Annotated in this window: 60 protein-coding genes (1 of these 60 only partly in view); 27 read left to right on the top strand and 33 right to left on the bottom strand. The window is 46.7% G+C overall.

Annotated features, from left to right (window positions below):
• Nucleotides 1–499: 499 nt before the first annotated feature.
• A complete protein-coding gene (locus ACQ4M5_RS21495) occupies nt 500–1,141 on the bottom strand; it encodes a response regulator (protein WP_430677731.1) in 642 nt (213 codons plus the stop codon).
• 57 nt (nt 1,142–1,198) lie between these two features.
• Nucleotides 1,199–1,924, bottom strand: a complete 726-nt coding sequence (locus tag ACQ4M5_RS21490; RefSeq protein WP_058995347.1) for a hypothetical protein — start codon at nt 1,922–1,924, stop codon at nt 1,199–1,201.
• A gap of 148 nt (nt 1,925–2,072) precedes the next feature.
• Between ACQ4M5_RS21490 and ACQ4M5_RS21485 the strand changes: the two genes are divergently transcribed.
• Nucleotides 2,073–2,609, top strand: coding sequence for a GNAT family N-acetyltransferase (locus ACQ4M5_RS21485; protein WP_430677730.1), 537 nt, complete (start codon nt 2,073–2,075; stop codon nt 2,607–2,609).
• 202 nt (nt 2,610–2,811) lie between these two features.
• Here ACQ4M5_RS21485 and ACQ4M5_RS21480 read toward each other — a convergent pair whose 3' ends face one another.
• Nucleotides 2,812–3,240 carry a DUF4332 domain-containing protein gene (locus tag ACQ4M5_RS21480; protein WP_430677729.1) on the bottom strand — a complete coding sequence of 143 codons (429 nt, stop codon included), beginning with the start codon at nt 3,238–3,240 and terminating at the stop codon, nt 2,812–2,814.
• A 256-nt stretch (nt 3,241–3,496) separates the two neighbouring features.
• On the opposite strand from ACQ4M5_RS21480, the gene ACQ4M5_RS21475 reads away from it, so the two are divergent.
• The 4 genes from ACQ4M5_RS21475 (at nt 3,497) to ACQ4M5_RS21460 (ending at nt 8,986) form a co-directional block, all read left to right on the top strand.
• Nucleotides 3,497–3,937 carry a Fur family transcriptional regulator gene (locus tag ACQ4M5_RS21475; RefSeq protein WP_430677728.1) on the top strand — a complete coding sequence of 147 codons (441 nt, stop codon included), beginning with the start codon at nt 3,497–3,499 and terminating at the stop codon, nt 3,935–3,937.
• A 288-nt stretch (nt 3,938–4,225) separates the two neighbouring features.
• Nucleotides 4,226–6,271 (top strand): hypothetical protein, encoded by a 2,046-nt coding sequence (locus ACQ4M5_RS21470; RefSeq protein WP_430677727.1) that lies wholly within the window; start codon nt 4,226–4,228, stop codon nt 6,269–6,271.
• A gap of 78 nt (nt 6,272–6,349) precedes the next feature.
• The gene (locus ACQ4M5_RS21465) at nt 6,350–8,005 is read left to right on the top strand and encodes a DUF3685 domain-containing protein (protein ID WP_430677726.1); all 1,656 of its coding nucleotides are present in this window, start codon (nt 6,350–6,352) and stop codon (nt 8,003–8,005) included.
• 165 nt (nt 8,006–8,170) lie between these two features.
• The gene (locus tag ACQ4M5_RS21460) at nt 8,171–8,986 is read left to right on the top strand and encodes an SPFH domain-containing protein (RefSeq protein ID WP_430677724.1); all 816 of its coding nucleotides are present in this window, start codon (nt 8,171–8,173) and stop codon (nt 8,984–8,986) included.
• On the opposite strand, the gene folP is transcribed toward ACQ4M5_RS21460, so the two are convergent.
• Together folP and ACQ4M5_RS21450 are read right to left on the bottom strand one after the other, a co-directional pair.
• On the bottom strand, nt 8,983–9,822 hold the full coding sequence (gene folP, locus ACQ4M5_RS21455; RefSeq protein WP_430677723.1) for a dihydropteroate synthase: 840 nt from the start codon (nt 9,820–9,822) through the stop codon (nt 8,983–8,985). The two genes, ACQ4M5_RS21460 and folP, sit on opposite strands and share 4 nt — an antisense overlap.
• 28 nt (nt 9,823–9,850) lie before the next feature.
• Nucleotides 9,851–11,779, bottom strand: a complete 1,929-nt coding sequence (locus ACQ4M5_RS21450) for a tetratricopeptide repeat protein (RefSeq protein WP_430677722.1) — start codon at nt 11,777–11,779, stop codon at nt 9,851–9,853.
• Between the two features lie 130 nt (nt 11,780–11,909).
• Here ACQ4M5_RS21450 and ACQ4M5_RS21445 point away from each other — a divergent pair, with 130 nt between their 5' ends.
• Nucleotides 11,910–12,185: a photosystem I reaction center subunit X gene (locus ACQ4M5_RS21445; protein WP_430677720.1), complete on the top strand. Its 276-nt coding sequence runs from the start codon at nt 11,910–11,912 to the stop codon at nt 12,183–12,185.
• Here the strand turns inward: ACQ4M5_RS21445 and ACQ4M5_RS21440 are convergent.
• Entirely contained in the window at nt 12,174–13,001 is an 828-nt protein-coding gene (locus tag ACQ4M5_RS21440; RefSeq protein WP_430677719.1) for a rhodanese-related sulfurtransferase, read from the bottom strand. The two genes, ACQ4M5_RS21445 and ACQ4M5_RS21440, sit on opposite strands and share 12 nt — an antisense overlap.
• 97 nt (nt 13,002–13,098) lie before the next feature.
• Here ACQ4M5_RS21440 and ACQ4M5_RS21435 point away from each other — a divergent pair, with 97 nt between their 5' ends.
• Complete coding sequence (locus ACQ4M5_RS21435; RefSeq protein WP_430677718.1) at nt 13,099–13,806, top strand: SH3 domain-containing protein; 708 nt, start codon at nt 13,099–13,101, stop codon at nt 13,804–13,806.
• Nucleotides 13,807–14,012: 206 nt separating this feature from the next.
• Here the strand turns inward: ACQ4M5_RS21435 and purB are convergent, their stop codons facing one another.
• Together purB and ACQ4M5_RS21425 are read right to left on the bottom strand one after the other, a co-directional pair.
• Nucleotides 14,013–15,323, bottom strand: coding sequence for an adenylosuccinate lyase (purB, locus tag ACQ4M5_RS21430; protein WP_430677717.1), 1,311 nt, complete (start codon nt 15,321–15,323; stop codon nt 14,013–14,015).
• Nucleotides 15,324–15,467: 144 nt separating this feature from the next.
• Nucleotides 15,468–16,754, bottom strand: a complete 1,287-nt coding sequence (locus ACQ4M5_RS21425) for a TldD/PmbA family protein (RefSeq protein WP_430677716.1) — start codon at nt 16,752–16,754, stop codon at nt 15,468–15,470.
• 471 nt (nt 16,755–17,225) lie between these two features.
• On the opposite strand from ACQ4M5_RS21425, the gene ACQ4M5_RS21420 reads away from it, so the two are divergent.
• Nucleotides 17,226–17,651, top strand: coding sequence for a hypothetical protein (locus tag ACQ4M5_RS21420; protein WP_430677715.1), 426 nt, complete (start codon nt 17,226–17,228; stop codon nt 17,649–17,651).
• Here the strand turns inward: ACQ4M5_RS21420 and ACQ4M5_RS21415 are convergent.
• Nucleotides 17,648–18,709 carry a SpoIID/LytB domain-containing protein gene (locus ACQ4M5_RS21415; protein ID WP_430677714.1) on the bottom strand — a complete coding sequence of 354 codons (1,062 nt, stop codon included), beginning with the start codon at nt 18,707–18,709 and terminating at the stop codon, nt 17,648–17,650. The two genes, ACQ4M5_RS21420 and ACQ4M5_RS21415, sit on opposite strands and share 4 nt — an antisense overlap.
• A gap of 84 nt (nt 18,710–18,793) precedes the next feature.
• Nucleotides 18,794–19,144 (bottom strand): cytochrome c6 PetJ, encoded by a 351-nt coding sequence (gene petJ / locus ACQ4M5_RS21410; protein WP_430677713.1) that lies wholly within the window; start codon nt 19,142–19,144, stop codon nt 18,794–18,796.
• 798 nt (nt 19,145–19,942) lie between these two features.
• Between petJ and ACQ4M5_RS21405 the strand changes: the two genes are divergently transcribed.
• The 4 genes from ACQ4M5_RS21405 to ACQ4M5_RS21390 all read left to right on the top strand — a co-directional run bounded on the left by ACQ4M5_RS21405 (nt 19,943) and on the right by ACQ4M5_RS21390 (nt 25,131).
• The gene (locus ACQ4M5_RS21405; protein ID WP_430677712.1) at nt 19,943–21,301 is read left to right on the top strand and encodes a CmpA/NrtA family ABC transporter substrate-binding protein; all 1,359 of its coding nucleotides are present in this window, start codon (nt 19,943–19,945) and stop codon (nt 21,299–21,301) included.
• A gap of 67 nt (nt 21,302–21,368) precedes the next feature.
• Nucleotides 21,369–22,193, top strand: coding sequence for a nitrate ABC transporter permease (gene ntrB / locus ACQ4M5_RS21400; protein WP_430677711.1), 825 nt, complete (start codon nt 21,369–21,371; stop codon nt 22,191–22,193).
• Between the two features lie 21 nt (nt 22,194–22,214).
• The gene (locus ACQ4M5_RS21395; protein WP_430677710.1) at nt 22,215–24,194 is read left to right on the top strand and encodes a nitrate ABC transporter ATP-binding protein; all 1,980 of its coding nucleotides are present in this window, start codon (nt 22,215–22,217) and stop codon (nt 24,192–24,194) included.
• 79 nt (nt 24,195–24,273) lie between these two features.
• Nucleotides 24,274–25,131 (top strand): nitrate ABC transporter ATP-binding protein, encoded by an 858-nt coding sequence (locus tag ACQ4M5_RS21390; RefSeq protein ID WP_430677709.1) that lies wholly within the window; start codon nt 24,274–24,276, stop codon nt 25,129–25,131.
• A 49-nt stretch (nt 25,132–25,180) separates the two neighbouring features.
• Here ACQ4M5_RS21390 and ACQ4M5_RS21385 read toward each other — a convergent pair whose 3' ends face one another.
• Nucleotides 25,181–26,101, bottom strand: coding sequence for a hypothetical protein (locus tag ACQ4M5_RS21385; RefSeq protein WP_430677708.1), 921 nt, complete (start codon nt 26,099–26,101; stop codon nt 25,181–25,183).
• Between the two features lie 132 nt (nt 26,102–26,233).
• Here ACQ4M5_RS21385 and ACQ4M5_RS21380 point away from each other — a divergent pair, with 132 nt between their 5' ends.
• Entirely contained in the window at nt 26,234–26,494 is a 261-nt protein-coding gene (locus ACQ4M5_RS21380; protein WP_430677707.1) for a C39 family peptidase, read from the top strand.
• Here the strand turns inward: ACQ4M5_RS21380 and ACQ4M5_RS21375 are convergent.
• Together ACQ4M5_RS21375 and ACQ4M5_RS21370 are read right to left on the bottom strand one after the other, a co-directional pair.
• Nucleotides 26,445–27,271, bottom strand: a protein-coding gene (locus ACQ4M5_RS21375) for an IS5 family transposase (protein ID WP_430674732.1) whose coding sequence is annotated in 2 segments (ribosomal slippage) — nt 26,445–26,884 and nt 26,884–27,271 — 828 coding nt in all. Because the reading frame shifts where the segments join, the coding sequence is not laid out codon by codon here. The genes ACQ4M5_RS21380 and ACQ4M5_RS21375 overlap by 50 nt on opposite strands.
• 35 nt (nt 27,272–27,306) lie before the next feature.
• Nucleotides 27,307–27,459 carry a hypothetical protein gene (locus tag ACQ4M5_RS21370; RefSeq protein ID WP_430677706.1) on the bottom strand — a complete coding sequence of 51 codons (153 nt, stop codon included), beginning with the start codon at nt 27,457–27,459 and terminating at the stop codon, nt 27,307–27,309.
• 112 nt (nt 27,460–27,571) lie between these two features.
• Here ACQ4M5_RS21370 and ACQ4M5_RS21365 point away from each other — a divergent pair, with 112 nt between their 5' ends.
• The gene (locus ACQ4M5_RS21365; RefSeq protein WP_430677705.1) at nt 27,572–27,787 is read left to right on the top strand and encodes a hypothetical protein; all 216 of its coding nucleotides are present in this window, start codon (nt 27,572–27,574) and stop codon (nt 27,785–27,787) included.
• Between the two features lie 100 nt (nt 27,788–27,887).
• A complete protein-coding gene (locus tag ACQ4M5_RS21360) occupies nt 27,888–28,463 on the top strand; it encodes an NYN domain-containing protein (RefSeq protein ID WP_430677704.1) in 576 nt (191 codons plus the stop codon).
• On the opposite strand, the gene ACQ4M5_RS21355 is transcribed toward ACQ4M5_RS21360, so the two are convergent.
• On the bottom strand, nt 28,442–30,217 hold the full coding sequence (locus ACQ4M5_RS21355) for an ABC transporter ATP-binding protein (RefSeq protein ID WP_430677703.1): 1,776 nt from the start codon (nt 30,215–30,217) through the stop codon (nt 28,442–28,444). The genes ACQ4M5_RS21360 and ACQ4M5_RS21355 overlap by 22 nt on opposite strands.
• A 155-nt stretch (nt 30,218–30,372) precedes the next feature.
• On the opposite strand from ACQ4M5_RS21355, the gene ACQ4M5_RS21350 reads away from it, so the two are divergent.
• From ACQ4M5_RS21350 to ACQ4M5_RS21340, 3 genes are all read left to right on the top strand, one after another.
• Complete coding sequence (locus ACQ4M5_RS21350) at nt 30,373–30,789, top strand: hypothetical protein (protein ID WP_430677702.1); 417 nt, start codon at nt 30,373–30,375, stop codon at nt 30,787–30,789.
• Nucleotides 30,790–31,149: 360 nt separating this feature from the next.
• Complete coding sequence (locus ACQ4M5_RS21345) at nt 31,150–31,479, top strand: DUF433 domain-containing protein (RefSeq protein WP_430677701.1); 330 nt, start codon at nt 31,150–31,152, stop codon at nt 31,477–31,479.
• An 8-nt stretch (nt 31,480–31,487) separates the two neighbouring features.
• The gene (locus ACQ4M5_RS21340; protein WP_430677700.1) at nt 31,488–31,838 is read left to right on the top strand and encodes a DUF5615 family PIN-like protein; all 351 of its coding nucleotides are present in this window, start codon (nt 31,488–31,490) and stop codon (nt 31,836–31,838) included.
• A 3-nt stretch (nt 31,839–31,841) separates the two neighbouring features.
• Here ACQ4M5_RS21340 and ACQ4M5_RS21335 read toward each other — a convergent pair whose 3' ends face one another.
• The gene (locus ACQ4M5_RS21335) at nt 31,842–32,483 is read right to left on the bottom strand and encodes a cofactor assembly of complex C subunit B (RefSeq protein WP_430677699.1); all 642 of its coding nucleotides are present in this window, start codon (nt 32,481–32,483) and stop codon (nt 31,842–31,844) included.
• Nucleotides 32,484–32,529: 46 nt separating this feature from the next.
• Between ACQ4M5_RS21335 and ACQ4M5_RS21330 the strand changes: the two genes are divergently transcribed.
• The gene (locus ACQ4M5_RS21330; RefSeq protein ID WP_430677698.1) at nt 32,530–33,813 is read left to right on the top strand and encodes a D-alanyl-D-alanine carboxypeptidase; all 1,284 of its coding nucleotides are present in this window, start codon (nt 32,530–32,532) and stop codon (nt 33,811–33,813) included.
• On the opposite strand, the gene ACQ4M5_RS21325 is transcribed toward ACQ4M5_RS21330, so the two are convergent.
• The 7 genes from ACQ4M5_RS21325 to ACQ4M5_RS21295 form a co-directional block, all read right to left on the bottom strand.
• Nucleotides 33,794–34,888, bottom strand: a complete 1,095-nt coding sequence (locus ACQ4M5_RS21325) for a tetratricopeptide repeat protein (RefSeq protein WP_430677696.1) — start codon at nt 34,886–34,888, stop codon at nt 33,794–33,796. The genes ACQ4M5_RS21330 and ACQ4M5_RS21325 overlap by 20 nt on opposite strands.
• A gap of 24 nt (nt 34,889–34,912) precedes the next feature.
• Nucleotides 34,913–35,629 carry a 16S rRNA (uracil(1498)-N(3))-methyltransferase gene (locus ACQ4M5_RS21320; protein WP_430677695.1) on the bottom strand — a complete coding sequence of 239 codons (717 nt, stop codon included), beginning with the start codon at nt 35,627–35,629 and terminating at the stop codon, nt 34,913–34,915.
• Between the two features lie 5 nt (nt 35,630–35,634).
• Nucleotides 35,635–36,120 (bottom strand): DUF3368 domain-containing protein, encoded by a 486-nt coding sequence (locus ACQ4M5_RS21315; protein WP_430677694.1) that lies wholly within the window; start codon nt 36,118–36,120, stop codon nt 35,635–35,637.
• Nucleotides 36,117–36,362: a UPF0175 family protein gene (locus ACQ4M5_RS21310; protein ID WP_430677693.1), complete on the bottom strand. Its 246-nt coding sequence runs from the start codon at nt 36,360–36,362 to the stop codon at nt 36,117–36,119. The genes ACQ4M5_RS21315 and ACQ4M5_RS21310 overlap by 4 nt, the downstream gene beginning before the upstream one ends.
• 12 nt (nt 36,363–36,374) lie before the next feature.
• Nucleotides 36,375–37,007, bottom strand: coding sequence for a Uma2 family endonuclease (locus tag ACQ4M5_RS21305; RefSeq protein ID WP_430677692.1), 633 nt, complete (start codon nt 37,005–37,007; stop codon nt 36,375–36,377).
• A gap of 41 nt (nt 37,008–37,048) precedes the next feature.
• Nucleotides 37,049–38,842, bottom strand: a complete 1,794-nt coding sequence (gene sir / locus ACQ4M5_RS21300) for a sulfite reductase, ferredoxin dependent (RefSeq protein WP_430677691.1) — start codon at nt 38,840–38,842, stop codon at nt 37,049–37,051.
• Nucleotides 38,843–38,912: 70 nt separating this feature from the next.
• A complete protein-coding gene (locus ACQ4M5_RS21295) occupies nt 38,913–39,425 on the bottom strand; it encodes a low molecular weight protein-tyrosine-phosphatase (RefSeq protein WP_430677690.1) in 513 nt (170 codons plus the stop codon).
• Between the two features lie 76 nt (nt 39,426–39,501).
• Here ACQ4M5_RS21295 and ACQ4M5_RS21290 point away from each other — a divergent pair, with 76 nt between their 5' ends.
• Both ACQ4M5_RS21290 and ACQ4M5_RS21285 read left to right on the top strand, forming a co-directional pair.
• Nucleotides 39,502–39,720 carry a DUF433 domain-containing protein gene (locus ACQ4M5_RS21290; RefSeq protein WP_430677689.1) on the top strand — a complete coding sequence of 73 codons (219 nt, stop codon included), beginning with the start codon at nt 39,502–39,504 and terminating at the stop codon, nt 39,718–39,720.
• Nucleotides 39,717–40,040, top strand: a complete 324-nt coding sequence (locus ACQ4M5_RS21285) for a DUF5615 family PIN-like protein (protein ID WP_430677688.1) — start codon at nt 39,717–39,719, stop codon at nt 40,038–40,040. Before ACQ4M5_RS21290 ends, ACQ4M5_RS21285 begins: the two co-directional genes overlap by 4 nt.
• Nucleotides 40,041–40,090: 50 nt before the next feature.
• Here the strand turns inward: ACQ4M5_RS21285 and ACQ4M5_RS21280 are convergent, their stop codons facing one another.
• The 3 genes from ACQ4M5_RS21280 to murC form a co-directional block, all read right to left on the bottom strand.
• Complete coding sequence (locus ACQ4M5_RS21280) at nt 40,091–40,438, bottom strand: YbaB/EbfC family nucleoid-associated protein (RefSeq protein ID WP_058998976.1); 348 nt, start codon at nt 40,436–40,438, stop codon at nt 40,091–40,093.
• 557 nt (nt 40,439–40,995) lie between these two features.
• On the bottom strand, nt 40,996–41,997 hold the full coding sequence (murB, locus tag ACQ4M5_RS21275) for a UDP-N-acetylmuramate dehydrogenase (RefSeq protein WP_430677687.1): 1,002 nt from the start codon (nt 41,995–41,997) through the stop codon (nt 40,996–40,998).
• Between the two features lie 107 nt (nt 41,998–42,104).
• The gene (gene murC, locus ACQ4M5_RS21270; RefSeq protein WP_430677686.1) at nt 42,105–43,580 is read right to left on the bottom strand and encodes a UDP-N-acetylmuramate--L-alanine ligase; all 1,476 of its coding nucleotides are present in this window, start codon (nt 43,578–43,580) and stop codon (nt 42,105–42,107) included.
• Between the two features lie 719 nt (nt 43,581–44,299).
• Between murC and ACQ4M5_RS21265 the strand changes: the two genes are divergently transcribed.
• The 3 genes from ACQ4M5_RS21265 to ACQ4M5_RS21255 all read left to right on the top strand — a co-directional run bounded on the left by ACQ4M5_RS21265 (nt 44,300) and on the right by ACQ4M5_RS21255 (nt 45,834).
• On the top strand, nt 44,300–45,313 hold the full coding sequence (locus ACQ4M5_RS21265) for a type I glyceraldehyde-3-phosphate dehydrogenase (RefSeq protein ID WP_430677685.1): 1,014 nt from the start codon (nt 44,300–44,302) through the stop codon (nt 45,311–45,313).
• 83 nt (nt 45,314–45,396) lie between these two features.
• Entirely contained in the window at nt 45,397–45,546 is a 150-nt protein-coding gene (locus tag ACQ4M5_RS21260; protein WP_430677684.1) for a hypothetical protein, read from the top strand.
• 3 nt (nt 45,547–45,549) lie between these two features.
• Nucleotides 45,550–45,834: a DUF2442 domain-containing protein gene (locus tag ACQ4M5_RS21255; RefSeq protein ID WP_430677683.1), complete on the top strand. Its 285-nt coding sequence runs from the start codon at nt 45,550–45,552 to the stop codon at nt 45,832–45,834.
• On the opposite strand, the gene ACQ4M5_RS21250 is transcribed toward ACQ4M5_RS21255, so the two are convergent.
• On the bottom strand, nt 45,831–46,841 hold the full coding sequence (locus ACQ4M5_RS21250) for a hypothetical protein (RefSeq protein ID WP_430677682.1): 1,011 nt from the start codon (nt 46,839–46,841) through the stop codon (nt 45,831–45,833). The genes ACQ4M5_RS21255 and ACQ4M5_RS21250 overlap by 4 nt on opposite strands.
• 130 nt (nt 46,842–46,971) lie before the next feature.
• Between ACQ4M5_RS21250 and ACQ4M5_RS21245 the strand changes: the two genes are divergently transcribed.
• From ACQ4M5_RS21245 to ACQ4M5_RS21235, 3 genes are all read left to right on the top strand, one after another.
• Complete coding sequence (locus ACQ4M5_RS21245) at nt 46,972–48,219, top strand: hypothetical protein (protein WP_430677681.1); 1,248 nt, start codon at nt 46,972–46,974, stop codon at nt 48,217–48,219.
• Nucleotides 48,220–48,288: 69 nt separating this feature from the next.
• Entirely contained in the window at nt 48,289–48,564 is a 276-nt protein-coding gene (locus ACQ4M5_RS21240) for a hypothetical protein (protein ID WP_430677680.1), read from the top strand.
• A complete protein-coding gene (locus ACQ4M5_RS21235) occupies nt 48,557–48,793 on the top strand; it encodes a DUF2283 domain-containing protein (RefSeq protein ID WP_430677679.1) in 237 nt (78 codons plus the stop codon). Before ACQ4M5_RS21240 ends, ACQ4M5_RS21235 begins: the two co-directional genes overlap by 8 nt.
• A 140-nt stretch (nt 48,794–48,933) precedes the next feature.
• Here the strand turns inward: ACQ4M5_RS21235 and ACQ4M5_RS21230 are convergent, their stop codons facing one another.
• The 7 genes from ACQ4M5_RS21230 to ACQ4M5_RS21200 all read right to left on the bottom strand — a co-directional run.
• Nucleotides 48,934–49,179, bottom strand: a complete 246-nt coding sequence (locus ACQ4M5_RS21230) for a hypothetical protein (RefSeq protein ID WP_430677678.1) — start codon at nt 49,177–49,179, stop codon at nt 48,934–48,936.
• 69 nt (nt 49,180–49,248) lie between these two features.
• Nucleotides 49,249–49,890: a L,D-transpeptidase family protein gene (locus ACQ4M5_RS21225; protein ID WP_430677677.1), complete on the bottom strand. Its 642-nt coding sequence runs from the start codon at nt 49,888–49,890 to the stop codon at nt 49,249–49,251.
• Nucleotides 49,891–49,964: 74 nt separating this feature from the next.
• Nucleotides 49,965–50,177, bottom strand: coding sequence for a hypothetical protein (locus tag ACQ4M5_RS21220; protein ID WP_430677676.1), 213 nt, complete (start codon nt 50,175–50,177; stop codon nt 49,965–49,967).
• Between the two features lie 17 nt (nt 50,178–50,194).
• Nucleotides 50,195–51,925 carry a DUF885 domain-containing protein gene (locus ACQ4M5_RS21215; RefSeq protein WP_430677675.1) on the bottom strand — a complete coding sequence of 577 codons (1,731 nt, stop codon included), beginning with the start codon at nt 51,923–51,925 and terminating at the stop codon, nt 50,195–50,197.
• Between the two features lie 71 nt (nt 51,926–51,996).
• Entirely contained in the window at nt 51,997–52,611 is a 615-nt protein-coding gene (locus ACQ4M5_RS21210; protein WP_430677674.1) for a hypothetical protein, read from the bottom strand.
• Between the two features lie 5 nt (nt 52,612–52,616).
• Nucleotides 52,617–55,031 (bottom strand): HAD-IC family P-type ATPase, encoded by a 2,415-nt coding sequence (locus ACQ4M5_RS21205; protein WP_430677673.1) that lies wholly within the window; start codon nt 55,029–55,031, stop codon nt 52,617–52,619.
• A gap of 166 nt (nt 55,032–55,197) precedes the next feature.
• Nucleotides 55,198–55,587 carry the final stretch of an alkaline phosphatase gene (locus ACQ4M5_RS21200; protein ID WP_430677672.1) on the bottom strand. The gene runs 3,168 nt beyond the window's last position, so 390 of the gene's 3,558 nt are visible here — the last part of the coding sequence; its start codon lies off the right edge, out of view — the gene reads right to left on this strand; its stop codon occupies nt 55,198–55,200.

The following is a 55,587-nucleotide window of genomic DNA, read 5'->3' as shown; positions in this document are numbered from 1 at the left end:
TATCAATGCGCTTCTCTTGCAACAGCAATCTCATTAAGTTGCTTAACTTCCACAAATTGTACCTCTCGATTCTAAACTTGATTTGCTAATTTGTGGGTCGTAAAGTAAATTAGCTTGTCTCAGTTCTAAGAGTTTTCAAGGATTTGCCACTTTTTGAAGAAATATTTCAATCAAATCTGATTGCTGTGAGCAAACTGGGCAATTTGACTGAGTAAATTTGCAGTGTACTTTCCTCGATCGAGCTTCCATCCAATGCTTTCTCCCTCTATCCCAAAAGTGGTTTGGACAAAAAGAGGAAATTTTGGCTTTCTCAAAGCGAAAAATCCTAAATCAGATCAAACGCGGCACTCATCCTCACACAAATCGCGCCAAATCTGACAGATTTCTCATCTAGTTTAGCGTCCGTAGCGATCGCGAAAGATAATTTTTGTTTCACCGTCTGAAATTCGGGTGAGTGGCGAAATCCCGACGACGGTACTTAGGAAAAGTTCCCAATAAATTAAACTAATCCAGATCTGAGCGCCACCACAGCAGCTTGAACGCGATCGTCTACCGCCAGTTTATTCATAATGCCGCGCACGTGTGTTTTCACCGTATTCGGACTGAGGTAGAGTTTCCCAGCAATTTCAGGATTGCTTAAGCCTTCGACCATGAGTTTAAGCACTTCGAGTTCGCGCTGGGAAAGTTGCCCGATCGTACTGTCCGTCATGGGCGGCTTGAGATGTTCGATCACGCGGCGGGCGATTTGTGGATCAAGATAAGTCGCGCCTTCGGAAGCGGCAGCGATCGCGGCAATTAATCGAGTGACATCTGCGCCTTTGATACAATACGCATCCGCTCCACTCGATAGCGCGGCGATGATTTCAGTCTCAGACGTATGAGAAGTCAGCATGACGATTCGCACATTTGGCAGAGCTGCTTTAATCTGTTGAGTCGCAGCAATTCCATCCAAACGGGGCAAACCGATATCCATCACGATGAGGTCTGGACGATGTTTGAGAGCCGCTTCAACGCCTAAATATCCGTCACTGGCTTGATCAACGATCGATAACTCTGGATAGTCTTCTAACGATTGCTCTAACCCCAATTGCATCATGGGGTCATCCTCGACAATCAGCACCCGCAGCGATGGAAGAACCATAAATAGAGCCTGTCAATAACAGCTTTTCCCATGATACCGGGCATCCTCTTACCGCGATTAAAATCGCCGTCCGAGTAATCGCTGTTTCACACCTTCCGCAATCTTCTGACCAAGATATTCAGGAATCAAGCTTTCATTCGGTCCAAGCAGGTAGAGAATCAGTCGCGTTCGTCCCCGCCAGACGAGAAGATTCGCATTCACGACTAGAAGATCCTCTTGCCAAATCGCGTACATGACTTTGTAGAACAGCCCCGGCTGGTTATCCGCTTCGATCAGCAGTGCAGGCAGATGGAAGACTGGATCGACATAGAATTCAGTCTCAACCTGTTCTAAGCCTGCATCCAAGTTGAATTCGACCGCCAGCATTTCCTCGACTTCAAAGCGTCCCGCGAGTGCTTCTCGAATTGCCCGACACACGTTTTCAGAAGTTTTATCGGTCAGAGCTTTTCCACTCCGCGACACGATCAGCTTAATGAACACCAGCATCGGGGGATAAATTTGCCCGTACAAACTAAGGCTGTGAATCGTCAAGCCGTAAGCCGCCAGCACCCCAAAAATATCGCTCAGGAGAAAAGACTGATTTCGATACGCAAAATGCAAGGCGCTTTTCGTCCCCTCGGTCTTAAGCTCGATCACGGCTTGTTTCGACTTATACAACTGATAAGCCAGCCGTAGATTTTGCAGTTGAATTTCGCTGCTAACAAACTGCTCATAAAACTGGGGAAACGCCCGATTGAAGCGCTTTAACAGTTCTAGCGTGGAGGATTTTAGACCCAGAGCCATTGGTGGAGACTGCCCGTAGACGACACACGAAAATTTTTTTGAACGATCGACAAACCGATAAATGCTGACATTTCCCTAAAATCAGCGGAATGCAACCTAAATCCGAGAGATATACTAACTATTACTGCTTCACTGTTATCACCACGGCATGGGTTTTTGGAAAAGCTTATTCAGTAGTACGGATGCCTCGATCGAGAAACCGAGTTCGACGGAGAGCTATGTTATCCCCGGATCAGTGGATGGCTCGACGGCGGGCGATCGCGCCAACTCGCGAATCTATTTCTCGACGGAGCGAGAGATTGACCTTTACGAGTTAGAGGAATTATGCGATGCGGTCGGTTGGTCGCGTCGTCCTCTCAGAAAGGTCAAAAAGGCGATTCAGCATAGTTTTCTTGTGGCAACGATGTGGGAACAGCGGGGAGCGACACGCCGACTCGTCGGATTTGCTCGCGCCACCTCTGACCATGCGTTTAACGCCACGATCTGGGATGTGGTGGTTCATCCAGATTGCCAGGGCAAGGGGCTGGGAAAAGCTCTAATGAAGTTCATGATTAAGAAGCTTCGGAGTGAGGATATCAGTAATATCACTTTGTTCGCTGATCCGCATGTCGTGAATTTCTACCGAAATTTAGGCTTCATGCAGGACCCAGAGGGGATCAAAGGGATGTTTTGGTATCCGGATTAATTTGTATCCGAGATTCCACTTTACAAGAGTTCCCAGACAGCGAAGCAGGGGCACGAATTGTGAAATGAATTTCGCGGTTTAGGAGATTTATCGAAAACAAATTACCCGCTGTCTTCGGCTTCGCTCAGTCAGCTAGAGATCGCGCCCTGAGCGAAGCCGAAGGGCAGTCTTTCAAGCGGTAAGCTCTTTCGTAGAAATCTCCTTATCGCAGGAGTCGGGCTTGTTGAATCCAAAGCCCGATGTGGTCTGTCGTGGGACAGAGATCGCGGCGTTGCATGGTGGAAACGTAGAGTCGGAGTAATTGACGGTGAAGTTGTCCGATCGAACTTTGCGCCAGTTGAGACGGGGAAGCAATCCCGGCATGAAGTAATAAGCCTGCGTATTCGCATCCGACACTTGGAATTCGAGCCAGATCCGCAAGCGCGACCCATTTGTTTAATTGACGAATCGGCACTTGAAGTTCAGTTGCCAAGCTATTTCGTTTATCTTGCGTATTTCCCAATTTAAGAAGATCTAAAGTAGTGCGAATTTCGCGATCGCTTAACCGTGCCGCATCATCGTCGGCTAGACCGGGGAGTTGATCGATCGCCCAACTTGCAGGAGCAATTTTTGACGGCACAGATTGAGCCACGGTGTCCTCGAAACAGAGTTGAAACAATTTAGTTTAACGAACTTGATTCAAAAGTAGGGCTTTCTAAAACAAAGTTGTAGCGAGTTTGCTTTAGCTTGTGATAGAAATAGATCAGATGAGCTAACCTCTATCAATTGTTAGGAAGTTAGAGCATTCTGATAACGAATAAAGCTTTCTATTAAAGTTGTATTTTCTAACAGGTTCCGCGATCGAAATGGTTCGTTAACAACAATTTTCATAGCAATTGCCCAATACGATGAACACCGAAACCACGTCAGACCTCAAACCGATTCGTTGCCTTGATGACGCGATCGCACGCTGCCAAAACCTTGGAATGCGTCTGAGCCGCCAACGTCGATTCATTTTGGAATTACTTTGGCAAGACCAAGAACATTTGTCAGCGCGGGAAATTTACGATCGATTAAATCGCCAAGGAAAAGACATCGGACATACTTCGGTGTATCAGAATTTGGAAGCGCTTTCTGAACAAGGAATTATTGAGTGCATTGAGCGCTCAGATGGGCGACTGTATGGGAATATCAGTGATGCTCACAGCCATGTGAATTGTCTTGATACAGAGCAAATTTTGGACATTCATATTGAGCTTCCAGAAGAAATCATTCGACAGGTAGAAGCGCAAACGGGCGTAAGAATCACAGAATATCACATCGATTTCTACGGCTATAAAGCGAAATAGTAATCATCGATGCAGAGAAATCTTTTATACGCGATCGCTAATCTTTTCGGAGTTCAGATCGAGAAATTCGTGGTTGAATAAACGCAACCCGATCTTTTACAGTCTCGACTTCATGACATCGCTTACAGTTCCTTGGATTTGTGGGCGAAGTTTTGTAATGGCTCCCGGAAATGACGAATCCTTGAGCGGAACTTATAAAAGCATTCTGTGTCGAGGGTTCCATCGGCAAAATCGCCTGTAAAATAGCCGAGACTCTGACCCGCCGCCTGATTCACGGTTCGCAGCGAAATGGCTAGAAAACTTACCCCCCAATGGCTTCAAGGACTGTCCTCATTCCAGAAGCCCAAATCTCAAGACGAGCATCCGCCCAAAACGATCGAGAATCCTTCCGATCATTCCACTGTTTTATTAGAAGATGAGCCGACGATCCCAGAGTCGATCGACGAACCGAGTGATCCCGCTCCTAATCCAACCAAGCAAACGGCTGCCAAGCTCGGAAAACGAGTGACGAAAACTGCTTCGTCTGCGACCCGTGCAACTGCCCGACGCATGGGATCGGTGGCGCAGGCTTGGAAATGGCAACTGATCTGGTTAGGTATTCTGGGTATTTTCGGCGGAACCGGAGCGATCGCCTTTTTGTGGCTATCGAAAGTTCCCCCAGCGGTTGATTGTCAGCAAGTCACGGCTCAATCGATCGAGTCCGAACAGCTTTTCTGTGCCCAACAAGCCGCGCAATCTGGAAATGCGAACCAGATTATTTCATCGATTAATTTAGTAAAAGATTGGACAACGGAGCACCCGCTGTATGGACAATCACGATCGCTGCTGCAAGATTGGTCGAATGCGTTGTTAATTCTGGCGCGGGATCGCGTGACTCAGAGAGATATCAAAGGTGCAGTGTCACTGGCGAATCAGATTCCCAAGTCGAGTCCGGTTTATAAAGATGCTCAAGCTGCGGTCGATCGATGGCAGGCTGAATACCGCCGTGGAGAAGCGATTTACGTCAAAATTATTGATGCGCTTAAGAAACAACAATGGGATCGAGCTTCCGAGCAAATGGCGCAACTGGCACTGATTGAAGATCCCGGTTGGCAGTCTCGGTTAGGCGAAGTTCGAGAACAATCGAACAATGAGCGCAAAGCTTGGAAATTGCTGACGGATGCGCGGAATTTTGCTAGAGCGAATCCACCGACTCGATTAGGAGAAGCGATCGCGATTACTGATCCGGTCGATCGTAAAACTTTTGTCTGGACACTACAGGCAAATCAGGAAGTTACGAAATGGCGGAACACGATTTTTCAGTTAGCAATCGCACAATTTGATCAGCAAAATATTACCGCTGCGGGTAGTCTGCTCGATTCGCTTCCAGCCAGTGTCCAATTAACAAGCGCGAACCAAGACTTGATTCGATTAGTCAGAGCACGAGAAATCGAGACCGCGAACGAATACAATTCACCTGGATTAGAGCGCATTGCGCCACTGATGATGGCGACTCATTTGGTGAAGCAGATTGATCCCCAAAGTCCGTTTGCGTCTCGTGCGAAAACTCTGATCCCAAGGTTAGAGCAGAAGACACAAGACTTGATGCAATTGAATATGGCAAGCACGATCGCGAATTTGCAACAGATTCCAATGTTGGAAATGGCGATCGCTCAGGCGGCATCGATTACACCAAAACGACCGGGACGGCTTCATGCTCAGACGCTTCTGGCTCAGTGGCGCAAAGAATTACAGTCGATGCAAGATCGTCCGCTGTTGGCACGTGCTCAACAAGTCGCGAAATCAGGCAAGATTGGCAATTTACGATCGGCAGTGGCGATGGCAACTTTAGTCAAACCTCGTCGATCGCTGAGAATCGAAGCTCAGACGAATATTGCCGATTGGACGAATCAGATCGAGATTATTGAAGATCGTCCGATTATCAATAATGCGAGAGCGATCGCGTCTTCGGGACAACTCGGACGTGCGATCGATGTGGCGAGTACGATTCGACCCGGACGCGCTCTGTACAACGAGGCACAAGGCTTGATCGGGGAATGGGTCTATCAGATTCAGCTTGCGGAAGATCGATCAATTCTAAATCAGGCTGCGAGTTTGGCAAGTCAGGGCTATCTGAGTCGAGCGATCGATGTCGCTTCGGGTATTGCTCCAGGACGACCGCTGTATGGCGAAGCGAGAGGCTCGATCGCACAATGGGCAGCAGAACGCGCCGAGATTTGGCGACAGCGCGATCAAGCTCCGCAATCTGCACCGAGTTATGAGAGCGAATCTTCACCGCAGCCGAGTCCATCTGATCCTACACCGTCTGCTTCACCCGAACCGACTCCACCGTAGTTAAGACATCAATCTCTGAGCTTCGGTTGTGCTACTGGTTGCTAAGTTGTTTAATCAAGTGAGTGCGCTGGCGATCGAATGGATAGTTTGGCTGAAGTTCGGAGATTGATGATTGTGGAGCGAGATCCGGTGTTTCGATCGGGTTTGCTGGGTTGTGTGAGTCGATTTCCGGAGTTTCGGATTGTGGCGGAAGCGGAATCGATTCCAGTCGCTTGGCGAAATTTAGCGGAACAGTCTCGCGATCGCATTGATGCAATTTTGATCGGAGTTGGGGTGGAATTTGCTCGACAAGTAAAAGCTCAGTATCCAACGATTCCGATTCTTTTGATTGAACCGTTAACCGATTTGGAATTAAGGGCGGCATTCGAGGCGGGAATCGAAGGATATTGTCCGAAAGGAAGTTCGATCGCGGAATTTGTCAGCGCAATTCGACAGATTACAGCAGCAGAAACTTATTGGCGACCAGATGTATTGCAGCAGTTGACCGTTTCGGGAACGCGATCGCAATCGATTAGTGTCGCGAAAGTGATTCGGCAGAATTGGCGATTATCGGGATTGTCTCAGATTGAAGCAGCATTGGATGAGATTGAAGCACAACTGCGATCGAGCAATCTTTCCGCTTTGGATCGACTCTTTTTGACTGGGCGAAAACGGGAACTGAAAGCGGCTCGATGGCTGGTTCAGAAAGCGTTACCGTCCGAGGAAATTCGACCGAATCCACAAGCGATCGTACCTGTTGAATCGGCGATAACGGTTCCCGAACCTTCAGAAATTGTTCCAGAAGCGCCGCAACCAAAAGCATGGCAAGGGGAAATTCTCGATCGTATCGCTGAAAAGCTGCAATCGAATTTGGACAATCTGACAAATATTCCGCTAGAAATTGACATTCTAAAAATCGAAAAGAAACGCGAATTATTTTTTACGATTCTGCGACAGTTAGAAGAATTGCTGGACGAATTGAGATTTTCACGGATTCAACCGGATCAATTTGCGGTAAAACAATCGGATGTTTTACGGGATTTGTGGCAAGCGATCGTCATGCAATTTTTCGGACGATATTCGATGGTGCGGGTAAAGAGACAAGACATTGAAATCGTCGCTTCGTTACTGAATCAATCTGATGCGGTTCAAACTCAAATTCTCGATCAAATTCCGCTGACTCAGGCAATTTTTGAGCATTTACTGTTTGAAACGCCGCTGATTGTTGATCAAACTTTGTACGAAGTTGGAACGATCGAGGCTCGCGATCGCGCAATCGATTTGCTCGAAAATCTAATGATTCAAATAGCAAACGCTGTGATTCAACCGCTTTTGAATCGATTTGCTAATCTAGAAGCGATCAAACAAGGATTCTACGATCGACGTTTATTATCCACTCGTGAAATTGAACGATTTCGGAATGACTTATCTTGGCGATTCAGAACTGAGCGATATTTTACTGATCCAAAATTGGTGTTTGAAAGTCGATATCGATTACTTGTTTTGACACAATATGGCATCGATCGAATCGTCGTTTACTCACCCAGAACCGAAGAACTCGAATCGCTTTCTGGAGTGCAATTAGCTGTAACTCTGGCGTTAGAAACTCGTGATGCGATTTCACCAAGGTTGAGAGGCACGATCGCGTTTTTCGGCAGTGGAATTGTCTACATTTTGACCGAAGTAATCGGGCGCGGAATCGGACTGATCGGGCGCGGAATTCTCAAAGGAATTGGAAAATCTGTTCGGGGATAACCCAAAATCGCATCTAAACGGCACAATAATATCAGTAAAAACGCACTGAGATCTTGAATTTCAGGCGCAAATCTGCAACATTTTCAAGTAGAGCGATTAGACTAAACCTGCAACCTCTATTTTGAATTCCACATTAATACCCTGGTTCCGACGGGAGCACAATCTATGCTTGAGATTACTGGTGCATTATTTCTGATTGTTTTAGGTTACATCATTGGATCTGTCCGCATTGTCGAGCAAGGCGATCAAGCGATCGTTCAGCGACTCGGACAATACAAACGCATCCTTAATCCAGGGCTAAATTTCGTCATCCCGCTGCTGGATACGGTACTGATCGAAACGATTCGGGAACAGCTTTTAGATATCGAACCGCAACGAGCATTCACGAAAGATAACGTGCCGATCGAAGTCGATGCGGTCGTTTCTTGGCAAATTCTCGATCTGAGAAAGGCTTATTATGCGGTCGAAGATCTCGAAGAATCATTGAAACAGATCGTGATTTCAACGATGCGAAACGAGATCGGACAACTGACTTTAGAGGAAACATTCTCGTCTGCCAGCGCGATTAACCAGGCATTGCTGCGTCAGTTGGACAAATCGACTGCGAACTGGGGCGTGAAAGTCATTCGCGTTGAAGTGCAAGAGTTCCAAATTTCTCCAGCATTGCGCGAATCGTTAGAGAAAGAACGTGCTGCCCGAAGCGAAAAACAAGCGGAACTGACTCGAACTCAAGGAACCGTTCAGTCGATTCAAGAGTTAGCACAAGCGCTTCGAGGACAAATGAATGCGGATGATGTCTTGCGCTATCTAGTAGCAAAAGATTACGTCACGGCAAGTATGGAATTAGGCAAGAGCGATAATTCCAAGATTGTGTTTATGGACCCACGCGCCTTGAATGAAGCAGTCACCGATTTAATGGGTCATACAGGTGTGATCGAACCCCGCGATCGTGGAAATATCGACGGCGATATGGATAATTAGAGCGAACCTCGCCAAATTGCATCCGCCACTCGACAAGCATCGCGCATTTCTGCAACATCGTGAACGCGAACCACATCGGCTCCGTTCGCGATCGCGCTCACACAAGCGGCAGATGTTCCCCAGACTCGCTTTTTCGGGTCAGGCTGATCGAGAATATGCCCGATAAAGCTTTTTCGGGAAGCTCCAACGAGAATCGGACAATTCAAAGATTGAAAAGATTCTAATCGTCTGAGAATTTCTAAATTTTGAGCGTACTTCTTCGCGAATCCGATTCCTGGATCAATCATGATTTGAGAAATTCCATGTGCGATCGCGCTTTCAATTCGTTCTCGCAAAAATTCGCTAATTTCTTGAATCAGATCGTCATACTCGGTTAACGATTGCATTGTTTTCGGTGTTCCTCTCATGTGCATTAAAATGATTGGAACGCCTAATTTACCAACTGTTAAAAGCATTTCTGAATCGAAAATAGCTCCAGAAATGTCATTGATCATATCGGCTCCAACAGAGATCGCTTCTTTAGCAACCTGCGACCGGGTTGTATCTACCGAAATCGGAATCTGAAACTTCTGCCGAATCGCTTCGATCACTGGAACGACGCGATCAAGTTCTTCCTGCAATGAAACCTCGTCCGCATTCGGGCGCGTGGATTGTCCCCCGATGTCGAGAATATCCGCCCCGTCTTCGATCATTTGGGCAGATTGAGCGATCGCATTTTCCAACGTGTTGAACTGTCCACCGTCGCTAAAACTATCGGGTGTGACGTTTAGAACGCCCATGATGTAGGTTTTTTGACCCCAGTGAAATGTCGATCGTGGTAGTTCCCAAGCTTGCATAGCATCATTGTTAATCATCAGAATTCGATCATCGCATTAATGCTCGTGCGCGTTGAAGATTATCTTTCGCGATCGCGAACTCCGTATCAATTTGGAGTGCTTTTTCGTATTCTGCAATCGCTTCCCGAAGTTTCCCCTGACGCTGAAAAACTTCTCCGATAGCATTGTGAACGATCGCTTTAATGTCGATCGCTTGAGAAGCATTGCTAAAGTAAACGGCTTGATTGTTGCGAAGTGCAGCAATTTTGGCATCAAATTGATCCGGTTGCAGCAAGACTACACCCATGATGGTACAAAGCGGACTTCGCACGACTTCTTCGTTCGGTTCGATTAGAAGCTTGCGATAAGTTGAGATCGCTTGTTCTGGTTGATTCTGAAGTGCTAACAAACCACCGAGTAAACAGTTGGCTTCAGGAGAGCGATCGTTCAATGAAACTGCTTGCTGAATCGATTGAGTGGCTTGTGCGAATTGCTTTTCTTGCACTTGAATCCAACCACGAGCACTGTAGCTAAAAAACAATGCAGCACGATCCTTTCGGCTCAGTTGGATCGCTTGATTCGTGATGGCGATCGCTTCTGTTCCTTTGCCTTGTTGACTCAAAATTGCTGCAAGACGGAGATAATCTTGAATCTCTGCGAACCGAGCGACTTTTGGATGCAGTTGAATGATTCGACGATAGATTGGTTCAGCTTCTTTCGCTCTAGATTGAAAAACAAGGAAATCGCCTACTTGTTGAAGCAAGTCCCTGTCTTCTGGCTTGCCCTGCATCGCGTCTTGATAGATAGCGATCATACGATCGACTTGCTTTTGACGAACTAACAAATCAGCTAAGTCCGCGAGTTGCAGCTTGTAATCTAGACCTTCTTGCTTAAACGACTGTTGATACAAAGCGACTGCTTCATCGATTCGCTGATTGTCTTCTAGAAGTCTCGCCAGCGAAGAGTAGAAAACAGGAACGCCTGGATTGCGTCGAATTCCTTGGCGGTAGATGGCAATCGCTTGCTCAGTTCTGCCACGACGAGCCAGCAAATTTCCCCAAGCTGAGTATAAGCTCTCTGAATTTTCTGACTTACGAATGCCCGCTTGATACAGTGCGATCGCTTTGTCATCTTGATTTTGCTGTTCGTATAGCGCTCCAAGCTGCGTATAGAGCGAACTTTCTTTCGGATTGCGCTGAATTGCTTCTTGATAAAGTGCGATCGCTTCATTCGTGCGATCGTTTGTTGTGAGAAAATACGCAAGTCCAAAGTAGGACGCTAGCTCATTCGGGCGGCGACGAATTCCTTCCTGGTAAAGTCTAATCGCTTCGGATAAACGGTTCTGACGACTGAGCAAATTTGCAAGACTCGGCATCAAGCTATGAAAGGCGACATCTTCTGGTTTGCGTTTGAGTCCTTCTTGAAGAAGCGCGATCGCACCGTTCGGATCGTCTTCACCTAGCCACTCTCCTAAGCTCTGATAGAAAAAAATCGCGTCTTGATCATCGTACTTTAGAGCTTGCCGAAAAAGCGCGATCGCTTCATCAGTACGATTTTCATCTCTCAGGCGCATTCCTAAAAGCCTGTACAGCGTTAAATTATCAGGATTGTTCTGAATGCCCTGTTTTAGAAGCTCGATCGCTTTTGCTGTATCCCCATTTCTGACGAGGATAGAGGTCAGCATCTCATAGAGAAAAGCATTGTCAGAGATGCGTTTGATTCCGGTTTGATAAAGTGCGATCGCTTCCTTGAATCGTCCTTGTCGTTCGAGCAAAACGCCGAGCAGTCGATAACCATCTACATTCTTCGGATCTTGTTTGAGAAGCTGATTGAGTAGTGTTTCCTGAGCTTCTTCATCCCCTGCATTTTGCGCTTCAATGAGTTGATCTGTTAATCGATCGACAATCGGATTCGTAGCGAAAACAGGCAACGCTGTCAGACCCAATAGTAAGGCGACACTGAACAAGGACTTGAGCATGAGATTTCCGGGGAGGACTACTCCATATCATTCCCTACCTTTGGATAGAGTTCGATTCCGGTACTGAGACAGACGAAAAGAAAGGCTCGATCGTCGAATGATAGTCCCAGTACGTTATGGAGAACTTCCTATGCTGAATCTACTTGCTGCTGCATTTCAACAAGCTCCTTCTGGCAATCTATGGAACTGGCAAGGAACACCGTTTATTGTCGGTGCTTGCTTGTTGGTGTTGTTGATTGGATCGCGCACAATCAAGTATCCGCAAACAGGCGCAAGAATGCCCTTACCCTTCTCAAAATCGCTGTTTAACAACATCAGCGTGGGTGCATTTCTAGCTTGTATGAGCTTTGGTCACATTCTCGGCTTCTTGCTCACACTTGGATTTGCAAACACCTCACTCCGATAGTTGATCAAAACAGTAGGGACACGATTCGCCAGGGTGATACTGCGATGATGCTTGATCAGCTTGAGAAAGAGGATGTCCACAGGCTTGACACATTTCATAAGACCCATCATTCAAGCCATGCGTGACTGCTACTCGCTGATCGAATACAAAGCATTCACCCTGCCACAAGCTTTCATTAGAAGGGACTTCTTCTAAGTATTTGAGAATGCCGCCTTCGAGGTGATACACCTCTTCAAATCCTTGAGCCAGCAGATACGAGGAAGCTTTCTCGCAGCGAATTCCACCTGTGCAGAACATTGCAACTTTTTTGTGCTGAGTTGGATCAAGCTCAGAGTGTACATAGTCTGGGAACTGTCGAAATGAAGCTGTTTTTGGATCGATCGCGCCTTTGAAACTCCCGATCGACACTTCAAACTGATTCCGCACATCGATCACGGTGACTTCTGGATCAGAAATCAACTCATTCCACTCTTGCGGTTTCACATAAGTTCCGACTTGCTGAGTCGGATTAACTTCTGGACATCCGAGCGTGACGATTTCTTTTTTCAGCTTGACCTTCATGCGATCGAACATTTGCGATTCCGTTTCCGCTTCTTTAACGGTCAGATCTGCAAATCGCGAATCTTGCTGTAGATAATTTAGAAGCGTGTCGATCGCGTCTTTCGCTCCTGCCAAAGTTCCGTTTATTCCTTCTTGTGCCAGTAGAATCGTACCGCAAAGATTCTGCGCCTGACAGAGTTCGAGAATCGGCGATCGCAGTTCTGCAAAATCGGGCAGTGAAACAAATTTGTAAAACGTCGCAACTAACATACACATTGAGCAATTCTGAATATTTAGTGTAGCGTCTAGAGATTTCCGTGATTCGATCGACAATGATTGAAGCTGAATTTTAGATACTTCTCGCTTCTCAATTATGCTGCTCGACTCATTTTGGCTCCGTCTATCCGGATCTGCTGCTTTGTTGGCTTTAATCGCAGGCTGTTCTTCTCAAGTTCCAACTGTTTCGACCTCTCCTGCTCCAGTCGTTGCAACTTCTCCAACTGTTTCAACTTCTCCAAGTCCAGTCGCTGCTCCTCAAGCAACACAGAAAGAGGTTCGCACTGTTGAAAAGTGTGTGATTCGGATGGCAAAAGTGAATGATCCAGAATCGCCGCTGAATATTCGATCGACTCCCGATGCTACTTCCAAAGACAACATTGTGGGACAGCTAAAAAATGGCTCGTTTGTCGATGTGCAAGATCAACAAAATGGCTGGCTCAAAATTGGCGGCGCGACTCCGGGATGGATTGCCCAATCGAGAACGGAACATGGCTGTAATGAGAAAGTGGAGCGAATTGAACTCGGTCAAACCTCGATCGAGATTCGCGATCGCTTTATTGGAACAGGTTCGCATAGCTATCGATTCAATCTCACCAAAGGGCAACGAATCACCGTGAAAAGTTCGAGCGATCGCGGTTCAATTTTTCCAACGATTGTTGCACCAAGTGGTAAGCCGATCGTTGAACCTCCAGATCAGCCAAGTTCTTGGACAGGCGAACTGACTGAAACTGGAGAGTACACCTTTGAATATGAATCGAACTTCAAAGGCTATGAGTATACTTTGTCCGTCGATCCGCGTTAGAGGATGTTTGAAACATATCGTTGATTGCGCTGATCCGCCCCGGAATGAATTCGGGGCTAACCGAACGAAGTCCACTAAAGGGGACTGAACAGCCGATCAAAATTAGATCTTCAGTCCTTTTCAAAGGACTTCGCAGCGATAGCCCCGAATTCATTCCGGGACGAAATCGAACGCAGCGAGAACTGCTCAAACGTCCTCTTGTCCTCTTAAATCCCCAAGCGTTGATAGACCTGATCTAAGTTCTTAAGATGAACTTGCGGATCAAAACATTCATCAAGTTCAGAGATCGACAATGTTTGAGTCACTCTCGCATCTTCGCTCAAGAATTTGCGGAAGTTGCCATCGTCTTTGTTCCAAGCTTGATGAGCGCAGGATTGTACGATCGCATAAGCATCCTCACGACTCAATCCTTTCTGCACCAGTGCCAACATCACCCGCTGACTGAACACCACGCCGCCGTAAACGTTCATGTTTCGCGCCATGTTTTCGGGATAGACCAGCAGATTTCTCACCAAATCTGTCGTTTCAACCAGCATGAAATGGGTGAGAATGCAGGCATCCGGCAAGGCAACTCGTTCCACAGAACTGTGAGAAATATCGCGCTCGTGCCACAGGGCAACATTTTCTAAAGCTGCGACTGCATATCCTCTCAGCAATCGAGCCATTCCGGTCAGGCGTTCCGATCGAATCGGATTCCGCTTGTGTGGCATTGCAGACGAACCTTTCTGTCCTTTTGAGAAAAATTCTTCAACTTCTAGAACATCGGTTTTTTGCAGATTGCGAATCTCAACCGCGAAACGCTCGATCGAGGCTCCCAACAAAGCAAGCCCATTCATAAAATCTGCGTGTCGATCGCGGGAAATAACCTGAGTCGATGCCGTATCGGGTTCTAATCCCAAATGCTGACAGGTCAAAGCTTCGATACGTGGATCGATATTGGCGTAAGTTCCAACGGCTCCAGAAATTTGACCGACTGCGATCGACTTTCTCAGGGCACATAAGCGATCGCGATGTCGCAACATTTCTGCCAACCAGCCCGCGAGTTTGAACCCGAACGTGATCGGCTCTGCGTGAATGCCATGCGATCGACCAATCATCACCGTATTTCGATGTTGTTGCGCCTGATATCGAATTGCTTGGATCAAAGCTTCTACGTGCGTCATAATCACGTCTAAGCTGGCAACCATTTGAAGCGCCAATGCGGTATCCAACACATCAGAACTGGTCATGCCCAAGTGAATGTAGCGTCCAGCATCGCCAACGTGTTCGTTCACATTTGTCAAAAATGCGATCACATCATGACGCACTTGCGCTTCGATTTCGAGAATGCGACTGACTTCAAATTTCGCTTTCGATTTAATTTCTTCAACGGCTTCTGAAGGGATGTAACCTAGCTCTGCTTGTGCCTCACACACTGCAATCTCAACATCGAGCCAGGTTTTAAATTTGTAGTGATCCGTCCACAAATCGCCCATCTCAGGCAGGGTGTAACGCTCAATCAAGGTAGGTTTACTCAAATTCAACCGTCACATTGTAGCGTCAAGTGTGGCAGTGCAAAAGGTGGGAGTGGGGAGTGGGGGGTAGGGAGTGGGGGGTAGGGAGTAGGGGGTAGGGAGTGGGGGGTGGAAACTTGTCTCCCCACTCCCCACTCCCCACTCTTCCTAACTCCGTCCCGTACAAGACAATCCTTCAACGATCGCTGATGGCGTATAACAAGATCCATTCCATTCTGCATCGCCCCCCAATTCGATCAGGTTCTTCAAAGCCGTATAAACACTCCCTGCAACCATCGTGTCTTTAACTCTGCCAACAATCTGACCCTTCTCAATTCGATAACCAAGGTCAACATTGATCGAGAATTCTCCAGAAATTCCCGCGCCGCCTCCGAGCATTTGATCCACGATTAAACCCTTGTCGATCGATGAAATCAATTCTTCCAAAGACTTCGTTCCCGGTTGCACCAATACATTGAATAATCCCGGTGTCGGATAGCTGCCCAGACCCGATCGAAATCCGTTTCCTGTGGTTCCGCTGCCGAGTGCTTTTCCAGTCGTATGATCGGCATAAAACAATTGCAGTTCACCTCGATCGATAAAAGTAATCATTCGAGTCGGTGTTCCTTCATCATCAAACGGACAGCTAAAGGGACCTGTATTCGGTTGCTGTGAAAGGGTAATTGCTTCGGAAGTCACAAGTTTTCCCAGTCGATCACTCCAAGGAGATGCCCCTTCGATCACTTGCTTTCCGTTCAATGCTGACTGCACTGTTCCCCAGAGCATATCCATCGATTTTGAAGTGAATAGAATTGGCACTTTTCCCGCTGGAGATGAAGTATTTTCTTTTGCCCAATTGAGTCGTTGTAAAACCTGTTGTGCGATCGCGGTTGGATCAAGTCGATCGCGTTCAGTCTGACCATCTGACACATTCAGAAAATCATCGCCCCGAACCCATTCCACTTCGAGAAAGCCGCTCAAAGTTGTATCGGTATAGCCACAATCAAGACCATTAGAATTAATCAATCGGGTCGTTTCCGCTTCACAGTCCCAACCGCACGAACAAAGCACTTCAGGATAGCGATCGCGGATGAGTTCGATCGAGATTTTGCCCCACTCCACTAACTGTTCGACCGAAACCGATTGCCCAACATCCGGATAAGACAATTGAGAAGCGGGTGAAAGCTCGATCGCTTCTGGCTCGTTGAGTTGACTGATCGCAATTGCTCGATCGACTAAATCTTGCGGTTCAACGGCTCCATACGCGACCGCCAATCCCGGACGACCTTCTTTCCAGAGGCGTAACGCCGTTCCTTCTGCCTCAGTACTTTCCAATTGTTTCAGGCGATTGGCTTCAAAAAACACTGGACGAGACAGCGATTGGGATTGAAACACTTCGGCAGATTCGGCTCCAGAGCGCAACGCCAAATCGAGCAATTGTTCGGGTAGGGACATAGAAACCTGGGAAACAAACGACAAGAGTTCGGGAGATTGAGCGATCCCAACCCTTGATCACTGTACGCCAAATTGAATTCCTGTTTGCGATCGCTTTGGAATTCGCCTTGTGAGGATGTTTGAAAAGTATAGAAAGACTCTTCGCTGCGATTGCGTTCCACCCGCGATTAGAAATCACGGTCTATCGGAGAAAGTCCACTGAAGGGGACTGAAAGCTAGTCGTCCTATACTCTTCAGTCTGTTTCAACAGACTTTGTTCCGATAGCCCCGAATTCCATTCGAGGGGCGATTCAGGCGATGAACGATTACTTTTCAAACATCCTCTAAGCCGTTCCCTAAAAAAGTGCAACATTAACCGCCGATTTGATGCGATCGTGCCACACTGAAATTACATTCATTCAACAACACTACGGAGAATCGGAAGGGTTACGCTTTGTTTGTGTAAAATCAATCACAAGGCAGGAAACTTTTATGTCAATCGCAACGCTGGAAACAACGCAAATTCAACCAAAGGAGCAGCATTTATTTGAGAATTGCATTCTCACTACGGTTGATGATTTATACTACCAAATTAGAATTGCTGATTTGTACACTTCATATCCTGAAGTCAATTGCTGCTTTATGCGAATCGCGGCACTTCTGGCAGTTCCACAAACCCGATCGCATTCTGCAAATTTGCTCATTACCGCCAGTGCGATTACACCTAAATTTGCACCGACTTTGATTCGCCTATACGAACAAATGTCCGCCCCAAAATTTGTCATAACTTTAGGAGCCTGCAATGCGACCAGTAATTCAACTCTTCAAGATGTAAATACGGTAATTCCGGTGAATGTGCAGTTAGCAGAATGCCCGTTACGATCGCAGACTATTTTGAATGCGATCGCTAATCTCTAATAATGATCCTGTTCAATCCGCGCAAGGTTCGTTTTCGGATAGTACCTCGCTAGAATCTGCTTATAGGTAAATCCGGTTTCCGCTAATTCCAACGCTCCAAGCTGGCTCATTCCTTTCCCCCGAAACGCATCTGCAACGATCGCATCCGAAGCGGCATACAGTGACTCTACGATTCCGCCTTTATAACTAATGAATTCACCTGCGGTTTGATCAACGGCTTGATTGGTTCGCTCCGATTCTTTTGAAATGCCGCTGTAAACCTGGAAATATTCATCAGAACCCATGTGATATAAAGGTTGCGCCCGTCGGAAATAGTACGTCAAAGCATACGATCGAGCCGCAACCGCCTGAGCTTTTAGGGCTTCTTTGTTCCAACTCGGTGAAACTTCACTCGCAACCACACTATAGAGATAGTGGCGCAGGTTGATATAGTTCACGACCCAAATTCGCCCATCTTGTGCCGCCAGTAGAAATCTTCCCCGATACGGCTTATCTCCGAGATACAGCACTCCATTTGCAGGCGGTTGAATCATCACCATTCCAGGAAGTTCTTTGCCGCCGAAATTCATTGAATCACCTGTCCCTTGAACTGCGTAGGGATTTCCAGAGGCAAGTTGACTAATCGATCGACCATTCGCATCTAGAATCGTCGCACCTTGAGAAGCCGTAATCGATAAATTTGGCTGCCCCATCGCGATCGCAACCTGCATTTCAATCAGTGAATCCACTGTCCCCACCGATGCCGCAAACGCCGCTTTCGATCGCTCATTAATTGCGGCTTGCTCTTTTGTATATTTCTTCGGATCAACCGGAGTTAAAGTCGGTTTCGGAGTCGGAGATTTCTGTGCCTGTGGAGGCGGCGAAGGAAGCGCAAACGAACTCGGAGCAGCACTTGGCGTAATTCCTCCAGTAGGAACGGGTGAGGCGATCGGAGTCGTTTTTGCCTCAGTTTGGGTGTGCTGATTCAGGTACATTCCCGCCACCGGAATCAATGCAAGACAGGGAACAAGCAACCAGGGACGCTGTTTCAGCCACTCTAGAATCGATTTACGCCACATAAAAACAACGATCGGAATTCAGCATTAACTATCGGATAGCCTCTTCACCTTACCCTCTATTCAATCCTGAATTCCAAAATCCGCTTACCAGCCCGCCTCAGATTTATCCAAAACGTACATCGCAACCGATTGAATTTGATCCTCATTCAACCGACCTTTAAACGAAGGCATTGCACCTTTGCCATTCGTCACTTGAGTCACGATCGCTTCAACCGTGTCCTTTCCATTCGCAACGAGCGCATCTTTTTTCAGCGTTTTCGCGCCATTAATTACGTTTCCGCCACCTGCATGACAAGCCGCACAATTTGCGTTAAACACTTTCGCGCCCGCCGCCGTATCCGCTGCTAATGCAGACGGGTTGATTCCCGATAGAAATAGAACCGAAAGTGCGATCGACCCCAAAAGTGTTCTCATTCTCTGAATCGTCTTCATCATTCATCTCTTAAACATCAACAGATGAGCAGTACTCACCAGTGCTCATGCTGTCTCTGCGAGTCTCCCTTCGTCAAAAGACGGTTCGTAAAACATTATATTTGCAAAATTTATCGCAACAATTAGTTACACTTTGAAATCCACATTCAACCTTAGTCGAATCGCTCATAGCGCAGCATTGTATTTATTATCAAAGACAATTATTCATACCCTCCGTATTTTGGGAAAACCGCTTGATCGATCGCAACAATTGATTTAGTCCGAAGTAAATAAAGCAGAGTTTCTATACTCATACTTTGGTCAATCTAATCATTAGAAAATCACGAAAAAAACGCCAAAATTCTAGTCAACTATTTATTCATATCGATACCAACCAAAGATACGATTAACATGCAGTTAAATTTCTTATTGTTTGAATTTAGAATTTCTTTAGTTCGAGCGGCATTTACACCTAGACGGGCGTTCATAAAGACGATAATCTTAGTTCAATCCAACAGTTGAATTTAATACATTCAACAGTATGGTTGCTCGAACAAATCGAAAGGATTGATTCAACTCAATCGTTTCTGCAACGTTCAAAAAGACAGTTATTTTCTCGTAAAAATACGTAAGCGTGGTTCGCTCGCAGTGACCGCAAATCACACATAAGATTCAGCAGTTTCAAACTTGTTTATTCGGACAATGTTGAGGGCTGAATGATGGATTTCAAGTCATTTTGCAACGAGCCAACTGCTTCTGTAACTCTCCCTCAAATCGTTTGATTTGTTGTGGGAGTCGCCTTGCTATCCTTGGAGACTCGACATGACCGAATTCAACTTCTTGACTCGCCGAAAGTTCTTATGGACGGCTAGTGCAGCAGCAGGAGCCGTCACCCTAAAAGGATGTGCGATTAATCCGCCTTCCCCCAGTGCAATGTCCCCGAAAGCCCAGTCGCTTTCCCTTTCCCCCGCTGAACTGCCCGAAACGACTCGGATCAAACTCGGCTATGTCGCGATCGTAGAATCTGCCCCTTTGATTATTGCTCAAGAAAAAGGATTCTTTACTCGTCATGGCATGACCGATGTGACGATCGCCAAGCAACCGTCCTGGGGTGCGGCTCGCGATAACGCAGAACTCGGTTCAGCAAACGGCGGAATCGATGGCGGACAATGGCAAATGCCCATGCCCCATATGTTGAGCGAAGGCTTAATTACCAAAGGAAACCGCAAAATTCCGATGGTCGTTCTCGCCCAACTTTGCACACACGGAAACGGTGTCGCAGTCGCAAACAAACATGCAGGGAAAGGCTTTGAACTAAACCTGGCTCAATCGGGAGCAGCAGACTACATTCGGGAAATGAAGAAATCGGGAACCCCGTTCAAAGCGGCTTACACGTTCCCTAGAGCGAATCAAGATTTTTGGATTCGGTACTGGATGTCTGCAAACGGAATCGACCCGAACAATGACATCAATTTAATGGCAGTTCCCGCGTCGCAAACGGTTGCCAACATGAAAACCGGAACAATGGATGCGTTCAGCACCGGAGATCCTTGGCCCTACCGAATTGTGCGCGACAACATCGGGTTTCTCTCTGTCTTAACCGCTCAGATTTGGCAGTATCACCCTGAAGAGTATGTTGCCGTTCGCAAAGAGTGGATCGAAAAAAATCCGAAGGCAACCAAAGCCGTACTCAAAGCGATCATGGAAGCTCAACAGTGGTGTGACAAACCCGAAAACAAAGAAGAACTTTCTCGCATCTTGGCACAGCGTCGCTTCTTTAACGTTCCACCGGCTTTCCTACGCGGTCCTTATGCTGGCGAGTATCAATTAGGCGATACTCGAAAGCCAGAAAACAATCCAGAACTCGCAGTCAAGTACTGGAAGGACGGCAAAGGCAGTGTGTCCTATCCCTATAAGAGTCACGATTTGTGGTTCCTTACCGAAAGTGTGCGCTGGGGATATCTGCCACAGGGGGCGATGAGCGAAGTCGATCGCATTGTCAACGAAGTGAACGGTGAGAAGTTCTGGAGAGAAGCCGCTCAAGAATTGGGAATTGCCCAAGCCGACATTCCGCAGCAATCCACTCGTGGGATTGAGAAGTTCTTTGATGGAGCGGAATTCGACCCGACGAAACCACAAGCTTACCTCGACAGTTTGAAGTTCAAGAGTTTGAAAGCCTAGTTGCGACTAGGAACAGGATGTTTGCACCGTTGTTTGCACAGTCTCAATTGCAGTAAGGAGAATCGACATGACAGCTACGTTGGGTAAAAGTAGAGCAGGGTTTGGCGGTATTAATGTATCGAAGCTTGTAAAAGACCTTGCACCACCCTTGATCGCGATCGCAATTTTCTTGATTGTGTGGGAATTGCTTTCGGCTGCGAAAGTGATTCTATTGCCGCCGCCGTCGAGCTTGTGGACGGATGAACGGACTCGCGAACTCTTGTTCTATCCGTTCTTCAATCGGGGTGGTACCGATGTGGGAATCTTCTGGCAAACCTGGGCAAGTCTGCAACGGGTAGCAATTAGCTATACTGCCGCTGCCATTGTCGGAATTGCGATCGGGATTCTAGTCGGAACCAAGCCGCTGATGTCGAAAGCGCTTGATCCGCTGTTCATGTTCTTGCGTACCGTTCCGCCGCTGGCATGGGTTCCAATCTCGTTGGCAGCGTTACAGAAGAACGAACCTGCGGCACTGTTCGTGATTTTCATTACTGCAATTTGGCCCATCTTGATTAACACCGCTGTCGGTGTGAAAGAGATTCCAGCAGACTACAACAACGTTGCGAAAGTCCTGCAAATTTCGCCCAAAAAATACTTCTTCAAGATTTTGCTTCCGTCTGCACTGCCTTACATTTTCACGGGTTTGAGAATCTCGATCGGTCTTGCATGGTTGGCAATTATCGCAGCAGAAATCGTGATGTCGGGGATTGTTGGAATCGGTTTCTTTATCTGGGAAGCGTATCAGAACAACTACATCAGCGAAGTGATTCTAGCGTTGATTTACATTGGTGCGGTTGGTTTGTTGCTCGATCGCTTTATCGGCTGGATTCAGTCGCTCATTGTTAAACAGTAATTCCCAGGGGAGGACAAGCACATGACGAGTTTCGTTTCTGTCGAACAGGTTGAAAAGTCCTTCCCGCTTCCCGGCGGGGATGAGTACCTGGCACTCAAAGGCATTGATTTACAAATCAAGAAAGGCGAATTTATTTCACTGATTGGTCACTCTGGTTGCGGTAAGTCCACCTTGCTCAATATGATTGCAGGCTTGGACAATCCGACAGGTGGGATTGTGACCCTGGAAGGATTAACGGTGAAACAACCAGGTCCCGATCGCATGGTGGTGTTCCAAAACTATTCGCTCTTACCCTGGTTAACGGTGCGTGAGAACGTTGGATTGGCAGTCGATGAAGTGCTCACGGAGAAGCCGATCGAAGAACGCAAAGAACTAACCGAGCGTTACATCAAATTGGTCGGACTCGGACACGCGATCGATAAGTATCCTCACGAAATTTCTGGGGGGATGAAGCAACGGGTCTCGATCGCTCGTGGTCTCGCAATCCAACCAAAACTATTGCTGCTTGATGAGCCGTTTGGTGCATTGGATGCGTTAACCAGGGGGAACCTCCAAGAGCAGTTGATCAAGATTTGCGAAGAGAACCAAGTAACCGCAGTCATGGTGACACACGATGTGGATGAGGCGGTGTTATTGAGCGATCGAATTGTGATGCTCACGAATGGTCCTGGTTCTAAGATTGGTAACATTCTCGATGTGGACATTCCTCGCCCTCGTCGCCGGATGGAAGTGGTGAAGCACCCTAGCTACTACAGCTTACGAAGTGAACTGATCTACTTCTTGAACCAGCAAAAGCGCGTGAAGAAGATTCGGGCACAAAAAGTAGCAACTGTCGCTCGTCACGGTTTAGAGAAAGTCAACCTCGAAATCGGATTCGTACCTCTGACCGCTTGCGCGCCCTTAGCAGTAGCGAAAGAGAAAGGATTCTTCACCAAGCATGGTTTGGATGAAGTGTCTCTGGCACGTGAAACAAGCTGGCGCGGTATTGTAGATGGCATGACTGTGGGATACCTGGATGCGGCTCAAATGCCTGCGGGTATGCCGCTCTGGATCACCCTCGGTGGCAATGAGAAAACGGACAATCCAGCGGTGATTACTTCGCTGACGATGACCCGTAACGGCAATGGCATCACGCTCGATCGACGCTTCAAAGAACAAGGCATCAACACCTTGGAAGACTTCAAAGCAATGGTCGATCGTTCTCCCGAAAATCCGCACCGTTTTGGCGTGGTTCACCCATCCTCGATGCACAATATGTTGCTGCGGTACTGGTTAGCAGCGGGTGGAATTGACCCCGATAAAGATGTGCATCTGCAAATCATTCCGCCTGCTCAGATGGTAGTGGACTTGAAAGCAGGCACGATCGACGGATTCTGCGTCGGTGATCCTTGGAATCTCCGGGCAGAGCGCGAAGGAGTCGGAACCACGATCGCATCGGATATCGATATCTGGCGTGGTCACGTCGGTAAAATCCTCGGTGTGCGCGAAGAGTGGGCAGCCAAGTATCCGAACACTCACATTGCACTGGTGAAAGCGCTGCTCGAAGCTTGTCGCTACTGTGCAGACCCAGAGAATACGACCGAAATTCGTCAGATTTTGGCACGTAAAGAATATGTCGGAACTCAGGTAGAATATATTCAACTTGGGTTAGGAATCTCTGATCCGGCACATCATCTATTCTTTGGGGAAGGCGCGAATCGACCGAGCCGGACTGAGCAGCTTTGGATTATGACGCAAATGGCGCGTTGGGGAGATATTCCTCTGCCGCGCAACTGGGTGGAAGTGTTGGAAAAAACTTGTCGTGTGGATGTCTTTAGTACTGCTGCACGTGAGTTAGGTCTGGCAGAACTGAGCTATGCCCGGAACAAAATTGAACTGTTCGACGGCGTTCCGTTCAACTCTGAAGACCCGATCGCTTATCTCAACAGTTTGGCAATCAAACGTGATTACACGATGGCAGAAATCGATCTACGACCTGCTAGAGCCGTTTCTGTTGCCTAGTTTGGATTGGGGCATCTGTAAAAATGCCCCGAATTGACTCTAGTTCCGCTGTCAATTCTAACCACAAAGCTTTGTCCCTATGAATCTCCCCATTGCAATGAACACACAACAAACCGCGACCGTGACTCCTGTGCGGTCATCATTGACTCAGCCATTTCTCACGCTAGAAAACGTCGTTAAGGTGTACAACACCCGCAGCGGTCCTCAGACGATCATCAAAGATATCAACTTGGAAGTTCAGCAAGGTGAATTTCTCTGTGTGATCGGTCACTCTGGCTGCGGTAAGTCCACGATGTTGAACACCGTTTCAGGATTCGTGAATCCGACTGAAGGAGAAGTGAAGCTGAAAGGAAAGCTGGTTGAGAAGCCAGGTCCCGATCGTATGATGGTGTTCCAAAACTATGCGCTTCTACCTTGGTTAACCGCATTCGAGAACGTTTACTTGGCGATCGATTCGGTCTTCCCGCAGAAATCGCATTCTGATAAGAGCCAGATTGTGAATGAACACTTGGCGATGGTTGGATTGTCGGAAGCGGCTCAGAAAAAACCACCTCAGTTATCCGGTGGGATGAGACAGCGGGTTGCGATCGCTCGTGCATTGTCTCTCCGTCCTGAAGTGCTTGTTTTAGATGAACCGTTCGGAGCATTGGACGCAATCACCAAAGAGGAATTGCAGGAAGAACTAGCAAAAATCTGCTTGGATCACGGTTGTACAGTGTTGATGGTGACACACGACATTGATGAAGCGTTGTTCCTTGCCGATCGCTTAGTGATGATGACGAATGGACCGGAAGCAACGATCGGTGAAATTCTCACGATTCCGTTTGCTCGTCCTCGCGATCGCGCTCAAGTGATGGAAGATCCGCTGTATTACGATCTGCGGAACGAAGCGCTTGACTTCCTCTACAACCGTTTCGCGCACGACGATACGCACTAAGAAATGGGGAGTCGGGAATGTTATAGGTATCCATTCCCGATTTTCTTTTCTAATCGCGATCGAGGTTCACTTTTAATTGACGATATTGGATCTGGAACGGTTCTAATGTTGCGATCGTTCCATTGCGTTCTGCGATCTCTAAGTCATAAGGCATCGTTGTACAAGGTTCCATTACTAATACATAGTGATCGTTCCAGCCGCCGTAACTTTGGAACATCCAAACGTAAGAAAAATCCATAAGATTAAAATTCATTTTCAGCGTGGAACGCGATCGCGGGTTTCTTACTCCACACTGCCCGATCGCTAATCCGGAACTGTAATAGAACTCTTGAAGCTCAGACGATCGCTCTGGAGTTCGATCGAGCCGAACCACTTCGCCATTTTTGTCGATCGCGGTTGGGAATTTCGTTTTTCCAGGCTGTCCAATCATGCGGCTAAAGTCTAGCACTACAGGTTCGATGTCGCATTCAGGGAGAATAATTTCGTCTCCGGGTTCAATCGCGATCGCGGCGTGTTGTTTGAACAGGAACGAAATCGGCTCATCTGAAAGATTCTGAAACTGATAACCCAAATCGACTTGAGCATCTTTGAGTCGGATGGTTTTCTCGACTTTGACGGGAACCGTTTGGCAAGTTAAACCCAATCTTAGACTTGATTCGTTTTGTTCTAGAATCTTCCAAGCTTGCGACCAGAATTCACCGTGATCGACCAGTTGCCGCCCTTGGAATTCGCCTGCGGCATCGTTTGGGAAGATTTCATCCCAGCCGCCCGTCCAATGTCGATCGAACGATTCCCCAAGATTAATCGATCGAGTTTGCGTTGAATCATACTGCGGTGGATGCCAGATCCAATCGTGTCCTGTGCGTTTATCGATTAATCGATCGATTCGCGCTCCCAAATCTGGACGAATCACTACAGCAATTTCTGTATTTTCTAACGTAATTTCAGTTTGTAAAAGTTCTTGTTGCAAGGCTCTGCCCTCAGACACAGTAGTGCAAATCCTACCGTTACTAAAATTGTTCTTCGTCTCTCTGAAGAAACAGGCTTGAACTTTTTGAACTGAAATCGAAAAAGATTCTATCCGCAAAATAGACTTTGCCTGATGTTGTCATATCCTGCGATTACATTTGTACAGGAGTGCTTCACGCCCACAGGTCACATCATTTGCATCATTGGGTATAACGATAAGGGCTTTATCGTGAACGATCCGTATGGTGAATTGATGTTTAGCCCGAATCCAGAAGAGAGCTGCTACGACATCTATACAACGGGTGCAGGACTGACGTATTCCTACAATAGACCTCCTGCACGAATCAAATTGGATGAGCAAGCTCATAGTTCAGCAAGCCTGCGATCAAGTTGAACCGTAGCCCAAATCGCCTGCGACGGTTACGGTAGCGCTCCGATAAGATGCGAAAAATCTTCAACTTGCGAAAGGTATGCTCCACCGTGATACGAACTTGCGCTAATTGTCGATTAAACTGACGTTCTTGCTTGGAGAGCGGACGCTTGCGCGATTTTTTGTAGGGCGTACAACTGTAAGCATGAAGTCTGGCGATGCCTTGATAGCCTCGGTCTGCCACCCAGAGTTGCTCAAGTTGGGTCGGCAACTGCGAGTCCTTGAACAAGCGGAAATCATGCTTGCGCCCTTTGCCAAATGCGGTGCAGACAATTTGACCGCTGAAATAGTCTACGACGACTTGCGCTTTTAGTGTGTGCCATTTTTGCTTACCACTGTAGTAAGGTCGCTGTTTTTTTTTGGACGTTCAATCGGACTTTCGCTGACATCAACTAACAGGAGGTTCCACCCTGCATCAGGCGAGTGCAGCGCCTTCTTGCCCGGAAGCCGAAATTCGCCCGACCGAATCAAACTGTTCTCAACTTTCCGCACAATGCGCCCCACGGTCGTTTCATGAATCCCCCAACTTTGTCCGATGTGGAACTGAGTCCGATACTCGCGCCAATATTCCATCGCAATCAAGAGTTGATCTTCGACTCCAAACTTGCCTTGTCCGCCTCGTTTGCCTTTTCGGATCAGCTTGGGTTTGAGAATTTCAACCATTTTCTCGAAGGTTTCACGCTTCACTCCGCACTTGCGTTTGAACGATTTTGGTGGCAGGTGTTGAATGCGATCGTACATTTGATCAGTCTCCTGAGTGGCATCTAGTCCTCTTTTCAGGAGTTCAAATCTGTGATCAGGATTCGTGCAGGAGGTCTAATCTGATGTACCAAACTTGCTGTACCGATAACCAGTTTTGGGTGCATTTCATCTCGAAGCGCAAATAGCTCTAAGAGGGTGTTTGAGAAGTAATCGTTCGTTGCATTCATCCGCCCGGAAATGAATCTCCGGGCTAATCGCGGGAAGCCCACTAAACTGGGCTAAGAACTCCGTATTGCTCTCTTAGCCCGCTTCAGCGGGGTTTCTTCCATTAGCCCGGAAATGAATCTCCGGGCGGACTGGCAACGCAGCAAAGCCGCTTTTTATACTGCTCAAACACCCTCTAAGGGCGATCGACAAATTCGCGATCGTCCTTTACTTGTATTAAGCAATATTAAGATTACTAATTTTTGTGTATTTTCTCGGATTTCGTTTAGCAGGAAAGAGAAAGATCAGGTTAAATCTAAAGAAAGTATTAAGAAATATAAGCAAGATTAGATTATCTGCAAAAACATCTTATGTTTTCAGGTGATTTCAGCTTCGGCAAATTTCATAGTTCTTGATACGGCATTAACCCTATTTTCCAGGAGCGGTTCCGATGCAATTAGTTTCACGATCGTCTCTACCCGCTCATTCACCGTTTCCAAATCTTTCACAGTCCGAAGAGATAGAACGAGTGGTTGTCTTGATCGATGGTGCGAATCTATTTTATGCAGCGATGCAGCTTGGGTTAGAAATTGACTATACGCGCTTGTTGCAGTGTTTAACGAAAGGTCGATCGCTGGTTCGAGCTTACTTCTACACGGGAGTCGATCGCAGCAATGACAAACAACAACGATTCCTGCTCTGGATGCGCCACAATGGATATCGAGTGGTTGCCAAAGACTTAATCCAACATCCAGACGGCTCCAGAAAAGCAGATTTGAACATTGAAATGGCAGTGGATATGCTCACTCTTTCACAGCACTGTGACAGGATTGTATTGCTCAGTGGCACTGGTGATCTAACTTATGCAGTCGATCACGTTGCTTATCGAGGGGTGCAAGTTGAAGTAGTGAGCTTACCCACGATGACCAGTGATAGCTTGATCAATGTCTGCGATCGCTTTGTTGATCTATCAACGCTAAAACCCGAAATCGAAAAGCTTCGACCTCAAACCCGAATTCCCGATTGAACTCGCCACAAGCTTGAATACAATCCATTCAGTTCGAGTAGCTCTTCATGAGTTCCTTGCTCAACAATGCGCCCATACTCCATGACATAGATACAGTGAGCTTGTCTAATGGTTGAGAGACGGTGAGCGATCGCAATTGTAGTTCTATGTTGAGTAATGGTTTCTAGCGATCGCTGAATTGCTGCTTCAGTTTCGTTATCAACCGCAGAAGTCGCTTCATCGAGAATTAGAATCGGTGGATCTTTGAGAATTGCTCTTGCGATCGCTAATCGTTGTCGCTGTCCACCGGATAGTTTCTGACCGCGTTCACCTACGATCGTGTCATAGCCTTGCGGCAATTGATCAATAAACTCATGTGCTTCTGCAAGTTTGGCAGCTTGAATCACTTCCGATCGACTGGCATCAAAACTCCCGTAAGCAATGTTTTCTGCAACGGTTCCATGAAATAGAAAGACTTCCTGACTCACCCAACCAATACACCGCCGCAAATCGCGCAATTGCAATTCCCGAATATCAATCCCATCTATCAGAATCTGTCCTTGCTGAATCTCGTAGAATCTGAGCAGCAATTTAACTAAGGTGCTTTTTCCTGAACCAGTTGCCCCGACAATTCCGATCGTTTGTCCGGCTGGAATGTGTAGTGATAGTTCTTTGAGTGCAGGAGTACGATCGACATACGAAAAGGTAATGTTCTGAATCTCTACATTGCCTTTTACTTGGTGAGTTGGTAAGGGTCGATTTCCGGTTGGAATAGCGATCGGCGTATCGAGCAAATTCATCACCCGATTAATCGATGCCATTGCTCTCTGATACTGGTCTAATGTTTGTCCCAATGTTGTAAAGGGCCACAACAATCGCTGAATGATGAACACCATAAACCCGTAAGTTCCGACTGATAGTTCACCATTTGCGGCTTTCAATCCACCCAAAAACAATGTTGCTGTGAATCCAATCAAAATCACAAATCGAATCACAGGAACGAATGCCGCAGAAAGGTCGATCGCTTTTCCATTACTTTTCCGATACGCTTCACTCTCAGCCCCGACTCGATCGAGTTCATACTCTTCCGCCGTAAAGCTCTTGATCGTTGCAATCCCCGACAAATTATTCGCCAATCTTGCACTAACCAACCCCGATTTCTGTCTCACGTCTGCATATCGTGGAGCCAATCGATTTTGAAACACGATCGAACCCCACAAAATAAATGGAATCGGCAACATTGCCAACCACGAAACCGAAGGCGCAAATGCAATGAATGTTCCACCCACTAGCAACACAGTGGTAAAAAATTGCAAAATCTGATTTGCACCACTATCGAGAAATCTTTCAAGCTGATTAATATCATCATTGAGAATCGCAAGTAGATTACCTGTGGTTTCAGTTTCAAAAAAGCCAAGCTCTAATTCTTGTAAATGCTGGTAGGCATCTAATCGTAAATCGTGCTGCATCGCTTGACCAAGATTTCGCCATTGTCGATCGTAAAAATATTCAAACAGCGATTCTGCTCCCCAGATAACCAGCGTGAGGAACGAAATAAACGTAAGCTGTCCGATCAGATCCGTGATTCCGAGTGCAGCAATCCAAGAGCGATCGCGGCTCACCACAATATCGACTGCAATCCCGATCAAATAAGGCGGCGCGAGATCAAAGACTTTGTTGAGAACTGAATAGACACTGGCGCGGAGAGCTGAAACGCGATAAACGCGATCGTAGTTAAACAATCGCTTCAGCGGATGAGGCTTGGCAGATGGCATAGTCACGAGATCCAAGAAATCTTTCTATGCTACAACTTGTCGTTTTATTTTGCAGCGTTCAAATATCCGTATAACCACTTCAATCTCTGGCTACGATATGACTATAAAATGGGCTACCTCAATTAGCATCAGGGCATTCTACGGCAGTAAAGTTTATGTCCTTCGAGCAAAAGCTGAGATTTATCACGCTCTCTTTGACGATCGCTTCTTTGGTTTTTCTTCTTGCCCAATGTAGTATTGGAAATCCATTGCCTGTGTTAGTTGGCAAGAAAATATGGCTTGGCGGCGGTGAGAATCGACTAAAAAAAGAACTTCGCCAGCACATATCTGTGGGAAGTTCGATCGGAGATGCGAAAAATCTCTTGCAGTTCAATGGATTTCGATGCAGTTATCACGGAACTCCTGAGCAGGCAACTCCAATTAACCCGTTAATTAAGGAGAGGGATTACCTATTCTGCTACATAGAAACGCCTGATCTTTTTATCTGTTCTAAAAGTTACAAACCTTTCATCTACTACAGAGATAACAAGGTTACAAACGTTGATGCTGCGATCGGTGGATGGTGTTTGTAGCGGTTCATAACTGACCGAGCGTATTATCGAGCTTTTCAGCGATCGCAGACAAATTATTCTAGGAGGGTCATCAGAGTAAGTATATTTAAAGTAAGTAGGTGGGCTGAATTAATTTGAAGATCACTCGCTCCGTTCTATTTCGCCCCGGATTGAAATCGGGGCTAACAGTGCGAAGTCCCCTTCAGGGACTAAGAGCGAATCAGGACAAGCTCTTCAGTGGGTTTCAACCTACTTCGCACTGTTAGCCCGAACTTCTAGTTCAGGGCGAGTCAGCAACGAAGCGAGAGAATTCGCCGGACTTAGGTTTAATTGTGCCTATCTACTTAATGCTGACTTTAATAGCTCTCAAGGAGATTAGAAGTGACCTTCCTTTTAGAAACTGAGATGCCACCGATTAGGAAAGACGAATCAGGAGCCATTCGAGTCGGAAATTCAAGAGTTTTGCTTGAATTAGTTATCCGATCGTTTCAAGATGGCGCTTCCCCAGAAACGATCGTGCAGCGATACTCAACGCTTACACTTGCTGATGTTTATACAACAATCGGCTATTATCTCCGGCATCAGCAAGAAATCAACACTTATTTGAATGAACGTGAGCAGTTAGCGGAAACTGTCCAGCAACGATTATCAGCAACTCAGCCTGATTTAAGTTCGATTCGAGCAAGACTCTCAGCCCAACGATCGCTTTAACTCTCGCAATGTTGAAACTTTTGAGCGATGAGAATTTGAATGGCGATATTATTCGAGGGTTGTTTTTACGTCAGCCGAATCTTGATTTACTGCGGGTTCAAGACGTTGGACTGCAAGAATTAGACGATCCAACAATTCTGGAATGGGCAGCGAACAACGGGAGAATTGTCATAACTCATGATCGAGCTACGATGCCAGATTTTGCATACGATCGCATATCGCAAGACAAGCAACTGGCAGGGCTGTTTATCATTAATGACCGAATGCCGATTAGACAAGCGATCGATGAATTACTGCTGCTGATTGATGCAACTGAGCAGGACGAGTGGAAGGGAATTGTGCTGTACTTGCCTTTGTAATCTTCACGACTGACTCAGCGTATTATCGAGTTTTTCAGCGATCGCACTCACCCAGTTTTCATCCTGTTTTGTATAACTCCGAGGCGCATTCGCTCCTAAAATCAGAACGCCCTCTTTCCCGATCGGCTGACAAATCACGCCTTGAGTATTTTCGGGCAGATAATCGAACTCAATCTTGCCAGGATAAACATACAGAGCGACGAGATAAATCGGTTTCTGCTTATCGAGAACACGCTGCAAAATGGCTCCAGGTTTGACTTCTTTGTTTGGGCTGAGAATGCCGCGACGCAGGAGAACTTTACCGCGATAGTAGACAATTAGCGATCGCGTAACCGTATTCGTGAGCAAAATATGAGATGCCCAAGCTAACTCGATTTTTACTGCATCTGGCAAATCTGGATCGAGTTCAAATCCTTCTTCTCCGATGAGTTCCACACTGTCGGGGGTGCGAGGTTGAATTTGCTGCCAGAGTAAGCCAGTCAGAATCAGAATCGCGCTCAAAATCACACCCATCACATCCGATCGCGATTGGGAATTCGTCAGATCAGGCGTGAGAATTCGATTGGTAAATAACAAACTTCCGCCGAGAACGCCAACAACGATCGGTAAAAGTCGTAAAATTCGATTCGGATCGGGCTTTGCCATAGTCAAGGATTGAACGATACTCTTTTACCGTACAGGAGGAAGTGATTTGCTGGATCTGTTGAGCGCAGGATTAGTGTCGGGCTGGTTGAAGCTTGCAGGATTGCCATCTACGTTTGATCCGGGTGAAATGATGGCTCGATCGACGGTTCAAACTCCATTTTGGCAAACGACTGATCCAACAGCGGAAAAGATTGTCCAAGACTATCTGAAGTTCTTGAATTCTCAAGGGCTGAAATCTGAAGAGCAGGGAATTTGGTTGCAGTCTGGAACGAATTTGCTGTTGAACAATCGGGGGACAACTCCAGTACCAGCAGCTTCTTTGACGAAAGTTGCAACTTCATTAGCAGCACTGCAAACTTGGGGGGCGAATCATCAGTTTGAAACCGTGATTGGATCAACTGGGACGATCGACAAAGGAACGCTTCAAGGTGATCTGATTATTCAAGGTGGCGGCGATCCATTATTTGTGTGGGAAGATGCGATCGCAATTGGAAATGCTCTTAACAAGCTTGGAATTAACCGCGTTTCAGGCAATTTGATCATCAATGGCAGCTTTATGATGAGCTTTCGAGATGAGGCAACTCAGTCTGGCGAACTCTTGAAAACAGCATTGAACTCGAAGACTTGGGATGATGACATTCGGGATGAGTTCGGTGTGAAAGAAATGATCCGCCCGACGATCGAAATAAAAGGCAATGTGCAGACTGGATCAGCAACTCCAACTCAAGTGTTGTTGAAATATCGAGCGCTTCCCTTAGTTCATCTGATCAAATACTTGAATGTTCACAGTCAAAATGAGATGTCGCAGATGTTAGCTGACAATCTAGGCGGTGCAAAGACTGTGATTGAAAAAGCTTCCAAAGCTGCGAATATTTCACCGGATGAATTGCGATTGGTAAATGGTTCTGGACTGGGTACAGACAATCGGATTTCACCTCATGCAGCTTGTGCAATGTTTGCAGCAATTGAAAAAATGATGCACCCGCTAAATTTGTCGATCGCTGATTTTTTCCCAACCTCTGGAGTTGATCTCAACGGAACAATGGAAACGCGAGACATTCCAAAGCATTCTGTGATTAAAACCGGAACCTTGAATCAAGTCAGCGCCTTGGCTGGAGTTGTTCCGACACGCGATCGAGGTTTAGTTTGGTTTGCGATTATCAATCGCGGTACAGATATTCTTGAACTACGGCATCAACAAGATTTACTCCTTCAAGCCTTGCAGAGAGAATGGGGTTCTGATGTTGATTCAACTATAGTTCAGCCGAGTTCTTGGCTAAAGCAAACTCCACCAGAAGAACGCATCGAAATCATGCAGAATCGCGGTTAAAAGCAAGGCTGCTATAGAGATGGAAAGCTGAACCCCATGAGGTAGATTCGTAAGCTTCAAGATGATTTGGAATTCGATCGAGCAAAATCGGAAACTCGATCGCGGTTTCTCCAAACACAGCAAAGTCTGACCAGAGTAGTTTCTCAGAAGTTTGCTCAGTTAAAAAGTTCAGCAAACTATTCCAGTGCAGTCGATTGATCGATTGATCAAGCTCGATCGTAGCATCGCCCATCGCGCCGAATTCAATGCCTTGATCAAAGTGATACCGCCAATCACAGAGTCTTAGAATGCAGCGTCTTTTCGGTAAATGCAGATCGCAGACTTGCACATAGTCTAATGTTTTCTCTTTGCGCTGACGCTCTACACCTTTTCGCATCGAACCATCTACAACGCGCTCAAAGATTGGTAACTGTCCCTCGACCCGTTGAGCTACTTCTGACCAATCAAAGGTAAGTGATCCAAGCTGTCCATTTTCGTCGTGGCAGACGACGACAGCTTTCGGCGCATAATCCACAAAGTACAATGCTTCAAATACTGGAACCGTCTTGATCGCGGATTCGGTTGTGCAGAAAGCAGGAATGTTTGCGGCTTTGAGTTGCTGTTGGTAAAAGTTCAGTTCCCCGATCGCGCCTAATCGATACATTTTCCAACCGCGATTTGGTAAGTGCAATCGAGCCGTATACACATCAAGATTGAAGGTTCGAGCGAAATCTTTTGCAGCTTGGGGACGAGATTCAGGCGCGATCGCTTCAAGAATGAGTAAACCCGGTTCAGTATTTTCGGGTGCAGATTTGGCTTGCTCGATCGCTTGTTGTCTGAGTGCCTGAGTTTTGGTTGCAATCCTCTGAAGTCCTTGCCGCGCATGAGACACAATCTTTGGATGCGTCACGTTTTTCAAAAGCTGCTCATACAATGTGGTTGCACCTTCAAAGTTATTCGAGACTTCGTACAATCGCGCTCTATACAGATGCCCCCAAGGATTCTGAGGTGATTCCTGAAGAAACTCTTTCACCAATCGAGCCGCTAAATTGTAATCTTGGCGATCGAAGGCTGCTGCAATCTGATCCAATGACATAATCTCGTGCGAAAATCTGCTCTTTTAGATTTCACTTCCCATGCGACTTTCTACCAGTCCAGCAATCAGCGAAACGGCTGCAATCGGAGCGGTGACTGCTCTCAGAATCCGTTTTCCAAGTGTTACAGGCTGATAGTGATGTGCGATCGCACTTTCAATTTCCTGAGTTGTCCACCCGCCTTCAGGTCCGATCGCAACAATCACTGAATTGCCAAACTCACCATTCAATAGATGCTGTGATGTACTACGCTCGGCACAAAGGTAACGCGAATCAGCTTGCAATTGTTCTAATGCGACCGAGAAAGGCATCGGTTCTAAAATACTTGGTACGATCTGGCGTTCGGATTGTTCTGCGGCTTCTTGGGCAATTCGTCGCCAGCGATCGAGTTTATTTCTGCTTGGATTCAGTAAAGTACGATCGCTAATCACAGGCGCAATACAAGCCACTCCTAACTCAGTCACTTGCCGCACAACATCATCAAATCCCGTTTTTGGTAGCGCTAACATTAATGTGATCGAGACTGATAACTCTGATGATGCTTGTAGTGATTCGATTAATATTGCTTGATCGGATTCGAGTGTTGCAATCCAAGAGTGTCCTTTACCATCGAGAGCGATAAAGCGATCGCCATTTTTCAATCTCAAAACCCGCTGAAGATAGTGCTGTTGCTCCGAAGATAAACATACGATCGAGTTTTGCACTTGTGATTCAGCAATAACTAACCGTTGTAGTTGCGACATTCTCTTCACTCCTGAGCGGCAGTCAGAATTGCTTGATACAGTGCAGAACTGACCCGAAACCCCGCTTCGCTAATCAATCGATCAATCACAGGCTGAACTCTTGGAATTAAGTCACGTTGTTTCGCAATCAGTAGAACTCCAAGAATTCCTGTGACTTTCAATCCGGATGCTTCTGCAATAGTTCGTCCAGCGGCTTCATCAATCAATAATCGCTCCGCAGAAAGCTCCAACGCGAGAGTGATCGCTTCTGCTTCTCCCACATGAAGCACTTGCTGAAAAGTTGCTACCTGAACGCGATCCCGAACGGCTATGACTTGAATCCAATCGACAGCCTGAACCTCTGTCATTCCCGGCACAGCGTATTCTACTTGCGTTAATTCGTCGTAGACTGCTTGAGGAATGACAATTTCGCCATAAACAGCATGTAGAATTTCAAGCTGATCGATCGCTGCTAGATTGGTAATCGGAGAAGTATGGCACACGATCGTCACAAATCACTCCAGGCTTTTAAGTTCTCCACTTCTGTCTGAAATCCAGCTACATCGTCGTAGATAGTAATCCCTCGATCTGCCAATTCTCGTTGAAATTCAATCAATGGTAATCCTGCCAATTCTCGCGCTTTCCCCAGATTCAGCTTCTTCTGCTGAAACAGCAAAATTGCAATCTCGCGCTTTAACTCTGACTCAGAAATCTGTGCAGCTTGGAGAATATCATCCGAAATAATTACGCTCATGAGCTTGATGTCCTACGATCGAATTAACCCTTCAAACTCCTCAAGAGCTTGACTAACACCGACTATTTTTGCACGTTGCATAAATTGAGGAATTAGATCAATCACTGAAAAATCTGGAAACGTTGGACTGACTGAAACTTCTCGGTATTCTCCGTTCTCTAGAACATTGATTTTTAACTTTCCTTTTGCATAAATCCAAAGCTCAGGAACACATAATGCTTGATAAGCGGATAGTTCTGTCTTAGAAGTAACATCGGTTTCAATTGCTAGATCAGGCGGCGGATCAACCGTTAAATCGATTCGGTCTTTTCCAATCACCGATCGATAGTTCTGAATGTAAAAACAATCATCTGGCTCAATGCCCGCTAACATTTCCTCACGCTTAAAGGTTGTTGATCCAAGCGGCTCCCATCTTCGCTTTTGTGCTTTGAGCAGTAGTTTGACTAAATCTGCGATCAAAACCTTCGATCGTTCATGTTCCGGCAATGGAGCCATAATTTCTAACGTTTGATCCGCATACGCAACTCTCGGCAATCGTCGATCGCCTAATTCCGCCAAAACTTCCTCGAATCGCTGCCAGGAAACAGGCTGGAGTGTCACCCGTTCCCCCGGTTCTAATTGCAATCGGATCGAAGTCGATAACATAAGGCGCAATAAATAAAGGGCGCTGTTCACGCCCCTCTAGTTTATACTCCGGTAAATTCGTGGATTCGATCTAAACTGTATCGATCGCAGAAATCCCCAAAACTTTCTCCCGGTTTGCGCTCTTTCTTGAACAACGTAAACACAGGTTCAAACACCGTTTCCAAGTCATCCATGTTCATCTTTTCGATAAACACTTTGGCGAGTCTCGTTTGGTTCGGAGCCGCACCCATCCAAACTTGATAGGTATTCGGACCATTTCCCACAAATGCCAATTCTGCCAAGTACGGACGGGCACATCCATTCGGGCATCCAGTCATTCGCACGATAAACGATTCATTCGGCAAGCCCACTTTATCGAGCAGTAACCGAATTCGAGTCAACACAGGCAAGCTCACCCGCTCAGATTCCGCAGTCGCGAGTCCGCAAGTCGGAAGTGCAGGACAAGCCATTGCATCTCGAATCAATGGATCAATTTTGTCGGGGCGCTCGATTCCGTGTTCTCGTAGAAGTCGATTGATGCGCTGTCTGTCTTCTGGCTTGATGTCATACAGCAGAACATTTTGGCTCGGAGTCAGCAACATTGGAAGATTGAACTTGGTGACAATTTTCCGCAGTGCTGTTTTCAGTCTGAAGCCACTGTCATCTTTAATTCGACCGTTCTCGATCGAGATTCCATAAAACAGTTTGCCGTCCCCTTGTTCGTTCCAGCCCAGATAGTTCTTAAACTCAAATTCGGGCAAGGGTCGAGACGGCTGAATCGCTTTGCCAAAATATTCTTCAACTTTGGCGCGGAATTTTTCAACGCCCCATTCTTCCACGAGATACTTCATCCGGGAATGTCTACGGTCAGAACGATCGCCATAATCGCGCTGAGTTGCCACGATCGCTTTCACAACATCATAAACATCGGCTCGATCGACATACCCGATCGGATCTGCCAATCTAGGAAATGTTTCTTCTTTCCCGTGTGTCCGTCCGAGTCCGCCACCTGCATAGACGTTGAAGCCTTCAAGTTCACCCTGATCGTTTGTCAACACCACAAGCGAAAGATCTTGCGAGAACAAATCGATCGAGTTATCTCCAGGAACCGTCACACCGATTTTGAACTTACGCGGGAGATAGTACATTCCATAAATCGGCTCTGGTGAATCCTCAATGTTCGAGCCGTTAATATTTCGCTTCCGGGCTGCCACGACTTCCGGATCTTCTTCACCCGTCACCGCTTTCTCGCCATCGAGCCAAATTTCGTAATATGCACCTGCTTGCGGCGTTAACAAATCCGCCAGGTTATTCGCATACTTCCGAGCGTATTCGTATTCAGGACGATTTCTGAACGGTGCAGGCGGAGACATCACATTTCGATTCACGTCACCGCAAGCGCTCAGAGTCGATCCCATGCTGTTGACGATCGCGCTAATTGTCGCTTTCAAATTCTTTTTCAATACGCCATGAAGCTGGAACGCTTGGCGAGTCGTCACCCGAATCGTGTGATTCCCGTATTCGTCCGATAAGCGATCGATCGTCAAATACAGTTCTGGCGGTACGAATCCCCCTGGCGAGCGGGTTCGTAACATCATCGAATAGTCTTTTTCCTGACCTTTGACGCGATTATCACGATTGTCTTGCTGATAAGACCCGTGAAATTTAATTAACTGAATGCCGTCGTCGCTGAATGCTTTCGTGTCAAGCCGCAATTCTGAAGCAACAGGTTCACGCAAGAAATTACTGCGCTCTTTGATGCCTTCAACTTTCGAGGGTTTGCGGACGATGGGAGTAGAAGAAATAACCATTGAACTTGTGATTGCTGCGATCGTGTAAAGACAAGAATGCGGCACTTGAACGCTCTCAAGCTGCCGTAAGCATTTATTCCCGGTATGCCGCTCGGAATTGTGTTATTTCAGTCTATCACGATCGCTCGATCGAACGGGGGGAAGAGGGTGTTAAGTTCTCTTCTTTAATGATGAAATCTAACAATCCCTGACAAGCATCCAGCAACAAATCGATCACAAAGTTAAATCCTTCTGTGCCACCGTAGTAAGGATCTGGCACTTCTCTCAATTGATGCTGAGTACAAAAGTTACACATCAATTGCACTTTGCTCTGATAAGTTCCTGCCGGATCGATCGGACAAATCGCTTCATAATTGTCATGATCCATCGCCAGAATGAGGTCGAACTCCTCAAAATCCGATCGCTCAAACTGTCGCGCCCGTCCGACTAATTCAATGCCGCGTAATTTTGCTGCTGCGGTCATTCTTCGATCGGGCGAACTGCCGATGTGATAGCTCGATGTCCCAGCGGAATCGCACACAATCTCATTCTCCAATCCCGCCTGTCGAATCAAGTGATTCATAATATTTTCAGCGGATGGCGATCGACAAATATTTCCCAAACACACGAACAACAAGCGATACGCCATTAGTGATTACTCCAGATTCATGCACGTATAGAGTAGCGATTAAGATGTAAATATGCAAATGAGGAGCGGAAAACAAATGATTGAAATCTCACCAACAATTAGTGTGTCTTCTGAAATCATGAGTGGAACTCCAGTGTTTGCAGGTACGAGAGTTCCAGTTCAAACCCTTTTGGATTATCTCAAAGCTGGAGAATCGATCGATGATTTTCTCGATGGATTTCCCACAGTCAGCCGTCAGCAAGTCATTAATTTGCTTGAAGAAATTGGAAGCAGCATCGCGGATCAGGCTGCATGAAAATTTTGATTGATGAATGTATCGATCGTAAATTCACCAGAGCCTTTACCGATCACGAAGTGAAAACCGTTCCCCAAATGGGCTGGGCAGGTATCAAAAACGGTCAACTCTTGTCGTTGGCTGCGACTGAATTTGATGTTTTTATCACGGTCGATCGCAATCTGCCGTTTCAGCAAAATCTACCGCAGTTCGACCTCGCGATTGTGGTTCTATCCGCACCGTCGAATCGATTGGCAGATTTGCAGCCGCTAGTTCCACGAATTCTGGAAATTTTGCCCACAGTTGCCAAAGGTGCAGCCACGGTTATCAATATAAATTGAAAGACCGAGCTACAGATTCATAGCTCGGCTCGATCGAACATTTAGTTCTCTTAACCCAATCCGGGCAAATTCAATCCACCTGTGAGGTCTTCCATCTTCTCGCGCATTGTTGCGGTTGAAGTTTCGTAAGCGCTGCGGGTTGCAGCCAAAACCAAATCAGACAGTGTTTCAGCATCTTCTTTCAGTGCATCCGGCGAAATCTCCACCTTTAGCGGCTCTTGATTTCCACTCATCGTCACTTTCACCAGACCGCCGCCGGATTCGCCTACGATCTGCATCTGTTCGAGTTCTTCTTGAAGCCGTTTTGCGCCTTCTTGAACCTGCTGCGCTTTCTTAATTGCGTCGGTCAATTCGCGCATTTTGCCAAGACCGAAGCCAAATCCCTGTCCTTGTGACATAACGTTTTAAATGAAGTTACGAGTGGAATAAGATTGCCAAGACGACAATCAAACAGCTTTATTATGACACCGGGTTGCAAATCCGACGCACTTCCAAAGGAGTCGATCGCATAGGGATATCCCTACCAGTCTAAGAGAGGGTTTGAAAAGTATAGAAAGTCATTTCGCTACGATGTCCTCTCGCCCCGGAATGGAATTCGGGGCTAACAGAACGAAGTCCACTGAAGGGGACTGGGAGCCGATTTCAGAGTCTTGAGTCCCGTTTACTGGACTTCGCACCGTTAGCGCCGACTTCTAGTCCGGCGCGAGTAAATGTGTCCGAACGGCTACTTTTCAAACACCCTCTAAGAGAGCGTTTGAAAAGCAATCGTTCATCGCATTCATCCGCCCGGAAATGAATCTCCGGGCTAATCAGGGGAAGCCCACTAAACTGGGCTAAAAACTCCGTATGACTCTCTTAGCCCGCTTCAGCGGGGTTTCCTCTATTAGCCCGGAAATGAATCTCCGGGCGGACTCGCAACGCAGCAAAGCCGTTTTTTATCCTTCTCAAACATCCTCTAAAATTCGCCCATCATCTTCACTTCCGGTTCGAGCAACAGCGACCATTCCTGATGAACTCGCTGCTGCACATGGTGAATTAGTTGGAAAATGTCCGATGCAGTCGCGCCACCGCAGTTCAAAATAAAATTCGCATGACGTTGCGCCACCTGAGCACCTCCGATCTGATGCCCTTTCAATCCCACCTGCTCAATCAACCAACCCGCTTTATATTCCCCAGGATTGCGGAACACGCTGCCACAACTCGGTAAATGATACGGTTGAGAATTCTGCCGCTGTTGTTTGTGATTTGCAGTGACCGCATTCACAGCGGTTGGATCAGCCCCCGGTTTAAGTTGGAATGTGGCGTATGTCACATAGCGCGAACTGCCTTGCAACACCGAAGTGCGATATTGGTAATGCAAATCTTCAGGTGTGAGAATCTGCGTCGTTCCATCGGGAAGTAGGATAGTCGCATTCACTAAAATCTCTGAAATGCTGCTATGGTGCGCTCCTGCATTCATGACGACCGCGCCGCCCACTGTGCCAGGAATTCCGACCGCCCATTCAAACCCTTGCCAACCTCGATCGGCGATTTTCCAGGCGAGTCTCGGTAACGGTTCTCCTGCACCGACCGTCACTTGTCCAGTCGCATCGTCAAATTGAGTTAATCTTAAATGTCGTGTTGAAATTACAAGCCCTGGTAATCCCGCATCGCTCACGAGCAAATTCGATCCAGCTCCCAACATCGTCACGGGAACGCCTTGCGACTGTGCCCATTCCAAACTCGCCTGCAATTCTTCGAGTGTTCGAGGAGCCGCATACCATTCGGCAGGACCTCCAACTCGAAATGAGGTTAAAGAAGCGAGGGGAACATTGGCTTTCAACACAGCGTCGGAACCAGCGATCGGAATCGTGAGTATCTTAGACCGAATCGGTTGCTTGATCGAAGCGGAGGAACTCGATCGGGAAAAATCAGAACCAGGTGAATGAACAGTCCGGGAATCAATAGAGAGTGTCATAACGTTTCTACAGGTATGGCTTCAACCTGAGATCTGTCGCCGCAAGTCGCAAGTTCATTCGGGGTTCAGATCTCCATTGCACGAAACACAATAAACAAGAGCACAACTTAGGATGCAGCTTTTTCAAGACTTTGCTGATAAGCCATCACATCAGGGATAATCTGATTCAAATTGCCCGCACCCAGGAAGATCACGAGATCGCCTGGAGTCAGTACTTTTGAAAGAAAGTCGCCCATTGCAGGAAGGGACGGTTGGTAGTGCACACTCGAATGCTGTTTCGCGACCAGATTGGCGAGGGTCTGCCCGCTAATGTCGCCTGGATTCGGTTCGCCAGCGCTGTAGATATCACTGAGGATTACTACATCAGCATCGCTGAAGGACTCCGCAAATTCCGTTAAAAAAGTCTGTGTTCGACTATAACGGTGCGGCTGGAAGATGGCGACGACCCGACGATTCGTTTTTGCGGCTTGCAATCGTGCAGCAGCTAACGTGACCTTCAGTTCGCTCGGATGATGTGCGTAATCATCAATAAAAAGCATATTGTTGTAGTCGCCTCGATGCTCGAATCGACGACGTGCACCCTCGAACGGTACGATCGCTTTCGCAATGATGTCAAACTCTAACCCCAATAACCGCCCTACCGCGATCGCGGCAAGTGCATTACTTAGATTATGTTGTCCCAGGATTCCAAGTTTAATCTGCCCTAAGACTTGTCCCCGTTCCCAAACTCGTGCGATCGTGCCATCGCCACCGTACTGGATTTGATCAACGGTGTAGTCTGCGTTTGTTTCAGGATTGAGACTGTAAGTAATTGTGGGCTGAATGCGATCGCGGACTGTTTCACAATCAATTGATCCGATCGTGATTTTGCATCGATTTGCAAAGGTTTGGAACGTTTCAACAACTTGTTCTAAATCGCTGTAATGATCGGGATGATCCAACTCTGCATTTGTAATAATTCCAATGTAAGGTGCAAATTTTATGAGCGATCCATCCGATTCGTCGGCTTCTGCAACCAGGTATTCACCGTGACCAATTCGGGCATTTCCTTGCCAAGCTTTGACTTCTCCACCTACAATCACCGTCGGATCAAGATTCGCGCCATACAGCATATAACTAATCAAGCTGCTGGTCGTTGTCTTTCCATGTGTTCCAGCAACGGCGATACTTTTATATTCCTGAATCAGTGCAGCGAGAATGTCCGATCGATGAAAAATGGGACAGCCTAATTCCAAGGCGGCTCGATATTCGGGATTCGTGGGATTGATGGCGGTGGAACAAACGACTTGCGGCAACAGCGCCGTATGCGTAGCGGGAGGAACGAGGGTCGCAACCGAACCGACTGCACTCGCCTGAGACGAAACGGGAAGCGGTTTGTAATGATCTAAGTTCGAGGCATCCTGCCCGATAAAAATCTTTGCACCCAAACTCTGTAGCCGTTCCGTGATGTGACTTGCTCTTAAATCTGAACCAGATACGGGCAACTCACGGTCTAATAACACATAGGCTAGGGCTGACATTCCAATTCCACCGATACCGATAAAATGAAACGGTCTGCCGCTGAAGTCAACTGAACTCAGCATTTTTGCTCCTTACACACCACACCAATGTCACGCGCTATCATATCAAGGATCTCTTTTTACCGATACGGTAATTTGAAACATTTTGATCGCGATTTCAACTTCTTAGAATGCACCTTCAAAACTGATTTAAAGCAATTTAGTCTAACGAAGAATTAACGCGATCGCAATGTCTCGCTCAGATCCCACTTCAATCAATTAGATTCACTCTGATCCCTGCTAATTCCAGAAGAAATTGAAATTTCTTAATTCGCATCTAAGATACGGAATTTCAATCACTTCCGAAGTTCACTTTCTCGCAATTTTCACGTTTTGAAACTGCACAATTCGGTCGAACCTGCCTTTCAACTTGTTCGCAAGATTACGCAACTTATCACAATTTTCTACTTAAATTTGCTGCCTTAATCACCTCTGAATTTCATACCTTCCTACAAGAGTGTTACAAATTCTGCCACAACTATTTTGAAATGGCATCTATTTTGTAGAAGTGTACGTCTGAACTGTCACTCCTCCTAGAGAGTAATCTAAGACGGCACAAATGTCTTTTGGCTCTACTTTCATCTTGCTCTGGGCTGAAAGTAGAGCGAACCGTGAAGATCGATCGCGCTTCCACGATTTGTTATTTCTCGCTGATCCCAATAATTTTGTGATGAGAAGTGAGGAGCCTTTTACGGTATGATGTGACTCATCAATAGGTATTTATATTCAGAGGGCAAGACGCAGTGGTTAGAGTAGCGATCAACGGCTTTGGACGCATTGGACGCAACTTTTTGCGGTGCTGGGCAGAGCGGGAGACGACTGGACTGGACTTAGTTGCGATTAACGACACGTCTGATCCTAGAACGAACGCTCACTTGATCAAGTACGACTCGATGTTGGGTAAGTTCGGCGGCGAAGTGAGCGCGGATGAAAACACGATCACGGTGAACGGTAAAACGATCAAGTGTACCTCCGATCGTAATCCCGAAAATCTCCCTTGGGGCGCTTGGGGTATCGATCTGATCATCGAATCGACGGGTGTGTTCATCTCGAAAGAGGGAGCAACCAAGCATTTGAATGCGGGTGCAAAGAAAGTTCTGATCACTGCGCCTGGTAAGAACGAGGATGGTACGTTTGTCGTCGGTGTGAATCACCAGGATTACGACCATCACAAGCATCACATCATCAGTAATGCAAGCTGTACGACGAACTGCTTGGCTCCGATCGCGAAAGTGATCCACGAGAATTTCGGTATCATCAAAGGCACGATGACGACCACCCACAGCTACACCGGAGATCAGCGGATTCTGGATGCAAGCCACCGGGATTTACGTCGCGCACGTGCGGCTGCGGTCAATATCGTTCCGACTTCGACGGGTGCTGCGAAAGCGGTCGCGCTTGTCCTTCCTGAATTGGCAGGGAAGCTGAACGGGATTGCATTGCGCGTTCCGACTCCAAACGTTTCGGTCGTTGATCTCGTGGTGAACGTGGAGAAAAGCACGATCGCGGATCAAGTGAATGCGGTGCTGAAAGAGGCTTCTGAAACCTCGCTCAAAGGCATTCTAAAATATTGCGATTTGCCATTAGTATCGAGTGATCACGCTGGAACCGATGAATCTTCGATCATTGATGCGGCTCTCACGATGGTGATGGGCGGCGACATGGTGAAAGTCGTGGCTTGGTATGACAACGAGTGGGGCTATTCTCAGCGCGTGGTTGACTTGGCTGAAGTCGTCGCGGCGAAGTGGGAAAGCTAAATTTGTTCGCTCACTAATTTGAAAAACCTCGATCGTGCTTTGTGCGATCGGGGTTTTTTGTTTAGATTACCTGGAAAAAATGAATGCCCGAAATTAGCCGATTCTTCGGCATGATCATCACGATGTACTCGGTCATCCGCCTCCACACTTTTCAACATCAAGCAGAACTGCTGCAAATTTGGAAGCTTGCCAGAGAAAACGCAATCCTAGAGAAAATTGAACCGCTGGAGTAAAAAATGCTGAAAGATGTTGTTGCCGTTGAACCCTTAGAGCAGTATCAGCTTTACCTGCGATTTGAAGACGGAGTTGAAGGACCTGTTGATATTAGTAAGCTTGTTTCTTTCAGCGGTGTTTTTGCGCCTCTTCAGGATTTGGATTACTTTGCGACTGTTGCAGTGAATTCAGAGATTGGAACGATCGTTTGGTCATGCGGTGCGGATCTTGATCCGGATGTGCTTTATGCGATCGTATCTAATCAACCGATTCCAACGTATGAGACGACCACAACAAAATCACGTTAGCGATCGCTAGAAATTCGCTCTAAATCCTTAACAAGTCGTTTCAGATGCTCACGCTGTTGAACGATCCAGGCTTGCTCTGCTTTTTGTTGCTTAAGTGTTTCCTGACGATATCGATTTTGCCGGGTGAGGAGATCGTGATAAAACTTGATCGTATACTCAACAAGTTTCTGAATGGCTTGCAAGCAATTGTCGATTTTTGCGACAATGCGCTCTTTAATTTTCTCTGATACCTTCTGTTTAAAGTCCTGAACTTTCTTGTGTGAAATACTAGCAAAAAATTTTTGCCATTCTTCTAAGGCTTCCTGGAAATCCTGGCGAAGGCTGAAATGAGAAGCCTGTGTTATAGCACGATCGATTTGACTAAAATGCCCTTGTATAACTTCTGCAATATAGCCAATCTTTGCGGATTGATCTAACGCCTCCGTAAAGCTTGACAGTGGTGCGAAATCATCCTTATCACCAATTTGGTAGAACCTGATTAACTCTTGATTGATAGTGTCATTGATTGCCTTGGAAGCAGAATCTAAACGAATTGGAAGGCTTTTACGAAATAGCTGTTTCTTGTCACCTACGATAAAGGCTTGATATTGCTGCTTCTTCTTATCAAAAAATGCGTCACACTCTAGCTCCTCAATTTGAGCCATCCACTTCTGTTGAGCCTGCTGAATTAGATTTGGTTTAAGGTTCTCTGCCTCCTGCTGAAGCCGTTTCCAGATGCCAACTACTTTACCGATCGCTTCTAGAATCTGCACAGTTGGGATCTCCGAGATCCGCCGCTTACTGTGCCAAAGGTCTTCGGCAGCATCTAGATTTTCGATACAAGCTTCCAAATGCGTTCTTAATAGTAACGTCGATTGCTTAATTTCTTCTATACAGGGTTGGATCGACGATCGTAAAACTCCAGCCGAGTGTTTAATCTCTGTCGATACAAGAGCATACAGGCGATCGGCTAAAAGATCCTCAGTCGATTTGGCAACAGTTTTCAAGACAGAAAAATGCTCATTCATGGTTGGGGCAGGCTTGGCTCTTCCTCTTCAGGTTGCCCCAACCATGTTAGAACGAATCAAACTTTCCTCTGGTATGCCCTGATAGTGAGAGGGCAACCTATGAAAAAGTTGTGCTAGGAGTTAAAATTTTATGATGGAGATCGTGTTTAGCCCTCAAGCTCAAAAGCTACTAGCAGAAGGCGCATTGAAGTACATGACTTCAAAAACGGGTGAGATTCTTCCTGTATTAGTCGATGCCAGTACTAATAAGACTTTTGAGATCGCTAGAGTGGTTGCATCTAACTCGTTGAAGCCTTTCCTGATTCCCGATGCTCTTGTCGGCGGCATCTTAGATGGCATACAGATGTATCAAACGCATTGTGGGTTTCAGAAAACATTCCAGATGATTGGTGCAGTACAACAAAGCCTTGGAGTATTGCAAACGACAACCGCGATCGTAGGCTGTGGAGTTGCGGTTACAGGAGTACTTTCGGCTGTAAATCTCTATCAAACCTTTCAACTGAGAAAAGACATTCAATCGCTGCAAAAAGATCTCAATAATGGATTTTTAGATCTAAAGGAAGTTCTAACGGGACAACAGGCAGAAATCTTAGCACACATTGATCAACAAGCTTTTGAGTATCAGAAACAGAAGCTTCAGACTGCCTACACTGAATTTGCACAAGCACTGAGATTCGTAGGGTTTGCAATCAAATGCGAGGACACAATCGCCCGTAATATCCATCTTGCTAATGCTGTAGCCGCAATGAATAATTCGTTAGCGATTTATAACGCTCCTCATTTAATGCAGGAAATGAACGTTGCTGGACGATTGCGACGGGCTGAATGTGCTTGGACAATTCAGCAAATGATTGCTTATGTTTTCCAACTTCAAAACCAACTGGATGCGGCTGCTACTTGTCTGTCTGATTTACAAATTGAGATGAAAAAGGACTCTCTCTCGATTGTCAATGCTTGCAATTCTCAAGCTGAACTTGACTTTATTTTCCCAGAACTGACCCGGATTCATCAGCACGATCTACCAGCGCTCGGACTGTGGCAAACTCAGCTTGATATCGTTCAGGCATTACCGCCGAGCGAATTGAAGCTTTTACCGAATTTAGCAGATTGCGTGGCTGACCCAATTCAGGCAGAGATCCTAGAGATGCCTGAAGAAGAAACTTATGCAGAACTTCGATCGATGTCTGACTTTAATTCGCTACGAGATCAACTGCGCTTCATGATTATGCCTGAGTTACGGCGTGACTATGAAAGCACGATCGGACAACGTGCAAAAGAAGTCGGATATTCTGCGATCGCTCAATCCAATTTACAAGCAGCTTCCGATTCGACGATCGCAAATCTGTACTGGTATTTGAACGATCGCAAGATCTGTTAATTCCGAATCCTCTAGCGCACAATTTCAACGATCATTCCTGTCTGAACAATTCGATAGATTCAGTGGAAAATGCTCGAAATCATCTGGTCAGATTACTTTCTATACCGCGTTGAGCTTCGAGGATTTGACCTGGAGAGAATCGAGCAAATTCTAAGATATTCGACCGAGCGCTATTACGATACGGAAAGCGATCGCTTAATCGCAGTCGGAAAGCATGAGGAGAATCTCGTTATAATTCCGTATGAGCAGAGTGGCACTTCCATCACGCCGATTACCATTCATGCGACAACCCGCCAACAAATCAGATTTCGTCTCAGAACTAGGAGGTTTATTATCAATGAGTAACACCGCAAGAATGAACTATTTCGAGAAAGAAGACATTTTGCATCTTGTAATCTCGGATGAGCCTGAGTTTGGCAGCGTTGAGCTTTCCCCGAATATCACCGCAGAACTAAACGAAGCTGGAGAACTGATCGGCGTTGAAATTCTGTCTGCAAGTACCTTTATTCGAGATGTCATCTTGGAATCTGCTCAAGGAAAACTGTTGGGACTTTCACGAACTTCTGCAAGTTGAGAGCCTGAGTATGCTGAGTGCGATCGTCTGATCGTGCGGTGCAGATCTTGATTCAGATGTGCTTTATGCGATCGTTTCCCATCAACCGATTCCAATGTATGAAAGTTCTACAATCGAGACTCAGTAACCTTAGTGATCGCTCAATCCAATTTACAAGAAGCATCCGATTCGACGATCGCGAAGTTGATCGATCGCACTTCCTCATCTTCCTCGTAAAGTTCGGCGTACAATGTTGCGGATTCCTCTAAGCGATCTCGCTGTAATTCTTGCTGAAGTCGAGTTAATGCCATCCGAACTAGCTCACTTTCGTCTCGAAAGCCGTATTGCTCAAACTGATTGAGAAATTCAAACTGAGATTCATTGAGATCAAATTTAGCTTGAATCATAGGTATGTTTTCGCGATCGACTAATCGCATTATAGATAAGAAGCTAGGGTACTCTAATCGTGATTTCTCCTAGGGCACGATTTCAACGATCGTTCCGACTTGAACAACGCGGTAAATTTCCTCGACATCCTGATTTTTCAGTGACACACAGCCCCAAGTCCAATTTTTGCGCTGGTCGATCATGGCATCTTTTCCTTGCGGCAGTCCATGAATTCCAATCTCGCTTCCCACTGTTGAGAACAAGCTAATTTGACCATTGAGTTTTGCGCTTAAATGTTTGCGCCAAGACTGCGGCGTTGGATAGTCGAGCCAGAGAAATTTTGACCAGTCGGGATGATCGTAGAGGTCGCGAATTCGGAAAATGCCTTCGGGAGTGCGTCGATCGCCTTCGCTCGATTTGTCGTCTACGGGATTGTTACCAAAGACGACGGGATAGGATTTGACGGGCTTTTTGTCGTAGTAAAGAGTAAGACGATACTTTGACTTTTCAACGAGGATTGAGGTTTTGGATTTGTCGATCGTAGAAAGCGAAATGTTCGATCGAGCTTCTGGTGCGACAGTATGCCATCTTTGTTCCGAGCAATCATTCAGGCAAAGAACCGCAGGCAGCTCCAATGGAGAAGGAAGATAGCTCAATCGAATCAGTAGCACATAGAACACCGAGACTGCGCTTCCCATCAACAGCGCGGTCAGAAAGAACTTTCGTGGCATGAAATTCTCATTGCTGAAGGATGAGATTATCATGCCCAGACAGCAATTCTAATAAGTGAAATGCGATGTCTGAATTAAATAAAGTGCATTCCTCGAAGCGGTTGGCAATTGGCAAAACTAATCGCATCTTCATCAAGAAAGCCAGCGATCATCATTTCGAGAATGCCCTCGATCGGTTGCCCAACTTGGGCAGCGTAAGCTTTTAAGCCAAGTTGGATTTTCTCAGGTAGAGCGCTCATAATCACTTGAGCCGCTTCAGGACTTAACGCTTCTGAGGTGACTTGCATCGGCTTTCTCCTAAAATTCAGATCAATGGTTTCACGAATTGTTCTAACACTGCTTGACGTAGTAAGCGCTGAGGCATGAAGCCTTGAGACAAGATGAAATCGTGGAATTGTTGCCGATCGAATGTTTGTCCTAGCTGTTGTTCGACTTCTTTGCGGAGTTGCATCAGACGTTGGTAGCCGTAGAAGTAGGAAGGAGCGTGTCCGGGGAGTCGGGTGGTATATCGATCGATTTCCTGCCGAGCAAAGAACTCGGAATATCCGGCATCTTGAGTGAGGACGCGCAGGGCTTGATCAATGGAAATCTTACCGAGATGCAGTTCGGGTTCGAGGAAAGCACGAGCCGCCCGCAGGAGTTGGAATTGTAGAGAGATGAATTGACCGTCGATCGGCATATAGGGAAGGGTGATCGCTTCGGCGTAAAGTGCCCAGCCTTCGTGATTGGCGGGATTGTAGCCGAAGTTCGATCGAGCTTTTGAGGTTCCTTTGTCTTGGATGGTGGTGAATTGCAGATCGTGTCCGGGTCTGCCTTCGTGGGCGGTTAATGTCCAGGAAACGGCGGGGTAAGTGAAATCGTTGTAGGTACGGGGTTGGGGGTCGGGTTTCAATAGCGGAATGATGAAGACACCCGCAGTTTTTTGAGAGGATCTAGGAGCTTGATATTGGGGGACGGGGAAAGAGGCGTTTTCTCGATCGCTACTCAGTCGAATTGTTAGTGGGCGTTTCGGGAGTGTGACTAATCTTTCGCGTTGAATGATCGCTTCAATTTCCTTTTGGCGTTTCTGATAGTGTGGCAGGATTTGATCCGCTGGTAATTGTTCTTGTTTGAGTGCGCGAATCACATCACGATAATCTTTCGCTTGAAAGTCTCGTTGTTTTGCGATTTGAGGTGCGATCGCATTCATTTCTTGCTGAATGTTTGCGAAAGCAGTGTGCGCGTTTTGGAGGAGTTCATCGATCGGGATTTCGACTCCTCGTTCTGATAATTGTTGCGCGTAGAGTTCGGGAGGTAGGCGGAAGCTTGTTCTCACTTTTGGTAAGATTTCTTGTCGAACAAAATTCGTATATTCGGTTAACTGTGCTTTTAGTTTGGTGTAGCTGACGGGATCGATTCCACGTCGATCGAGGCGTTGTCGAATCTGTTCAAGTTGGGCGGGAGTGTTCGCGAGATCTTTTTCGAGTTGGAATTTTTCGGGGAAGAAGGTGTTCGATCGCGTTAATGCTTCGCGCATTTTTTGAGTGGCAAGGGAAGCGATCGGAGGTGTTCCGGTTTCTTCTCCGCTTAATTGTTTTAACCGTTTCGACAAATCGCGTGGATTGAGCTTGTCCAAACTGCGATTGATTTCTCTGGCTAAATTGACGTAGGGTAAGCGGTATTGCTGGTCAAGCTGAGTCGATCGCAGTTCTTCTTGTGCTGATGCAATTAGGATTTCTAAATCGATTTTGACCGATGGATCGGTTTCTTGTTTTAACTGTGTTTGAAAGGTTTGAATCGCATTGTTTAAGTTTTTCTCGTAGCATTGTACGTAATTTGTATCGAGTTTCAACAGCGATTCGCTCAGTGTTGATTGATCTGTACAGCTAGATTCTGATTCGGCTTTGACTAAAACGTTGGTGTTTTCGTCGCTTCGAGTGATCCAATTCGGTTTTGCAGACGCGATCGAATTGGAAACCGAATGGGACGCGATCGCAATCATGAAAGCCGCGATCGCAAACAAAACTGAGACTTTGCGCGAAATCCGAAGAATCATAAATCGAGTGGGTGCAGCGAATCTATCGATCTTACGACAGCGCGAAAATTCCTTTGGTTGCAGTCAAATTTCTAGCGCCGACATTGCAGCGAATTAAACACATCGTTGGCTTTTTTCCGAGCTGCATTTACATCTACATCGCTTGCCAGCAAATTCACTACATACCGACTGTCACCCAGAACAACACTACCCCGGTAAATCACCGTCGATCGCTCCGGCGACTCTGGATATTTCAGCATTCCTTCGCGAATCGCGATCCCGGTTGTTTGACCACACAGAGCGCGATTTTCTGCCCGAATCGATTTGATTTTGAGTTCTTCTTCGTCGGCTCCCAGCGCAATGCTGTCTAGAATTCGATCAATGCGTCGCTGTCCTGATTCGCCGTTTACAGGAACTCGCGCCATCAGGAGTTGAATATCTGGCTCATCGCCTTCTGATGCAACTAACGCCACTTTTGCGCCCGCGATATTGATACCGAGTAAGCCTTGAGAATCTCCGGGCAATTGATACGTCATGATATTGCTGGCGATCGCTTCGGCGCGTTGGGGAGTCGCGGCATTGCTGAGAAATTTCATTGCCAATCCGGTTAGACCGACTCCAAGAACTGCGATCGCGCCTAAAATGACTGCGATCGTTTCCCAGATAGATACTTTATATTGTGGAATTCGGGATGGGAGTTCTGTCATGATTCTTACTCCAAATCTACGCCTAAGAAGCGATCGAGAAATCGAGTCCGCCATGCCAATCGCAGAATCAGTCCCCATTCCAGTGTAACTAATCCTAAGAAGAAACAATCTTGTAAACTCAGCGGTGAGAGTTCAAAAAAGACTCGTAGCGGGGGAATAAACAAAATGAGGAGATAGACGAAGAGTAGGACGACAGCAACGATCGTATATCGCCAATCCCCGCTGAAGGGTTCTCCGCCTGTCCAAGCATGGGTTGGAGGTTTGAGAAACGGAAGAAGCATCAATTGGCAGAATACTAGAATTGTGACTAAGGAAGTACGAGGAATATTAAACTCAACACCGATTAATCCAACGTTGGGAGGTAAGTCTAGAGCAGCACTCATGAGATAGAAAAGATACACTGTGAGTGATACTAAGGTGATTGTAATTGTCGCAGGAACGACGAAATGTAACATCGATCGGACTAAACTACGCTTCGGTGGTTCTCCTGGTTGTGCCCAAATTGGAATGAATGTAGTGGGAATACCAACACCAATTAAAGTTACGATCGCGCTATGTTTGTTCAACAGTGGGAAGCTGTCGGATACGATCGAGATTGCAAAAATCAACAACGCTACGCAACTCAGTCGTACCATAAAAAGTTTAACAACATCGCGAATGCCATTCTGAATCCGTTGCCCTTCTAAAAATGTATGGGGTAGCGCTTCAAAAGAATCATTCAGTAGAACAATATCGGCAATGCTGCGAGTTGCTTTACTGCCGCTCTCCATCGCGATTCCAAGGTTTGCTTGTTTCAGAGATAGCACATCATTTACACCATCTCCGGTCATTGCTACGTAGTAACCAGAATTGCGTAAACTGCGAACAAGTTGCGCTTTTTGCTGGGGTGTGATTCGTCCGAACACATTGTAGTTTCGAGCCGCTTGAATGAATTGTGCTTGATCCATTTGTGCGAGTTCTGCACCCGAAATCACTCGAATTTCATCACTAAAATCGGCTTGTCTTGCCAATGCCGCTACAGTTTGAGGATTGTCACCGGAAATGATTTTGAGCGTGATTCCCGCTTTGACAAATCCTTGTAGGGTTTCACGAGCAGAGGGGCGAAGCTGATCTGAGAAACAGAGAATTCCTAACGGGGTTACTGGTGGCAACGTATTGGACTCGATCGACTCCGATGTATACGCGAATAAAACGACTCGAAAGCCATGATTCGCTTGTCGATCGATATATTGCAAACTCTCATCATCTAAAGTCGTCGATTTCATCAAAATCTCTGGTGCGCCCATCACATAAGTTCCAGGCTGATCCACAAACTCGATCGCGCTCCATTTTCGGGCAGATGAGAACGGGATTTCGTTTCGGAGCGGTTTCGCATAGCCACTACAGGCGATTAGAACGGCTTCACTGGTGCGATTTCCGGATTGAGTGCTGGCGGCGAAATCTCCCAAGAGCGATCGCAGTTCCTTTTCTGATTGCTCGATCGGATAAATCGAATGTAGCTCAATTTGGTTCGTGGTCAGCGTTCCAGTTTTATCCAAACACAAAACATCAACATTACTCAACGATTCGACTGCGTTCGTTTGCTGAATCAAAACATTCTGACCCAACATCCGAATTGATCCCATCGCATAAGAAAGTGTGATTGCTAGAATTAATCCTGCGGGAATGAGTCCAGCGATTACGGCAGCGCGTTGAACGACTTCATTTAAGGTTTGCGATCGGATCACAAAGCTAATTCCGACCAGCAACCACAGGAAAGATGCAAGCAATAACAGAATCCGAATGATTAAATTAATCTCAGCTTGCAATGGTGTATACACTTGGCGAAATTCTCGCGCTCCCATTGTTAACTGATACGCAACCGTCTCTGCTCCAACCTTCTGAGCTTCATAACACGCGCTACCACTGACACAGAAACTCCCCGAATAAACGGGTTTTCCTGCCACTTTTGCGATCAGATCTGATTCACCCGTTAACAGCGATTCATCAATTTCAACTCGCCCTTCTCCGACAATTTGCCCATCGACTAAAACTTGATCGCCCGGACGCAAAACTAAGGTATCGCCCAAGACAATTTCACACGGATCAACATTGATCTCATTTCCGTTGCGAATCACCGTGGCATGAGGACGCGCCAGTAATGCAATTTCATCGAGCTTTTGTTTTGCCCAAATCTCTTGCACAATGCCGATCACAACGCCGCTGAAAATCACAACCGCAACAAAGACCGCATCACTGGGACGACGCAGCAAAATAAAAACGCCGCTAATCACAAAGAAAACGGCATTGACAAACGTAAACAAATTTTCTTGCAGAATCCGCGCATACGATCGACTCGTCGGCAATTTGACGTTGTTCGTTTCGCCTGCTAACTGTCGATCGTGGACTTCTCGATCGCTTAATCCGGGGAGCGTTGCCATGAATTCGAGGGGCTAAATCAGATGATTCTTATCATAGTCACTGCTTTCGTTTCAGCCAAATCATCTTTTGAGAGTGGGGGGAGTGGGGGGTGGGGAGTCTAATATTAAGTGTTGAATCTGCTTGTTATCTCTTCTACCCCCTACTCCCCACTCCCCACTTTCTTCTCTACGCCAACAACGTAAACGCGCCGCTCGTCAAGCTACTCGCCTGAACCCCATTGACGATCGCCAACAGTTCATTCGAGGTTCCAGCCCGCACCAGAACGTTATCGGCATTCTGCATCAGAGACAGTCTGCCAAACGTTAAACCGCCAGAAAGCGCAATCCGATCGCCTTCCGCCAAATTCAAATCGCGAATCGTTTGCGTTCCCGAATTTTCAGTTAACACAAACACATCCGCGCCCGATCCGCCAACGAGGATATTCTGTCCCTGTCCACCATTGAGGTAATCGTTGCCTGCACCTCCGCGAAGAATGTCATTTCCGCTCAGACCAAATAAGCGATCGTCGCCACCTTGACCGTTGATCACATCGTCGGATTGATTGAACCCAAAAAC

It is taken from the genome of Leptolyngbya sp. AN10 (assembly GCF_050565645.1).
Taxonomy (GTDB): Bacteria; Cyanobacteriota; Cyanobacteriia; order Leptolyngbyales; family Leptolyngbyaceae; genus Leptolyngbya.
The sequence above is the reverse complement of the archived record's forward strand: the minus strand, read 5'-3'. Positions and strand labels throughout refer to the sequence as shown.

Coding starts and splice junctions, on each gene's coding strand:
- ACQ4M5_RS21495 (WP_430677731.1), bottom strand. CDS start 1,141: ATGGTTCTTCCATCGCTGCGGGTGCTGATTGTCGAGGATGACCCCATG.
- ACQ4M5_RS21490 (WP_058995347.1), bottom strand. CDS start 1,924: ATGGCTCTGGGTCTAAAATCCTCCACGCTAGAACTGTTAAAGCGCTTC.
- ACQ4M5_RS21485 (WP_430677730.1), top strand. CDS start 2,073: ATGGGTTTTTGGAAAAGCTTATTCAGTAGTACGGATGCCTCGATCGAG.
- ACQ4M5_RS21475 (WP_430677728.1), top strand. CDS start 3,497: ATGAACACCGAAACCACGTCAGACCTCAAACCGATTCGTTGCCTTGAT.
- ACQ4M5_RS21470 (WP_430677727.1), top strand. CDS start 4,226: ATGGCTAGAAAACTTACCCCCCAATGGCTTCAAGGACTGTCCTCATTC.
- ACQ4M5_RS21465 (WP_430677726.1), top strand. CDS start 6,350: ATGGATAGTTTGGCTGAAGTTCGGAGATTGATGATTGTGGAGCGAGAT.
- ACQ4M5_RS21460 (WP_430677724.1), top strand. CDS start 8,171: ATGCTTGAGATTACTGGTGCATTATTTCTGATTGTTTTAGGTTACATC.
- folP (WP_430677723.1), bottom strand. CDS start 9,822: ATGCAAGCTTGGGAACTACCACGATCGACATTTCACTGGGGTCAAAAA.
- ACQ4M5_RS21450 (WP_430677722.1), bottom strand. CDS start 11,779: ATGCTCAAGTCCTTGTTCAGTGTCGCCTTACTATTGGGTCTGACAGCG.
- ACQ4M5_RS21445 (WP_430677720.1), top strand. CDS start 11,910: ATGCTGAATCTACTTGCTGCTGCATTTCAACAAGCTCCTTCTGGCAAT.
- ACQ4M5_RS21440 (WP_430677719.1), bottom strand. CDS start 13,001: ATGTGTATGTTAGTTGCGACGTTTTACAAATTTGTTTCACTGCCCGAT.
- ACQ4M5_RS21435 (WP_430677718.1), top strand. CDS start 13,099: ATGCTGCTCGACTCATTTTGGCTCCGTCTATCCGGATCTGCTGCTTTG.
- ACQ4M5_RS21425 (WP_430677716.1), bottom strand. CDS start 16,754: ATGTCCCTACCCGAACAATTGCTCGATTTGGCGTTGCGCTCTGGAGCC.
- ACQ4M5_RS21420 (WP_430677715.1), top strand. CDS start 17,226: ATGTCAATCGCAACGCTGGAAACAACGCAAATTCAACCAAAGGAGCAG.
- ACQ4M5_RS21415 (WP_430677714.1), bottom strand. CDS start 18,709: ATGTGGCGTAAATCGATTCTAGAGTGGCTGAAACAGCGTCCCTGGTTG.
- petJ (WP_430677713.1), bottom strand. CDS start 19,144: ATGATGAAGACGATTCAGAGAATGAGAACACTTTTGGGGTCGATCGCA.
- ACQ4M5_RS21405 (WP_430677712.1), top strand. CDS start 19,943: ATGACCGAATTCAACTTCTTGACTCGCCGAAAGTTCTTATGGACGGCT.
- ntrB (WP_430677711.1), top strand. CDS start 21,369: ATGACAGCTACGTTGGGTAAAAGTAGAGCAGGGTTTGGCGGTATTAAT.
- ACQ4M5_RS21395 (WP_430677710.1), top strand. CDS start 22,215: ATGACGAGTTTCGTTTCTGTCGAACAGGTTGAAAAGTCCTTCCCGCTT.
- ACQ4M5_RS21390 (WP_430677709.1), top strand. CDS start 24,274: ATGAATCTCCCCATTGCAATGAACACACAACAAACCGCGACCGTGACT.
- ACQ4M5_RS21380 (WP_430677707.1), top strand. CDS start 26,234: ATGTTGTCATATCCTGCGATTACATTTGTACAGGAGTGCTTCACGCCC.
- ACQ4M5_RS21370 (WP_430677706.1), bottom strand. CDS start 27,459: ATGAATGCAACGAACGATTACTTCTCAAACACCCTCTTAGAGCTATTT.
- ACQ4M5_RS21365 (WP_430677705.1), top strand. CDS start 27,572: ATGAATCTCCGGGCGGACTGGCAACGCAGCAAAGCCGCTTTTTATACT.
- ACQ4M5_RS21360 (WP_430677704.1), top strand. CDS start 27,888: ATGCAATTAGTTTCACGATCGTCTCTACCCGCTCATTCACCGTTTCCA.
- ACQ4M5_RS21355 (WP_430677703.1), bottom strand. CDS start 30,217: ATGCCATCTGCCAAGCCTCATCCGCTGAAGCGATTGTTTAACTACGAT.
- ACQ4M5_RS21350 (WP_430677702.1), top strand. CDS start 30,373: ATGTCCTTCGAGCAAAAGCTGAGATTTATCACGCTCTCTTTGACGATC.
- ACQ4M5_RS21340 (WP_430677700.1), top strand. CDS start 31,488: ATGTTGAAACTTTTGAGCGATGAGAATTTGAATGGCGATATTATTCGA.
- ACQ4M5_RS21335 (WP_430677699.1), bottom strand. CDS start 32,483: ATGGCAAAGCCCGATCCGAATCGAATTTTACGACTTTTACCGATCGTT.
- ACQ4M5_RS21325 (WP_430677696.1), bottom strand. CDS start 34,888: ATGTCATTGGATCAGATTGCAGCAGCCTTCGATCGCCAAGATTACAAT.
- ACQ4M5_RS21320 (WP_430677695.1), bottom strand. CDS start 35,629: ATGTCGCAACTACAACGGTTAGTTATTGCTGAATCACAAGTGCAAAAC.
- ACQ4M5_RS21310 (WP_430677693.1), bottom strand. CDS start 36,362: ATGAGCGTAATTATTTCGGATGATATTCTCCAAGCTGCACAGATTTCT.
- ACQ4M5_RS21305 (WP_430677692.1), bottom strand. CDS start 37,007: ATGTTATCGACTTCGATCCGATTGCAATTAGAACCGGGGGAACGGGTG.
- ACQ4M5_RS21295 (WP_430677690.1), bottom strand. CDS start 39,425: ATGGCGTATCGCTTGTTGTTCGTGTGTTTGGGAAATATTTGTCGATCG.
- ACQ4M5_RS21290 (WP_430677689.1), top strand. CDS start 39,502: ATGATTGAAATCTCACCAACAATTAGTGTGTCTTCTGAAATCATGAGT.
- ACQ4M5_RS21285 (WP_430677688.1), top strand. CDS start 39,717: ATGAAAATTTTGATTGATGAATGTATCGATCGTAAATTCACCAGAGCC.
- ACQ4M5_RS21280 (WP_058998976.1), bottom strand. CDS start 40,438: ATGTCACAAGGACAGGGATTTGGCTTCGGTCTTGGCAAAATGCGCGAA.
- murB (WP_430677687.1), bottom strand. CDS start 41,997: ATGACACTCTCTATTGATTCCCGGACTGTTCATTCACCTGGTTCTGAT.
- murC (WP_430677686.1), bottom strand. CDS start 43,580: ATGCTGAGTTCAGTTGACTTCAGCGGCAGACCGTTTCATTTTATCGGT.
- ACQ4M5_RS21260 (WP_430677684.1), top strand. CDS start 45,397: ATGCCCGAAATTAGCCGATTCTTCGGCATGATCATCACGATGTACTCG.
- ACQ4M5_RS21255 (WP_430677683.1), top strand. CDS start 45,550: ATGCTGAAAGATGTTGTTGCCGTTGAACCCTTAGAGCAGTATCAGCTT.
- ACQ4M5_RS21250 (WP_430677682.1), bottom strand. CDS start 46,841: ATGAATGAGCATTTTTCTGTCTTGAAAACTGTTGCCAAATCGACTGAG.
- ACQ4M5_RS21245 (WP_430677681.1), top strand. CDS start 46,972: ATGATGGAGATCGTGTTTAGCCCTCAAGCTCAAAAGCTACTAGCAGAA.
- ACQ4M5_RS21240 (WP_430677680.1), top strand. CDS start 48,289: ATGCTCGAAATCATCTGGTCAGATTACTTTCTATACCGCGTTGAGCTT.
- ACQ4M5_RS21235 (WP_430677679.1), top strand. CDS start 48,557: ATGAGTAACACCGCAAGAATGAACTATTTCGAGAAAGAAGACATTTTG.
- ACQ4M5_RS21230 (WP_430677678.1), bottom strand. CDS start 49,179: ATGATTCAAGCTAAATTTGATCTCAATGAATCTCAGTTTGAATTTCTC.
- ACQ4M5_RS21225 (WP_430677677.1), bottom strand. CDS start 49,890: ATGCCACGAAAGTTCTTTCTGACCGCGCTGTTGATGGGAAGCGCAGTC.
- ACQ4M5_RS21220 (WP_430677676.1), bottom strand. CDS start 50,177: ATGCAAGTCACCTCAGAAGCGTTAAGTCCTGAAGCGGCTCAAGTGATT.
- ACQ4M5_RS21215 (WP_430677675.1), bottom strand. CDS start 51,925: ATGATTCTTCGGATTTCGCGCAAAGTCTCAGTTTTGTTTGCGATCGCG.
- ACQ4M5_RS21210 (WP_430677674.1), bottom strand. CDS start 52,611: ATGACAGAACTCCCATCCCGAATTCCACAATATAAAGTATCTATCTGG.
- ACQ4M5_RS21205 (WP_430677673.1), bottom strand. CDS start 55,031: ATGGCAACGCTCCCCGGATTAAGCGATCGAGAAGTCCACGATCGACAG.